This window comes from Holdemania filiformis, assembly GCF_003459085.1.
Classification (GTDB): domain Bacteria; phylum Bacillota_I; class Bacilli_A; order Erysipelotrichales; family Erysipelotrichaceae; genus Holdemania; species Holdemania filiformis.
Genome location: NZ_QRUP01000002.1, coordinates 230,687 through 276,669, shown reverse-complemented (window position 1 = coordinate 276,669; position 45,983 = coordinate 230,687). Strand labels below are relative to the sequence as shown.

General features: G+C 45.5%; 40 protein-coding genes (1 of these 40 cut by a window edge). 6 read left to right on the top strand and 34 right to left on the bottom strand.

What is annotated here, in order from left to right; genetic code table 11:
• Positions 1 to 50: 50 nt before the first annotated feature.
• The 29 genes from DWY25_RS03340 to hrcA all read right to left on the bottom strand — a co-directional run bounded on the left by DWY25_RS03340 (position 51) and on the right by hrcA (position 35,064).
• Positions 51 to 923 carry a GH25 family lysozyme gene (locus DWY25_RS03340; protein WP_117893637.1) on the bottom strand — a complete coding sequence of 291 codons (873 nt, stop codon included), beginning with the start codon at positions 921 to 923 and terminating at the stop codon, positions 51 to 53.
• Positions 924 to 1,039: 116 nt separating this feature from the next.
• Complete coding sequence (gene wecB / locus DWY25_RS03335) at positions 1,040 to 2,227, bottom strand: non-hydrolyzing UDP-N-acetylglucosamine 2-epimerase (RefSeq protein ID WP_117893634.1); 1,188 nt, start codon at positions 2,225 to 2,227, stop codon at positions 1,040 to 1,042.
• Positions 2,224 to 3,438 (bottom strand): polysaccharide biosynthesis C-terminal domain-containing protein, encoded by a 1,215-nt coding sequence (locus tag DWY25_RS03330; RefSeq protein ID WP_117893631.1) that lies wholly within the window; start codon positions 3,436 to 3,438, stop codon positions 2,224 to 2,226. Before DWY25_RS03330 ends, wecB begins: the two co-directional genes overlap by 4 nt.
• Before the next feature lie 172 nt (positions 3,439 to 3,610).
• On the bottom strand, positions 3,611 to 4,843 hold the full coding sequence (locus DWY25_RS03325; RefSeq protein WP_117893628.1) for a nucleotide sugar dehydrogenase: 1,233 nt from the start codon (positions 4,841 to 4,843) through the stop codon (positions 3,611 to 3,613).
• 140 nt (positions 4,844 to 4,983) lie between these two features.
• Complete coding sequence (locus tag DWY25_RS03320) at positions 4,984 to 6,417, bottom strand: flippase (protein ID WP_181981673.1); 1,434 nt, start codon at positions 6,415 to 6,417, stop codon at positions 4,984 to 4,986.
• A 36-nt stretch (positions 6,418 to 6,453) separates the two neighbouring features.
• Positions 6,454 to 7,611 carry an O-antigen ligase family protein gene (locus DWY25_RS03315; RefSeq protein ID WP_117893622.1) on the bottom strand — a complete coding sequence of 386 codons (1,158 nt, stop codon included), beginning with the start codon at positions 7,609 to 7,611 and terminating at the stop codon, positions 6,454 to 6,456.
• Positions 7,612 to 9,469: 1,858 nt separating this feature from the next.
• On the bottom strand, positions 9,470 to 10,633 hold the full coding sequence (locus DWY25_RS03300) for a glycosyltransferase family 4 protein (protein ID WP_117893613.1): 1,164 nt from the start codon (positions 10,631 to 10,633) through the stop codon (positions 9,470 to 9,472).
• Positions 10,630 to 11,742, bottom strand: a complete 1,113-nt coding sequence (locus tag DWY25_RS03295) for a stealth conserved region 3 domain-containing protein (protein ID WP_181981671.1) — start codon at positions 11,740 to 11,742, stop codon at positions 10,630 to 10,632. Before DWY25_RS03295 ends, DWY25_RS03300 begins: the two co-directional genes overlap by 4 nt.
• Complete coding sequence (locus tag DWY25_RS03290; protein ID WP_220412912.1) at positions 11,735 to 12,796, bottom strand: NAD-dependent epimerase/dehydratase family protein; 1,062 nt, start codon at positions 12,794 to 12,796, stop codon at positions 11,735 to 11,737. Before DWY25_RS03290 ends, DWY25_RS03295 begins: the two co-directional genes overlap by 8 nt.
• Positions 12,789 to 13,526 (bottom strand): IspD/TarI family cytidylyltransferase, encoded by a 738-nt coding sequence (locus DWY25_RS03285; protein ID WP_117893604.1) that lies wholly within the window; start codon positions 13,524 to 13,526, stop codon positions 12,789 to 12,791. The genes DWY25_RS03290 and DWY25_RS03285 overlap by 8 nt, the downstream gene beginning before the upstream one ends.
• 29 nt (positions 13,527 to 13,555) lie before the next feature.
• The gene (locus DWY25_RS03280) at positions 13,556 to 14,461 is read right to left on the bottom strand and encodes a LicD family protein (RefSeq protein WP_117893601.1); all 906 of its coding nucleotides are present in this window, start codon (positions 14,459 to 14,461) and stop codon (positions 13,556 to 13,558) included.
• Between the two features lie 27 nt (positions 14,462 to 14,488).
• Positions 14,489 to 14,881, bottom strand: a complete 393-nt coding sequence (locus DWY25_RS03275) for a VOC family protein (protein ID WP_117893598.1) — start codon at positions 14,879 to 14,881, stop codon at positions 14,489 to 14,491.
• A 19-nt stretch (positions 14,882 to 14,900) separates the two neighbouring features.
• The gene (locus DWY25_RS03270; protein WP_117893595.1) at positions 14,901 to 16,553 is read right to left on the bottom strand and encodes an HAD-IIIC family phosphatase; all 1,653 of its coding nucleotides are present in this window, start codon (positions 16,551 to 16,553) and stop codon (positions 14,901 to 14,903) included.
• 54 nt (positions 16,554 to 16,607) lie between these two features.
• Positions 16,608 to 16,811, bottom strand: coding sequence for an acyl carrier protein (locus tag DWY25_RS03265; RefSeq protein ID WP_117893592.1), 204 nt, complete (start codon positions 16,809 to 16,811; stop codon positions 16,608 to 16,610).
• A gap of 37 nt (positions 16,812 to 16,848) precedes the next feature.
• A complete protein-coding gene (locus DWY25_RS03260) occupies positions 16,849 to 17,484 on the bottom strand; it encodes an acetyltransferase (RefSeq protein ID WP_117893589.1) in 636 nt (211 codons plus the stop codon).
• 552 nt (positions 17,485 to 18,036) lie between these two features.
• Entirely contained in the window at positions 18,037 to 18,807 is a 771-nt protein-coding gene (locus DWY25_RS03250) for a sugar transferase (RefSeq protein WP_117893584.1), read from the bottom strand.
• A 23-nt stretch (positions 18,808 to 18,830) separates the two neighbouring features.
• Positions 18,831 to 20,057, bottom strand: a complete 1,227-nt coding sequence (locus DWY25_RS03245; RefSeq protein ID WP_117893581.1) for a DegT/DnrJ/EryC1/StrS family aminotransferase — start codon at positions 20,055 to 20,057, stop codon at positions 18,831 to 18,833.
• Position 20,058: 1 nt separating this feature from the next.
• Positions 20,059 to 22,200, bottom strand: a complete 2,142-nt coding sequence (locus tag DWY25_RS03240) for a polysaccharide biosynthesis protein (RefSeq protein WP_244925918.1) — start codon at positions 22,198 to 22,200, stop codon at positions 20,059 to 20,061.
• Positions 22,145 to 22,891: a tyrosine-protein phosphatase gene (locus DWY25_RS03235; RefSeq protein ID WP_117893575.1), complete on the bottom strand. Its 747-nt coding sequence runs from the start codon at positions 22,889 to 22,891 to the stop codon at positions 22,145 to 22,147. The genes DWY25_RS03240 and DWY25_RS03235 overlap by 56 nt, the downstream gene beginning before the upstream one ends.
• Complete coding sequence (locus DWY25_RS03230) at positions 22,888 to 23,643, bottom strand: CpsD/CapB family tyrosine-protein kinase (protein ID WP_117893572.1); 756 nt, start codon at positions 23,641 to 23,643, stop codon at positions 22,888 to 22,890. Before DWY25_RS03230 ends, DWY25_RS03235 begins: the two co-directional genes overlap by 4 nt.
• Positions 23,643 to 24,350, bottom strand: coding sequence for a YveK family protein (locus tag DWY25_RS03225; protein ID WP_117893569.1), 708 nt, complete (start codon positions 24,348 to 24,350; stop codon positions 23,643 to 23,645). The genes DWY25_RS03230 and DWY25_RS03225 overlap by 1 nt, the downstream gene beginning before the upstream one ends.
• A gap of 39 nt (positions 24,351 to 24,389) precedes the next feature.
• Positions 24,390 to 25,433: an LCP family protein gene (locus DWY25_RS03220; RefSeq protein WP_244925917.1), complete on the bottom strand. Its 1,044-nt coding sequence runs from the start codon at positions 25,431 to 25,433 to the stop codon at positions 24,390 to 24,392.
• A 117-nt stretch (positions 25,434 to 25,550) separates the two neighbouring features.
• Positions 25,551 to 26,066 (bottom strand): transcription termination/antitermination protein NusG, encoded by a 516-nt coding sequence (gene nusG, locus DWY25_RS03215; RefSeq protein WP_117893564.1) that lies wholly within the window; start codon positions 26,064 to 26,066, stop codon positions 25,551 to 25,553.
• A 319-nt stretch (positions 26,067 to 26,385) separates the two neighbouring features.
• Positions 26,386 to 28,959 carry an ATP-dependent Clp protease ATP-binding subunit gene (locus DWY25_RS03210; RefSeq protein WP_117893561.1) on the bottom strand — a complete coding sequence of 858 codons (2,574 nt, stop codon included), beginning with the start codon at positions 28,957 to 28,959 and terminating at the stop codon, positions 26,386 to 26,388.
• Positions 28,960 to 29,070: 111 nt separating this feature from the next.
• The gene (gene dnaJ / locus DWY25_RS03205) at positions 29,071 to 30,201 is read right to left on the bottom strand and encodes a molecular chaperone DnaJ (RefSeq protein ID WP_117893558.1); all 1,131 of its coding nucleotides are present in this window, start codon (positions 30,199 to 30,201) and stop codon (positions 29,071 to 29,073) included.
• Between the two features lie 17 nt (positions 30,202 to 30,218).
• Entirely contained in the window at positions 30,219 to 31,568 is a 1,350-nt protein-coding gene (locus DWY25_RS03200; RefSeq protein ID WP_181981669.1) for a polysaccharide deacetylase family protein, read from the bottom strand.
• Positions 31,528 to 33,336 (bottom strand): molecular chaperone DnaK, encoded by a 1,809-nt coding sequence (dnaK, locus tag DWY25_RS03195; protein ID WP_006059049.1) that lies wholly within the window; start codon positions 33,334 to 33,336, stop codon positions 31,528 to 31,530. The genes DWY25_RS03200 and dnaK overlap by 41 nt, the downstream gene beginning before the upstream one ends.
• A 44-nt stretch (positions 33,337 to 33,380) precedes the next feature.
• The gene (grpE, locus tag DWY25_RS03190; protein WP_117893552.1) at positions 33,381 to 34,046 is read right to left on the bottom strand and encodes a nucleotide exchange factor GrpE; all 666 of its coding nucleotides are present in this window, start codon (positions 34,044 to 34,046) and stop codon (positions 33,381 to 33,383) included.
• On the bottom strand, positions 34,039 to 35,064 hold the full coding sequence (hrcA, locus tag DWY25_RS03185; RefSeq protein WP_117893549.1) for a heat-inducible transcriptional repressor HrcA: 1,026 nt from the start codon (positions 35,062 to 35,064) through the stop codon (positions 34,039 to 34,041). Before hrcA ends, grpE begins: the two co-directional genes overlap by 8 nt.
• A 163-nt stretch (positions 35,065 to 35,227) precedes the next feature.
• On the opposite strand from hrcA, the gene DWY25_RS03180 reads away from it, so the two are divergent.
• Positions 35,228 to 36,142 carry a hypothetical protein gene (locus DWY25_RS03180; protein WP_117893546.1) on the top strand — a complete coding sequence of 305 codons (915 nt, stop codon included), beginning with the start codon at positions 35,228 to 35,230 and terminating at the stop codon, positions 36,140 to 36,142.
• A 261-nt stretch (positions 36,143 to 36,403) separates the two neighbouring features.
• On the opposite strand, the gene coaD is transcribed toward DWY25_RS03180, so the two are convergent.
• The 3 genes from coaD to DWY25_RS03165 all read right to left on the bottom strand — a co-directional run bounded on the left by coaD (position 36,404) and on the right by DWY25_RS03165 (position 38,892).
• On the bottom strand, positions 36,404 to 36,907 hold the full coding sequence (gene coaD / locus DWY25_RS03175; protein ID WP_117893543.1) for a pantetheine-phosphate adenylyltransferase: 504 nt from the start codon (positions 36,905 to 36,907) through the stop codon (positions 36,404 to 36,406).
• Positions 36,904 to 37,620 (bottom strand): 16S rRNA (guanine(966)-N(2))-methyltransferase RsmD, encoded by a 717-nt coding sequence (gene rsmD, locus DWY25_RS03170; protein ID WP_117893539.1) that lies wholly within the window; start codon positions 37,618 to 37,620, stop codon positions 36,904 to 36,906. The genes coaD and rsmD overlap by 4 nt, the downstream gene beginning before the upstream one ends.
• Before the next feature lie 78 nt (positions 37,621 to 37,698).
• Positions 37,699 to 38,892 carry an FtsW/RodA/SpoVE family cell cycle protein gene (locus DWY25_RS03165; protein WP_117893536.1) on the bottom strand — a complete coding sequence of 398 codons (1,194 nt, stop codon included), beginning with the start codon at positions 38,890 to 38,892 and terminating at the stop codon, positions 37,699 to 37,701.
• 252 nt (positions 38,893 to 39,144) lie between these two features.
• On the opposite strand from DWY25_RS03165, the gene def reads away from it, so the two are divergent.
• From def to DWY25_RS03140, 5 genes are all read left to right on the top strand, one after another.
• The gene (gene def / locus DWY25_RS03160) at positions 39,145 to 39,714 is read left to right on the top strand and encodes a peptide deformylase (protein WP_117893533.1); all 570 of its coding nucleotides are present in this window, start codon (positions 39,145 to 39,147) and stop codon (positions 39,712 to 39,714) included.
• A gap of 233 nt (positions 39,715 to 39,947) precedes the next feature.
• Entirely contained in the window at positions 39,948 to 41,912 is a 1,965-nt protein-coding gene (gene rnjA, locus DWY25_RS03155) for a ribonuclease J1 (RefSeq protein ID WP_006059037.1), read from the top strand.
• A gap of 46 nt (positions 41,913 to 41,958) precedes the next feature.
• The gene (locus DWY25_RS03150) at positions 41,959 to 42,537 is read left to right on the top strand and encodes a histidine phosphatase family protein (protein ID WP_117893530.1); all 579 of its coding nucleotides are present in this window, start codon (positions 41,959 to 41,961) and stop codon (positions 42,535 to 42,537) included.
• Positions 42,524 to 43,384: a carbon-nitrogen hydrolase family protein gene (locus DWY25_RS03145; protein ID WP_117893527.1), complete on the top strand. Its 861-nt coding sequence runs from the start codon at positions 42,524 to 42,526 to the stop codon at positions 43,382 to 43,384. Before DWY25_RS03150 ends, DWY25_RS03145 begins: the two co-directional genes overlap by 14 nt.
• A 342-nt stretch (positions 43,385 to 43,726) precedes the next feature.
• Positions 43,727 to 44,212, top strand: coding sequence for a hypothetical protein (locus DWY25_RS03140; RefSeq protein ID WP_117893524.1), 486 nt, complete (start codon positions 43,727 to 43,729; stop codon positions 44,210 to 44,212).
• 109 nt (positions 44,213 to 44,321) lie between these two features.
• Here the strand turns inward: DWY25_RS03140 and DWY25_RS03135 are convergent, their stop codons facing one another.
• The gene (locus DWY25_RS03135) at positions 44,322 to 45,155 is read right to left on the bottom strand and encodes an HAD-IIB family hydrolase (protein WP_117893521.1); all 834 of its coding nucleotides are present in this window, start codon (positions 45,153 to 45,155) and stop codon (positions 44,322 to 44,324) included.
• A gap of 95 nt (positions 45,156 to 45,250) precedes the next feature.
• A protein-coding gene (gene pyk, locus DWY25_RS03130) for a pyruvate kinase (protein WP_006059032.1) crosses the window boundary here: on the bottom strand, positions 45,251 to 45,983 show its 3' portion. 689 nt of this gene lie beyond the right edge of the window; 733 of the gene's 1,422 nt are visible here — the last part of the coding sequence; its start codon lies beyond the right edge, outside the window — the gene reads right to left on this strand; it ends in the stop codon at positions 45,251 to 45,253.

Below are 45,983 nucleotides of genomic sequence, written 5' to 3'. Positions count from 1 at the left end.
GTTACGCATTTTTTTATTTTTTCCTATCCCTTATCTGTCACAGCCTCTTTTTAAATCAGAAAGCGAAGATAGTCCAAATCGACCTGCATGTAGCCGACTACGCCTTGTCCCAGATCAACTTTAATCCACTTGTAGCCATCTTCCAGAACCGTAGCGCTGATTAAATCCACAGGCAAGCTTTCGCCCGGGCTCAGCTCCGCGATCACGGTTCCTGAAATCACGGCATTGCGCACATAATAGATGTTGCGGCGGCCGACACCGCGCACGACCTGCACCGTAACATACGGATTAATCCACTGAATATCCTGTCCCCCCTCTTCATTCTCGCCGATAATCACCGGATAGTTTTTATACGCAGTATTCAGATCACAGCGCCCCGGTACGCCGGGCACAGATCCGCTGCTCGTATATTGCCACATCCCGCAGGGTAGCGACGGCCCGTTGACATTCCATTGGGCCAGCCACAGATCGTAGCGGTCCAGCTCACTCAAGATCAGCTTGTTGCGAAACCAGTCCAGATTCGCGTAGACCATCGGATAGAAACCCGCTTCTTCAATTTTCTGGCAGGTGTAGCGGCAGATTTCAGTGTTCAGAGCTTTGTTATACAGCGTTCCGTTGCGTTCTTTGTAGCCGTCTGCGTCCTCCATGTCGATTGCAACCGGCATGCGCGGGGAAAATTGCCGGGCCAGCGCGATCAAACCGTCTGCTTCGCGCATCATCTCGGATTCGTTTAAAGCATAGCTGTAATGATAGAGTCCATACGGCAGCCCCGCGTCGTTGCATTTACGGACATTCTCACGAAACCGCAAATCTTCAACGAAGTGACCCCAGCTTGACCGCAGCATCACCGCTTCTACGCCGGAAGCCCGGACCTGCCGAAAGTCCACGTTTCCATTGTGCCGGCTGATGTCGATAACTTTCATGTTGCGTCCTCCTTTCTTCCCGGATTGTCCGGTAATCTATTTTATTCACGGAGAAGAAGGCGCTCTGGCGCATGTTCCTAGTTCAGTCTAAAACAAAAAAGGTGCGGTGAATATCTTTACGATACCCGCCACACCATTTTATTGATCACGCCCACATAGCTCTGAATAATCTTCACTACTTTGGTGCTTACATTTTCTTCAACATAATCCGGAACCGGAATTCCGTAATCCCCGGACAGATTCATTTCCACTGCGGTTTCGACTGCCTGCAGCAGCGACTTTTCATCAATTCCCGCCAAAACAAAGCAGGCTTTATCCAAGGCTTCCGGTCTTTCCGTGGATGTCCGGATGCAGACGGCCGGGAATGGATGGCCTACGCTGGTAAAGAAGCTGCTTTCCTCCGGTAATGTACCTGAATCCGAGACTACCGCAAAGGCATTCATCTGCAGGTGATTGTAATCATGAAAGCCTAACGGCTCATGTTGAATGACCCGCGGATCGAGCTGAAAGCCTGACGCTTTCAAGCGATTGCGGGAACGCGGATGGCAGGAGTACAGAATCGGCATATCATATTTTTCCGCCATTTTATTAATCGCGTTAAATAACGAAAGGAAATTCTTTTCCGTATCCAGATTTTCTTCCCGGTGAGCGGAAAGCAGAATATAACGATGCGGCTGCAAGCTCAGCTTTTCTAAAATTGTCGAGCTTTCAATTTCACTCAGGTTCTGATGCAGCACTTCCGCCATCGGCGATCCGGTTACGTAGACACGCTCTTTCGGCAGACCGCATTCATGCAGATACTTTCGCGCATGCTCGGAATACGCCAGGTTGACATCGGAGATGATATCGACAATCCGGCGGTTTGTTTCTTCCGGCAGACATTCGTCTTTGCAGCGATTCCCGGCTTCCATATGGAAAATCGGAATATGCAGACGCTTGGCGGCGATCGCAGATAAACAGGAATTGGTATCTCCCAGAATCAATAACGCTTCCGGATGAATTTGATTCATCAGCTTATAGGAACAGTTGATGATGTTGCCGACGGTTGCCCCTAAGTCGTCCCCTACCGCATCCATATACACTTCCGGATCCGCGATCTTCAGGTTTTCAAAGAAGATCCCATTTAATGTGTAGTCATAGTTCTGTCCCGTATGGGCTAGAACCACATCAAAATATTTCCGGCATTTGTTGATCACCGCTGCCAGCCGGATAATTTCCGGCCGCGTGCCCACGATGATTAAAAGCTTAAGTTTTCCGTTATCCTGAAAATGGATAGAAGAATAATCGGTTCTGATTTCACTCATTCTGCTGCCTTCCTCACTACTTCTTCAAAAAAGGTATCGGATTGCTCCGGGTTAAAGATTTCATTGCACGTCATCACAGTGACCAGGTTTTCAGTTTCTGACAGATTGATGATGTTGTGCGTCCACCCGGGAATCATATAAACGGCTTCTATCTTCTCGCCTGAAACTTCAAATTCAACGAATTCCCCAGTATGAATATTCCGTTCCTGAATCAGGCCGTGACCGGCCACGACAATGAATTGTTCCCATTTGCTGTTATGCCAATGCTGCCCTTTTGTAATGCCCGGTTTACTGATATTAATACTGACCTGACCGCAATCCAGCGTATGCAGGAGTTCCGTAAAGCTCCCGCGTGCATCACAGTTCATCTTCAGTTCATACTTAAATTTCTCCGCCGGAAGATAAGTTAAATATAAACTATACAATTTCTTCGCAAAGGAGCCTTCCGGCATTTTAGGCATCATTAACGTCTCAGGCTGTGCTTTGAATTGTTCCAATAAATCGACAATCTCGCCCAGGCTAACCTTATGCGTCACAGGCACGCAACAATAACGTCCATCTTCTTTCAAAACCGTTTCTACTCCATCAAATTCGCAGTGCTGTTCTTTTCCTTCCAGAAGATCAAACATGCCTTCAATCAGATCGTCGATGTAAAGCAATTCTAATTCCGTACTTCTGTCATTCACAGTGAACTCTTCATCATTCGCCACAGCCCAGCAGAACGTCGACACCGCTGAGTTGTATTTGGGACGGCTATGGCCCATTAAGTTCGGAAACCGGTACACGGCAACCTTGGCCCCCGTTTCTTCGGCATACTGGAAAAACAGTTCTTCACCTGCTTTCTTACTTTTGCCATACTCCGATTCCCCAAACCTTCCAGCCAATGTCGCCTGAATCGAAGAACTCAGCATAATCGTCGCTTTGTTCTGATGTTTTTTCAACAATTCCAACAATGTCGATGTAAACCCGAAGTTTCCCAACATGAATTCAACCGGATCCTGAGGTCGGTTGACACCTGCCAGATGGAATACAAAATCAGCTTTCTCACAGTACAGTTCTAATTCTTCTACCGTAGATTCCCGATCATATTCATAGATTTCATCGACTTTCAAGCCTGGTCGAGTTCTATTCTTATTTTCTTTGATATTTTTCAAATTGGCTACCAAAGCTGTTCCTACCATACCCTTAGCGCCTGTAACTAATATGTTCATTCCACACCGCCTATCACGTTGATATTGTACTATTAGTTAAACAAGGATTCAAGAAAGTATTTTCGCACTATCCTCTATATAAGTTTAAAAGACTTTTTATACTTTATTATTTAATATGTTCCTAAATGATACTAACTTGCATCCATATTACCTATTCAGTAGGAAAAGCTATTTAATCTCGTCCAAATAAATCTCTGGTATACACCTTTTCTTTAACCGTCTCGAGCTCCTGACTATAACGATTCGCGATGATTGCTTGGCTCTGGTTTTTAAATTCTTCCAGATCATTAACAATTTCTGAACCAAAGAACCGATCTCCATTTTCCAATGTCGGCTCATAAATAATGACCTTAGCCCCTTTTGCTTTAATCCGCTTCATAACACCCTGAATTGAACTCTGTCGGAAATTATCACTGTTGGATTTCATTGTTAATCGATAAACGCCAATAACGATTTCTTTTTCCTTTTCTTTATCCCATTGAGCACTGCCTGCATAATACCCAGCCAGTTGCAGAACCCGATCCGCAATAAAGTCTTTTCTTGTCCGATTACTTTCCACTATTGCCTCAATCAGATTTTCTGGTACGTCCTGATAGTTCGCTAGCAATTGTTTTGTATCCTTTGGCAAGCAATACCCACCATAACCGAATGATGGATTGTTATAATGAGTCCCTATCCGCGGATCCAGGCATACCCCATCAATAATTTGCTTTGTATTCAGTTCTTTCATCTCGGCATAAGTATCCAGCTCATTAAAAAATGACACCCGAAGTGCCAAATAGGTGTTCGCAAATAATTTTACAGCCTCTGCCTCTGTGAAGCCCATAAATAAGGTATCGATATTCTCCTTAAGTGCTCCTTCCTGGAGTAAGGATGCGAATACCTTTGCCGCTGTATTCAATCTCTCAGAATCATCCGTGGAAACGATAATCCGCGATGGATACAGGTTGTCATACAGCGCTTTGGATTCCCGCAAGAACTCTGGGCTGAAAATGATATTGTTCGTGTGGTACTTCTCTCGAACGGAAACTGTGTATCCTACTGGGATGGTCGATTTGATGACCATAATTGCGTCCGGATTCACAGACAGAACCAGCTCAATCACGGACTCCACGGCAGATGTATCAAAGAAATTTTTCCTGCTGTCATAGTTCGTTGGTGCCGCTATAATCACAAACTCAGCATCACGATAGGCTGATTCACCATCTAATGTAGCGGTCAGGTTAAGTTCCTTTTCAGCTAGATACTTCTCAATGTACTTATCTTGGATCGGTGAAATATGTTTGTTTATAAGATCAACTTTCTCCTGGATGATATCCACAGCTGTCACATGATTATATTGTGCCAAAAGAACAGCCAAAGATAGACCAACATATCCGGTTCCTGCTACTGCAATATTTTTCATTTCAAACTCACTCCCTATTTCTTTTTTACAGTATATTATTCAGTCTGGTATATCCATCATCATCTTGACCTTTAGTACCGAAAATGATTTCATATTTCTATTTTGATTCTTGGTACGGCCATAGCATCTCTGCTCAATTTTCATCTTCTAAGAAAATGTCGTATCATGTCCTTATGCCGCGATAACAATATATGCATACACAGGCCAATATATGTTACAATCCCGACTATTACTTCAATTACAACTGATAAAAGGCTAACACCAAAATGTATGCCTACCATCCTTACGGCCGCAAACATTATAATTCCAGGAATCAAATATGCAGCACCATCTTTCAGATATTCCGCTATTGGTAATTTTTTTCTCACAAACCACGTCTGGTAAATCATAACAGCACCCTCTGCGCAAATCGTACCCACTACAGCACCAGCAGCGCCATATCGTCCAATAAGAGCATAGTTTATAATTAAATTGATAACAGCGCCAATCCAAACAGATATCACGTAGGGCTTGTCGTACTTCAACGGAATCAAGTACTGTGTACGGATCACATTCGCCCAGCATTTGAAAAAAATTGTTGGCGAAATTAACATAATCAGTGATCCCACAGAGGTAAACTCTGTTCCAAAGAAAACCGGTGAAAATTCCTTGGCTACACCAGCGATGCCAAACATCAATGCAAAGCCCATGAAACACACAAACTCCATTGATAATCTTATGTATCCCCTCGCTTTTCCCTTATCTCCACTAGCAAATAGACTAGACATCCGCGGAAGCATTACAGTCCCCAGAGCAGTTATCAGCCCCATTGGAACTGTGATTATTCTCTCTGTACTTTCATAGAATCCATTTTGCGTCACATTGCTAAGTAAACCTATCATTATCTTATCCATTTTGTTGTACAAGGTAACTGCAATAACAGGAATAAAAAGCACAATCATTTGCTTGAAGTGTTGCTTCATCCCACAAAAACTGGGTTTAACAATATCTATTTCTTTTTTTAAAAATGGCCAAATTATCAAGTTGCTGATAAAATGCCCGCCAACCATCAATAATGTATATAGCCATACCTGCGAGGAATTTTTGACAAACATAAAGATAGCAACAACCGTAAGCAGACGGACAACAGCATTTCTCATAACAGTCAGCTTAAACTTCTCCATTCCGAAGAAAAACCAATTAACGTCAACAAAAGATGCCATCACCGTCAACAATTGTATACACGAAACCAACCGGTACTCTGTAGGGCAAAACCATACCAGATAAACACAGTACACAACTACCATAATGGCTGTCGTGAGCATCTGCAGTGTTACTATATTCCAAAATGCGGTACTTCTCTTCTGTCTGTCATTCTGTAATGCTGCTACCGTCCTATTGCCATAGTTATTCACTCCGAGCATCCCCACAAGGGCAAGGCAATATGCGATTGAGTAGGTATAGGAATAAGTTCCTACTCCATCGGCTTCCAAAACGCGGGATATGTACGGGGTAGTAATCAATGGCAAAATTATAAGCAGTATCTGGTATACTGAATTATACAGAAAATTAGAAATCACATTCGTTTTTTTCAAGTTATATCCTCTCATATAATAATATTGCTTCATTAGTTATCTACTATGTTTCTTTGAATATATGCTTATGAATGTAAGCATAAAAAACACAAATCGTATAGAAGATGCCTCAAATTGGGACATTAACATGAATACCCCAACACAAACGGAAAGAAAGTCTGTAAGATTCTTATCGTCAATTTTTCTTATCCATGAACAGGCATAAAGGAACAGTCCGATAATCCAGCCAAATCCTACTAAACCAGTCTGATAAATTATGTCTAAATATATGTTATGTGAGCTCAGGCCTCCAACTTCCTGCAGCATTTCCTGGTCGCTTTTATATCCAAGCCCCAATAACCGATGATTCACGAGATTATTCCGGGTATTCTGCCAAATCATAGTCCTTCCACTGAAAGTCAGGTTTTTCCCTACAAGTGCAAGAAAAGCCATAATAACTGCTGGCCTATCACCATTCCACACAATAAGGAAGAAGAACAATATGTTAATCAAAACATAGATTTTCAAATTTAATATGTGTTTAGGCCATCCAAATCTGGAAACAACCAGGTACGCCATTATAAGGCATATTCCCACAGTTGAAGTAACAGAATGCACTTGCAAATAAGTAGCTATAACAAGAAGACAAAATACAATATATTTCCAAGTCAATTTCTGTTTGAATTTCATCTCATAGATATATCCTGGAATCAGCGCAAACAGAATATAAATTATAAATCCGTTGTAATTTCCGAGCAGAAAACAAATTCCATCAAGCTCATGTCTATCATAATAAAGTCCTTTTGGAAATATGATAATAGACAGATAATTGATAAGTACTAATATATAGAATAGCCCATATACAGTCTTTAAAAACAATCTCTCGTTTCTTTCATATGCAATCTGAACTGCTATGCATAATCCCAACAACAGTATTCCTTGGCCGTAGATTGCTGACGAAATAGAGCCTCCATTAATAAATGTTGATATTATTTCCGTTAGGATATATCCTATAATAAAAATGAGGGATGAATTATATCTTTTAAAAATTATTGCATATAAAGTAACTCCCGCGGAAAATATAATATTTAATATGGCCCGCAAATAGTTCAGAACACTGATCTGCAAAAAATAATTTGGGAAGAACGCTGTAAAAAGAACCATCCCCAATACAAAAATGTAAAAAAATTCTTTCTTATCTATTTTGATTGACAACTCGAATCCCTCCGCATTATCAGGAAAATCGGATTTTTTTTAATCTTTACAAAATAATCCATAAACCTCCTCCTCAGACTAATATTCATCATAAGGTATATATCAAATATAACAACGACATCAATAATAAAAGATCTGGCTCCTGTTACAAATAAATGAAGAACCAGAAAAACAATCAGTTCCAATGCTAATATTTTCTTTTCTCTTTTCCTCCGATCTGTCAGAACAACAGGGAGAAGAGCCACTGCAGCAAATTCTGCGGCCTGTATGACATACATTTCTATACGGTACATGAAACCGGATTTTATCACTGTCCCCATTTCTATATTATCATAGGTAAAGCGGATCTACTCCAGCGTATATCCATTCAACATGAGCATAATGGATGATGATGCCTAAACAGCTGTAAACACAGCTAAAAACCCATAAAACGGTATTAACAATTTATATCTAAGTTCACAGCTTTCTGCTTTCTCTGGTCCCGAAAAAAATAAACTGAAAAAGGAAACCTCAATTTTGGAATCCGGATTTTAAACTTATTCCTAACCTAGCAAGCCAGCAAAAAAGAAAAGGACACCAAAAAAAATCACTGTATACGCCCAATCAGACGTTTCATTTAATTCATATAATTGTAATGTAGTCAAAAAGACATTCAGCACCCATATTCCTGTAAAAATGAATGCCGGATGATATACATTTTTTTCCTAAAAAATGTCAGGAACAATATAAAAACCATTATAATCAAATAACAATATACCATATCAATTCCTTTCCACAGACTTAGGCAGTCTGTCTTACTGGCCTCTGCCATAAGTAAAATACTCAGGATAACAGATGTCGCCATACAGCAGCAATAAAAGAAAATGTTATATATAGGAAATTCAAGCAATCTTGCAATGGCACAGATCGCAATGTGTGAAATATACAGTTCCAATGAATCCCAGCATAAGAGAAAAATCGATTTAGCTTATCGCACTTCATTTTTTCTAACAGCATAACAACAACACAAATCAATGCTACAGCAAATACCAAAACAGCCAATCTGCTCCTCAAAATATTCGGCAACGTATACTTTCCTACCAGCATTCCAAAAATGCAAACGCAAGCCATAAATTTATGGGCTATCCCTATAACATAGACGATTCCATCACCTCTGTTAGACTCATCCCCGGCATAGAGAGGCTCTCCCATATATGCGCCTGCCAGAAAAATTGGGATCCTCCACAAACAATTTCAATGTTTTCGTATGTATCTTTTCCGAAAAACCATACAATGGTTATAAGCAGAACACTTCCAGAAATAATAATCATTAATCGACGAAACGCCATCTTCTTTTCAGTATCAAAGCACTTATACACAAGCAGATATAAAATGTATAATGGAAGCAGCAGTTCTATGTACCAAAAACGTGTAACACTATCGCACCAAAAGGAAGCAAACGAAAAATCATATACTACATTTATGAAACTCCCTTTCAATATGATGATATCTTCCACAATCCAATAAATCCCCACCAATAGCATAAGCGGGTAAAATTCTTAGTAAATGGCGCTTATAAAAACTTTTTACAGTATTATCCATTTTTAGTGAATAACACAAACTATTCCGCTTAGAAAAAGGAATATCTCAACATCAATGCTGCCTATCAACAGTACATATACTTCTGCCATCATCCATAGCAGTCCGGAATCATAGACAGCAACATAGTTTTCACATTAGTGAAAGATCATAATGCTGATAATAGCTCCCGAATAACACATTTCGGTACTTGCTTATGTTATTTAAATACGCTTTCTTCATTCGGATTCCTTCCTTTTGTAATGCTAAACCCTTGTTAATCCCATTCAGGAAAATCCTGTCAGCAGTTTTTCCCAGCGTTCTTATCCATTATGGAACCATATACTGCCGCCACTTTTTCCGCAGTCCTTTTGATTGTGAAATTCTCCCTGACATAGACATATGCCCGCTTCTGGATCTCCTCCACTTCTTTTGGATGTTTCACCGCAAACTCAATCCTGTCCGCTAATACTTCTACGTCTCCGACCGGATACAGGAAGCCTGTAAAACCATCTTCCACAAGCTCTGATGTACCGCCGCTATCTGATCCGATGAACAGGAGTCCTGCTTCCATAGTTTCTACCGTCACTCGGCCAAATCCCTCTTTTTCAGAGCATAAAACTCCGATGGAATAACCGTTCCGTATACTTCTTAAGTCAGGCGCAAAAACCTGAAATTCAACTTTTGCTTCCAGGCAATTCCCAGCAATATATTTACGGATTTCGTCCTGATATTCCTGTGACAGGCATTCCCCAATCAAAAGGAGATGGACATTATATCCCCTTTCAGTTAATATATGTACAGCTTTTACAGCATCCATTTGCCTTTTACCTTCCATAATTGTCCCGGCAAACAAAATCCTTATTTCCGTGGGATCAATGCAATGCGGTCTCCAATCGGCATCAGCTAATTCTATCCCATTGTAAATACATACAATATCCCTTTGGATCCTTTTTTCCCAAGTATCCTGAACTCCTTTTGAAATTGCTATGACCTTCTGTGATTGATTAATTAATTTGTATGCATATTTCTCAAGTGAGAACTTTCTATGATAATCTTCCATTAAAAATTCCCGTATGTGCCATACATATGGGACTTTCAGCCATTTTGCAAGTACAGCGCCGCCAATCCCGACCACTTTGTTGATATGGACAACGTCAATGTTCTCTTTTCTGAGCTTAAGCGACAGAATAAATGTCGTTGCATAATTATATATGATCTTTAAATGCTGTGCAGCTTTTCTGCTTAAGGATACATTCTCACCCACTCCATCTGTCAAAGAAACGGTATCACAAATATAATAGCGAATATTATTCTTTTGTAACTCTTCCTCTAAGGTGCCTCTGAACCGCACAATGGCAATTGGATCAACCCCATGCTTCCTGATCTCGCACATTAAATTTACCATTGACCTGCTGGCACCTGTGCTAATTGAACTGTCTTGGGCAAAAAAACACACCTTCATGCCGCCACCCCCATCCGGATTGTTTTTGGGGAAATAGCGCACGCAAAGTTCCCGGCATCCGCATTTGGAAAATCAAAAACAATTCTGCTCTTCTGCCTTATTTTTCGAATGAAGATTTTTTTGGTAATATGGTATCCAGTCCAGCATTCAGACAATCCACTATGCTGCTGATGCCCCCCCACATAATTTTTGAGAACTCCGTCATTTAAACATACCACCTTATACTTCTGATTTTTTACAGCCTCTGCCACCTTTTCAGCACCTTCCATGCTGTGTATTTGAAAGCATTTTCCAAACCGTGTACTCCTTGGATGGAAATTTCCAAAAGCATACTGCCAATATGAAAATATCCAATGATTCACATCCATGGGTTCCCTGAATCGATGCGCCGAGGATTGTGACAAAAGGGCACCTTCCTCTTCCCATACCGTCCTATAAGTAGATTTCAGATAGCTATATGGCAAATGCAAATTCAGAAAACTTATAAAGTGTGGATAGGTGAGCAAAGATAATGTTCTTAACAGGCCGCTTCCATACTTCACATTAAGCCACTGTCTCGGATTTTTCCGCAGGACTTTCTTTTTTTGAAAATGTTTATTTATCACAGCCGTACCCGCAATGGGTGCAATATGCAAAGCAAGCCCCTCTGTCATTTCATATGCTCTGGGAGACAGGATTACTGAATCGCACGATTTCCCGTCATTAAAAAAATCCGTTTGCTTTACCGGCGCAGTCAGGATCATATCATCATTTAAATAAACAAACTGATCCGCCAGATCCCCAATCCTGTGCAAGTTCATATCAATACAGCAGCTACTGAATGTCGGAAGCCATTTCTTTGGGATATAGTCGCCGTGTTTAACCACATTAATTTGGGGATGTCCTGCGTTTAACCATGACGAAACATGTCCACAAGTAACAATGTGAATTTTCCTGACCCTTGGGACATATTTTTCTATTCCACGGAAGAAAAATCGTAAGTCGGTCCAATCCCGATATCTGTTCGGATTAACATCCACTGTTTCTCCGTATTTATATTTATTTTTCTTACACTGCCACTCTATATCATAACTATCAAGGTAAGTAAGTACAAAACCTATCTCATTCATAACTTTCCTCATCCCAGCTCGTTATCATGCGGTGATACATTTCTTCCAGTCCTACAGATGCTTTCCAGCCAAGTCTCTCCATTTTCTCCCCAGACAGCCTCATACACGATGCCGGAGCATATCCATGCATATTCCCTTCCGGGATATCAAAGACAACATGACCTCCCCAGTTAGCTGACACCAAAGCGGCCATATCTTTTATCTTCATAGAGTTGCTACTATTAACAATTGTATACGCTTCTCCGATCTCGCCCCTTGTCAGCATGCAAAGCAATGCACCGACACAATCCGCCGTATAACAGTAATTTCCCATAGACTCCCCAGCCGTATGAAGTATAATATCCTCATTTCGAAGTGCGCTTTTAATGAATGAAGCATATACTTTATTTTCCGTTTTCTTTACCCCTGCACCAAATGTCTGCGCCAATCGTGCAATCTTAATAGGTACCCCGTACTCCTGTGCATAAGACGCACACAGCAACTCACAGGCCCGCTTTCCTTCTGAATAGGAGCTGCGGACGTTTAAGATATCAATTTTCCCCAGTTTATCCTCCGTGATTGGATTCATATCCTCAGTTGTGACACCATATACCTCCATAGAAGAAAGATATATAAAACCTTTGACAGATTTCTCTCTGGCAAGTTGAAGCAAATTGTATGTTCCCTGTACAGATGTCATGAAAGTTTCTACGGGGTTTGTAACCATATACTTCGATGTGGTCATGCTAGCCGCATGGATAATATAATCCACACTGTCTTTTAACTGAATCGGCTCTCTCACATCTCCAATGATGACATTTATCTGTTCATCTTTTCCATAAACTTTCTGAGCTTTGTCCAGGCTCCTCGCAAGAATGTATACTTTTATATCCGCTCCAGTCTGCTGGCGGAAATGGCAAAGAGTCTTTACAAAAAGGGAACCAATCAGACCTGTAGCACCGGTCACAAGAAAGGACCCGTCCTTTAATTTATCCCAATCAATATATGTAGCCGAAAGAAGCCTGTCCATATCTTCCCGGAGAACGTTCTGTATACAGTCCTTCTGTTCAATCAATCCCAAGCCCCCCAATCTGTTCATTCTCCCTCGCCATGATGATTGCCCGGAAAATATGGTAATCCATTGGATTTGTAATCTTTATATTTTCCATAGGTCCTGTCACAGTATGCAGAGTTACCCCATAGTGCTGCATCAGCATAGCCGAATCAATCATCTCAGCCTCTCCGTCGGTCAAAGCGCGTTCATGGGCTGAAATAATATCTGACAGGTAAAAACTCTGCGGTGCTCTTGCCAATCTGCACCGTCCACGATCTGCAACTTTTTCAATATCACCGTCTTTATTTGTTTCAATGATCGTTTCTGTGGCCGGAACCACCGTTATTGCGTTCCCGTATTTTTTTACAGAATTTATGTTATCGCTGATAAGCTTCGCATCAATCAGCGGACGAACTCCATCGTGAATAAGAACAATAACATCCTCCAGCCTGGCATCAACATAATCACGGACAGCATACAAGCCTTTTCGCGTAGATTCCTGGCTGGAACTTCCTCCAGGAATGATATCCAGAACTTTTTTAATATTAAATTTCTCTAACTTTCCACGCAGAAATGGGATCCAGGCCTCCACACACACTACAATAATCCCATCTATTTCAGGATGTTCGTCAAAATGTTCCAATGTATGTATAATGATGGGTTTTCCATTCATCTCCAAAAACTGTTTCGGTTTATCATTTGTATGCATTCTACAGCCAACGCCACCGGCAAAAATAATAGCAATGTTCATACTGTATCCTCCCTGTTTACCGGCACTAATTACTTTCGGCCGTGTTCAAAATCAAGCCTTAGGCACAGATGCTTTTCCCTGTTCTCTTTTTCAGGAATCTTCATATAATTTCCATAAAGTCTGGTCATATAGACATCTTCTTTGTTTACGATAAAAATCTTCCTATCCTCAAACGGAACAAGTTTCGGAGGATAAAACACATCCTTTGGATAATAAGCTCCCCTATACTTCTCGCGACCTGCCGCAATGGTTATATGATTTGTTTGCTTTCCTTGGATAAACCTGTCAAAGGAAGCAAACCACTTTTCGGCTGACCTAAACGAAAAAATAGTTCCTATTGCTATCCGGATCTTATAGTATGTCTTTCCTTCGGAATTCAGCATAAATTCTCTTAAACTATCGCTCTTATACTGTTTCCAATAAACGCTATATGAAATCAACCGAAGCAAATCAGCAGTAATGCCTTTGAGCTGAAGTGCAATCTTATTATCCGGAGCATAATCAATTGGTGTGATGTCAATGTATATTCCCGTTGGATATGGTGATTTTTCATCAATCATGTTGAGTAGTGTCGTACCCTTCTTCATGATACGCATTAAGAAGCAGTTTGCACCCGACTTATATCCAGGTGCCAACAAGTCATAGCGATCAGACAACTCCTTATCAAACACCTCAACCAATTTTTCATAGTCATTCCGCGGCATATTAATATCCATGTCATCATCCCATGGAATGAAGCCTTTATGACGCACAGCGCCTAAAGATGTCCCTCCCCCCGCAATCATTTTGATGCCATATTTTTCACATACCACGTATAAATCATCGTACATACCAAGCAGAGTTTCATGCATACGGACAATATCTTCATCGGTCATTTCATATAAATTGCTTGCACTGCTCTCAAGTGAAGCATAGTTCTTCTTTAATGTGATCATTGTTAAATCTCCATTTCTAATGGTATGTTAGCTTTCCACAATCTCCATCAATCCCATTCCCAGGTTCATCATAAATACTACACGTTTTCCTCCGAAAGCTACTGCCGGCTGCGGTTCAATAATCACTTTAAATCCCTGTTTTTTCAGGCTTTCAATCTCACTGTCAAAATTATTGCTTTGATAGCAAATATGGTAAGGAGTCCCAACCACATTGCTCAAATATTGATCTACAGGCGATTCTTGTTTTTTGTCCAGCGGGCAGACCAATTCAAGCCTATAACCATCTTTCTCCCCAAACGCGATTTTTACATTTCGATCTGCATCGTCAATCACCGGACCGAAAACAAAACCTAATGACTCAAAATCCTTCTGTGCCCTGTCTATTCTTTTTACTGCATAGCCTATGTGATCAATCCTCATCTTTTATTCCTCTGGTTCGTTATTCTTCAAATCTAATTTCTTTGTAAAATGCAAAATCTTTTTTCTGGTAGCCCTGAGTATCCAGCTCATACGTTTTATGACCTTCAATGTCTGTTATTAATCCAAACCCAAGCTTGTCGAAAAGATCTTTCACTGGCGTATTCTTTGCGGTAGGGATAAACTCACCCGTGATCTTCTTTCCGTTGCACATGCCAGCAATCTCATTCAGGATTACATCCTCAAGTTTCCGCCCCATTACCCGGCATGACATGAGAAAGCTGTCAATAATTACCTGTAAATCCTGTCCTTTCAGGATTATCACGCTAATGAGACCACTGTCCCCATACTTGTCGGAGCAATGAACAACATAGACAACATTGTGTGAGTCTGCCGCGATTTCCTGGAGCTCATCCTGCGTATACCGTTTTGTCGTTACATTAAACTGGTTCGTTTTATTGATAAGCTGAACTACCCGCTCCATCTCTGAGTCCCTCATCCTGTGGATATCGACAGCCATCTCAAGTTTTGCTATGTAATCATCCAGGTTGAGACTTTCACTCATCTCCTGTTTCCGTTTCGACTCATCTTGGTACATCTGTGTCTTTTTTAAATCATTACTCAAAACACGAAGCGGACGGCAATAGTCAAACCAAATTTTTTCCGCAAATTCCAACAGTTCCGTTGTATCAGCCGGAAAATCAGGAACCAATATTTCCGGGCATTCCCCTTTGACAGTCTCTCGTTCCACCGGATTGTCATCAATGAAGATAAAACCACCCTCCGTCAGGTTCAGCTCACGTTCCATTGCTTTCAGATTAACTGCCTTGTTTTCCCAGTTGATTTTTCTGCTCACGAAGTCTTCTTCTCTGAGAAGCATAGCAGGATGTTGTCCTATCACCATCTCAGCATCTTCCGGATTATTTTTGCTGTTCAAAGCAAGCACAATCCCTCTGTTCTTCATCTCAAGGATCTGGCGCTGAAAATCGTAATACCTCTGCCCTTCTTTGTGGTTGGATAGCTCTATGCCATCGATTCCATCCTCGCCAACAACCCCGCCCCATAGCGTGTTATCGAGGTCAAGCGCAATGATTTTCTTTCTGCTGCCAAATGCAGACCTAAGAATTCTGCCTATTTCGGATGCGACAGCATTAAGCCCATCCCTCGAATAGGGCATGCTGCTTATATACCACATTTTGTTGGAATAAAACTGTTTTCGGCCAATCTCGGCTATCATATCAGCCAGGTCAAACAGGTAGATATTACTTTTGCTCTCTATCAATCCTTGCACATACTGATACCAGTTGTTTTCAAGCTCATATTTGCCCCTTCGCTCCGAAAGAGATTTAATTCTATTTTCGCGGACATCAATGGTTGACACAAAGATTGGAATGCTCTTTATTTTTGTCACAAGTGCCGTCAACGCCTGTTTCCATAACGAAATCCGTGCATCACCTTCCCCATCTTTCCACGAACGTGCCTCTGTCCCATCCAACAGAACAATTACTGCATCCGGCTCTGCTGAATAAATCCCGGCGGAAGGGTTAATTGCCTCCTGTACCCAAGTATCAAATCCCTCTGGTAGATAAAAATCGTACTCTCTGCGAAGTTTCCCTATAATCAAATCAACCGTAACATTTGATAGCAGTGCTACCTTTTTCTTTGAGTCAGCCATATTTAAATAAATCTCCTTTAGATACAAACCAGCATCTAACAATGGAACACAAATTCATTTTATAATCTCATACAAATCTGCCAGCGTCTTTACGTCGCCAAGGCTCTCCATAGGAATGGAAACACTATATTCGGCCTCCAACTCCATCACCAATGTGAGCATCATAAGGGAATCCCATTTACCTTCTTTATAGGGTGTATCCATAGTAACCTGATCTTCCTCCATGATCTCGGCCACAAATTCCAAAAATCTTTTCATAAAAGTTCCTCCTCAAATTTTTTTAGATAATATACGCTTAGAAGCTAACCATTTTTGCGGGATTTCCAAGTACTTTTTTCCCTGCTCTGACTCTTGTCATGACTGTGCTGCCGGCACAAATATACACATCATCCCCGATTTTTAAACCTGGAACCACATGGGAGGTTGTTCCCATAAATACGCGCTCTCCAAGCGTACACATTCCTGTAATGTCACAATGCGCACTGATTGTGCAGTATTCACCCAATACAGAATCATGCGCAACCGAGGAATACATATTGATAATGCATCCATCACCGATTACGGCATTGTCGGAAATCAAGGCATAAGGATAAATAATAACTCCCTCACCTAAGGTACAGCTATCAGCGATAACAGCGTTCGGGTGGATCAGATTGATAAACACCGCTCCCTTGGCTTTTAGTTTCCCCATGATCATCTTACGGATATTGCTGTTCCCAATGCAGCAGACAAATTCGTCATCCGCTTCAATCAGATACTCATCTATCGAGCTGAGAACAGCTATGCTACATTTCTTCCCCTCCAAAACATCAAGGTCATCATCAAGAAAACCTTTGATGTTCCACCGGTTCTCTTTTTCGTTTATATCCTTTGCCCACTGGTGAACTTCACGTCCACACCCACCGGCACCTATAATTATCAGATTCTTCATATGACTCAATCCTTCTTGCTATCATTAAAACAATTCAACAGTCTTTTACTATTTGCTCAGACAGTCCTGTTTTCTCACGAGTGATTTTTACCTCGGGGTATTACGCTCTTTTTTCTACAAACTCATCAAGGAATCAGATATAGTTAGCAGGGACACCAGCGCATCCCCCGAAATACTTTTGTTCACTAAAGTGCCTGCTGCCACTATTGTATCGGATCCAATCGTTGCATTCAGAAGTATTGTGCTATTGGCTCCAACAAATACATTATCCTTAATATCAATACAACCCAGATATTCTTGAAAGCCGCTCAGTTTATTGTTCAGCATTCGATGAATGACATCATGTGACACAAATGAAACATCTGAAGCAATCCACGCATTGTCACCAAAGGAGATAAGCTTGGGATATAGCGGAATCTTCCGGAACATGGACATGCAGTTATTCCCAATGTGATAAAGAATATCATGCTTTTTCAGATACTTTGCTCTTTTTATCACTATTAAGCATAAGCACATACCAATCGTATGGCGAATTCGATACCAGGTCCATCTTTACTCCTCCCCGGCTACCTTTTCATTACCCATAAACTCAGGCATCGTTGCATCATCAGCAGCGCAGATGCCCTCTCTCTTTAATACTGTATTTACAGTCTGTAATATGATCTTCCAGTCACCAAAAAAAGTAATGTGATTCACATACTTTACATCCCAATCGAACTTTTCGACCCAAGAGATAGCATTCCGTCCGTGAACCTGTGCCAGTCCTGTGAAACCCGGCCGAACTTCATGCCTCCTGGCCTGATATTCATCATAACGAGAAAGATAACGCACAAGCAATGGTCTTGGCCCAACTACTGCCATGTCTCCTTTGAGCATATTTATTAGTTCCGGCAGCTCATCGAGAGATGTACTTCGCAGTGTCTTGCCAAATTTCGTGAGTCTCACCTCATCCGGAAGTAACTCTCCATTCTCATCCCGTTCATCCGTCATTGTTCTAAATTTATATAGTTTGAATATCTTCCCATTGAGTCCCGGACGATCCTGTGTAAATAACACAGGAGAGCCGAGTTTGATTCGCACAAGCAAACCAGTGATAAACATCACAGGCGATAGGCCAATAGACGCAAGCAATGCGCAACAGAAATCCTGCGGACGTTTTATGTATTTCTCATAGAAACCTTGTTTGTGTGGAATCCTCTGCTCAGCCTTATTTTCAGATTCCCTGACTGCTTTTTTCTTTTTCACAAATTTTCCTATCTGGTATCCAATCATCCCGGCAACAGCTCCTACAGCAGCATCTATTGCTAATTTCTTCTTATCCATCTATTACTCCATCAAACACATATCTACCCAAAACATCCTCTGACGATCTCAATCACTATATCCTGCTGCTCCGGCGTCATCTTATTGTCAGACGGTAAGCACAGCCCTCTGTTAAAAATATCAGCCCCAACGTCAACACATCCACCAGCTATGTACGCATTCGTCCGACACCTGCCGCTGCCATCCACTGTAATAAACGCATGATTCCTATACATCGGCTGCATATGCATTGGTTTCCATATCGGTCTTCCTTCTGCATTATATTTAGCCAGTGTTTCAAGAATTTCTGTTGGACAACTCTTTCCTGATTCACTAATAAATAATGCCTCTTGTTCTCCTCTGATCTGTCTACACATTGCCTCGGGGTTAATTATCAAACAACTCAACCAAAAGTTCGGTTCACTGTTCGCGACATCAAAGGGATTCATTTGCACAGGTAAATCCTTGAAACCTTCTTTATACCTTTCATAAATAGCTTTCTTTTGGGCAATATGTTCTTCTAAATAAGGAAACTGACCTCGGACAACACCCGCGATAACATTACTCATTCGGTAGTTATAGCCTAACTCTTCATGCTGATACCAAGGGGCGTTTTCTCTTGCCTGAGTAGACCATTTTCTTACCTTATTTGCGGCCGCTATATCATCAGTCAATAACATTCCACCAGATGAACCTGTTATAATTTTATTTCCATTAAAGGAAATGCAATTATATGTTCCAAAAGTTCCTGTCTGTTTTCCTTTATAAGTCGCGCCTAATGATTCCGCAGCATCTTCAATAATAATTGCCATATGCCTTTCACAAATTGTTCTAATTTCATCCACTTTTCCCGGCGTACCGTACAAGTGAGCGACAACGACAACCCGGACTTCTGGATACAATTCAAACGCCTTTTCCAAAGCTATTGGATCCATGTTCCAGGTATCATATTCCGTATCAATAAAAACAGGAACTCCACCTTCATAAACAACGGGATTCACTGTCGCGTCAAAGGTCAAATCACTGCAGAACACTTTTTCTCCTGGCTGTACTCCCGCTAATTTCACCGCCATATGCAAAGCCGCTGTTCCCGCTGAAAGGGCCACTGCATAGCGACAGCCTACCTTCTCACAGGCTAATCGTTCGACTTCATTAATATTTTCCCCTACGGTTGACATCCAGTTTTTTTCATAGGCTTCCTGCATATATATCAATTCTTCGCCATGCATGGTTGGTGAAGACAGCCATATTTTTTCTTTAAATGGTTCCATTCTAATCTACTCCCCCTATCGTTAAAACCGGTTCAGGATTTTCCTGTTCTTTTTGACTGAGTTTCTGAATCTTCTTTTTCTCGCTCTCATCTAGCTTTTTATTTCCAGGATGATATGTTGGAACGATTTCAGAAACAAGCTGCTTGATGTTTTGACTATTGGTATAGCTTGCTTCTGCTAAGATTTCTACTTGCCTCATAAACGCTTCCACATCAAATGGAATGGGTTTCGCAATGTGGATCAGTCTATTCGGTGTCGTTTGTAATCCTTCTTCTGCCATCAACTTCTCTTCATACAGCTTCTCTCCTGGTCTTAATCCGGTATACTCAATTTTGATATCTACATCAGGTTTATATCCAGATAGCTTAATTAGATTTCTCGCTAACGTATCAATTTTCACAGGATCTCCCATATCCAAAACAAAGATCTCTCCGCCTCTTGCATACGTTCCTGCCTGAAGTACTAAGCTCACCGCTTCCGGAATCGTCATAAAGTAGCGAATGATATCCGGATGCGTTACCGTCACTGGTCCACCTTCCGCTATCTGCTTTTTAAATAACGGAATGACGGATCCATTACTGCCTAAGACATTCCCAAACCGGACCGCTACAAATTCTGTCTTGACCGGATTCGTTCTCACTTCGTCAATCGGATTCCAGCTGTGTGACCAAAGCTGGGGTAATAGATTAACTTGTCCTGTCTGGCTGATTTGATTCATACTCTGAATCACCATTTCACACAATCGCTTGCTTGCGCCCATAATATTGGTGGGATTCACTGCTTTATCTGTACTGATTAATACAAAGCGTTGGCATCCACTCTTTAATGCAGCGTAAGCTGTTTTATACGTTCCGATAACATTATTCTTAATTGCTTCATTGGGACTGCCTTCCATTAACGGGACATGCTTATGCGCCGCCGCATGATAGACGATGTCGGGTTTATACGTTTCAAACACCCAATCAATTCTCCGGCTGTCTCTTACTGATCCAATAAGTACAACTAAATTCAACTCCGGATATTTCCGTTTCAATTCCTGTTCAATGTCATAAGCGTTATTTTCATAGATTTCAAAAAGGATTAATTGTTTCGGATGATGCCCTGCGATCTGTCGGCACAACTCACTACCGATTGATCCTCCGCCTCCAGTGACTAAAATCGTTTTTCCTTTAAGATGCTCAAAGATTTCATCCAGATTAACCTGAATGGGTTCTCGCCCTAAAAGATCCTCAACCGCGACTTCCTTCATCTTCGATAACATCACGTCACCATTCACTAATTGATAGATCCCAGGAAGGATCTTCAGCTCACAGCCTGTTTCTTTACAGATATTTAAGATGTCCCGCTTTTCTTCGGCTCTCGCACTTGGAATGGCGATTAAAATCTGTTGAATCTGATATTTCTCAACGCTAGATAAAATATCATCCCGTCCGCCAACGATTGGGATATTTTCAATGTACCTTCCCCACTTATTCGGGTTATCATCAATGATGCATTGCACCTTACCGACATCAAACTCTGTTCTCTGAACATCTCTGAGAATCAATCGCCCGGCATCCCCTGCACCAATTAACAGAATATTCTTACCTTGGCTCTTCTTCTCTGCCTTTTCCCTGCGGCTGCGTTCCAATAAAACGAAACGATAAGAAAAACGAATTCCGATAATCAAACAAAACTGGATGATCATACCAAACAGAATATAGGAAATCGGCATTGCTTTAAATAATGTCGTTATTCCGACAAAATGAAGAAATCCAGTAACTATTGTTGCGGCTGTTACACGCAACAATTCACTGTATCCCGCAAACCGCCATAAGCTCCTGTATAATTTCAACACTGTAAAAACTGCTACACAAAGTACAGTATAAAAAGGCGCAAATTGAATCCAGGCTTTCAGATAAACCTCTGGAATCAATGAGAACCGACAATCAAAACGAAACCATAAAGCCAGTAAATAAGATAAATTGACCGCTATAATGTCATAGATAAGTAAGTAGAGAGAAATCACTTGCCAATGTTCAATTCTCTTTTTTTCGAGCTGCTTCATTTTCTTTTCCCCTTCTTCCCCCAATGAAAAAAGGCTCTTTTCAAAGCCATAAAAAGTGTTTCTTTTTCTTCTTGATTTCCCTGTATTCTTGAACATTCGGTTCATTCTTTAAAATCTTTTCAGGATTTTTCTCTATCAATTGAACAGCGAACTGTTCTCCAAATTCTTCCGCAAGGAACTCTCTTGCCTCAGATAATACACAAGGCCGATGTTCGTTATGAGCGTCACTGGCCACAAAACTAACAAAGCCATGTTCAATCATTGGAATGAGTACTTTCTTTGTTTGTTTCTTAAATAAGCTGTTTTGATTTGCTTGTAAATAATATCCTTCATCCAACCATCGCAAACAAAAATTCGGATCTTCCTGAACATAACTGTACCGTTCAGGATGCGCGATAATGATCCGATATTTTAACGATAGTTCATAAAGAATTTCATCATATTCATCCTTATAATTTTGGAATGGAAATTCGACTAGGATGTAATCTGATTCAGCTAAAGTTAAGATTTCATCTTTTTCTAACAGCTCTGGTAAGTCCGGATGAATATAAAGCTCATTTCCTAAATGAAGTTTTATCGATCCTGTATAGGCTTGTTTCAGTTCACTGAATCGTTGTACAAGCTCTGGCGCCTTTGTCCTGAACTCTCCATTTTTCATGAAATGCGGTGTTGTAATCAGTTCTGTGATTCCGTCCTGTTCAGCTTGTTTTAATAAAGAAAGTGATTCTTCTAAGCTCTGACTTCCATCATCCACGCCTGGAATCAAATGACTATGAATATCAATCATTTCTTTTTATCACTCTTTTTCGTAATGGATGAAATGATTGAATTCTTCTTTTTTTTCTGTGTTGTCTTTTTCTGCGAATCACTATATCGATAGCCATAGCTGTTATAGTATTTTCGCTGAACTGGCATCATCGTCATCACAATCCCAATGACATTGACTTGTGTCTGTTCTAACTGATCCTTGACTCGAAGTAATTCTTTTCGGTCATTCCGATTCGAGGCACAGATTAGAATCGTTCCATCACAGTAAGAAGCTGCCACAATGCCATCGGTCACCAATCCAACCGGTGGACAGTCTAAGAGAATTAGATCGTATTCTTTCTTTCTCTCCTCAATGAATTCTTTTAGCGCATTCGATTGGATAAACTCAGAAGCAAATGGAATCTTCGTTCCTGCGGTAATGACATCCACATTTTCATAAGGTTGTAAAACCACTTCCTCAAATTCAGCTTGATGACCGATGATATCCGAGATGCCTTTTTTATTCTTTAACTTCAGTTTCTTATGAATCGTTGGCATACGTAAATCTAAATCAATGACTAATACTTTTTTCTGTAATTGGGCATATACCATAGCCAGATTGAGGACACAGGTACTCTTCCCTTCCTGGGCTGTCGTTGAAATAATGTTGATGACCTTCATATCCCGATCGAAGTTTCGCATCAGAATATTAGTTCTTAAAGTCCGGTAAGCTTCGGATGCAGGCGCATCTGGGTCGATTAAGGTAATCAGTTCGTCGCCAACTCTTAACATTATTCTGCACCTCCTGTTCCATGCGTCATATCAGGTATTAAACCGATTATCGGATAATCAAAGATCTGTTTCATTTCTTCTTCAGTCCGGATATTTCTGTCATTCAGCAAAATATATAAAACAATACAGCCGTCAATAATACATCCCAATAAGAATCCAATCAAAGTATTTTTAATGTTCGACGGACTGGATTTTTTCTCTGGAATCTTTGCGGAATTTAAAACGGTCACATTTTCAATATTCATAATAGAATAGATCTTATCTCGAAATACATCCACGATCTCATTCGCAATCACTGCGGCTTCTTTTGGATCTTTTGATGTTACTGCAATCGTAATGACTTCCGTATCTTTCACTGAACTGATCTTAACGATCTTCTGATAACCTTCCGTATCCAAGTCTTCCAATCTCAGATTCTGAATCACTTCATCGCTGATTGCTTCACTCTTCAAGATCTCACTGTAGGTGTTCACCAGTTTCTGAGATGTTTGAAGATCATTGTAGCTAATCTGTTGACTATCTGGATTAGACTTTTGGACAATGATCAGCTTTGCTTCCGCTGTGTATTTCTTCGGTATCAGAAACAGCGTGATCAAAGCGGCTATAATCGAAGCGGCCAGAATGATCAGTGCGAAAGGTTTGAAATGTTTTTTAATAATTTCAAACACCCGTGACAGATCAATTTCAATTTCGTCGTTTTCGTACATTCTCTTCTCTCCCCTTATTTCTAATTAAAAAGATCCTATTCAGGATCCGAATTCTCTTTGTATATTTTGTTCAAGTTGAACAATCGTTGAACTTGGCTGATAATCTTCATCCTCATAGATATTCCAATGAAGTTCTTTCGCCAGTTCTTCATAATTCTCCATCATGTAGATTGGGCTGAATCCGTTGTATTCGATTACCTTCTCGATTGAATCCATTCCTTTTGATGGAATCTGAAACTGATCCAGATGCTTCAAATCAAAACTCAATAAAGAACTGACATAATTCTTAATTTCATTGTTCGTTAGATTCGTTTCTACATAAGGAAGCATTTCATTGACGACATCCATCAATTCAATCAGGTTCTTTTTACTGAGTTTCTCTACAATCTTTAATATAACTTCATTTTGACGATCCATTCGATGAAAGTCATCGTCAAGTTTTCTTAATCGGCAATAGCCAAGTGCTTGCTTTCCATTGAAATGAAAAACATTGCCATCTCTTGTTGCCCCCAACTCTACTACTTGTGTAGCTAATAGTCCGTCAGGTAGTGAGATATCAATCCCATCCACTAAGTCAACTAACGTTTCTAACGCTTCGAAACTAAATCCAACATACTGAGTGATATCTAAATCAAAGTTATAATTCAACATCTTGACAGCCAACTCAGGCCCACCTCGCCAATGGGCGTGGTTAAGTTTGTCATAATCGTTATAGGGTTCCGGTATCCAGATTAACGTATCGCGTTGTAATGAAGTAATCTTGATCTTTTTAGCATCAAAATCCAATGAAATAATCTTTGTGGCATCGGATCGTTCCATCTCATAATCATTCCATTGTGCCTTTTTTGCATTATCGGAACCAAACAAAGCAATATTTACGATGTGATGATTCTTCACTTGGTCTAAGACTTCCTGATTGATCATCGCGTCTTCATCTGTCAGTTTTCGAGATCGGATTGTTTTATTCAATAATGAATCAATATAGAGATTTCCGCTCAGAACTAATCCTAAAATTAATGTGATGAGAACCCCTGCAATTAATAATAATGACTTTGTTTTATTCCTTTGTTTCTTTCGTTTCAATTTGTCACATCCTTTGAAGTAAAATAAAAAGGTAGGCTTCGCCACCTCAAGCTTTCGATGAGTTTGTAATCTATAATCGCGAATGAGATCAAAAGTGCCTGAACAACTATTTGATTTCTATCCGTTTTTTTCAATGACTTCTAATCCCAGAATCAAAGGAATCGCTTGACCGCATAACTTAACGGGCAATGTTGCTAAGCGTTGATGGCGTTTAATTTTTTGAATCTCTTTCTCGTGGCCTTGCAAAGGGCCTTTTAAAACATGAAGTTCTTTATTTTGAATGATTCCTGTTGAAAACCTAAGGATCTTTTTCTCATCCAACAGTTGTTCCAAAGTTTCTTTTTCATCAGAAGCTAAAGAGAAATAAGCGTCGGCTTCCCGGTGAATTCCCTCTGAGCCCGGCTGATTTCGATCAAGCCATTCATTCAGCTTCTTCGCAAACTGCGGCGGTGATGCCGGATCATGAATCAGAACGGTTTCCGGAAACAGAAATCTTAATGTCAGCATTGTTAGATCCCCTTTTTTGAAATACATTTCCTTTTTTGGTACAAAGGCATCAAATTGAGAATTCAACAACACTTCTTTAACTTGTTCTTCTTGGAAGCGTTCCGTTTCAATAAAATACCAACTCATTCTCCCACCCCTCTCTAATAAAAAAAGACCTCTCTCTTGCCCGCTGCAAAGTGGTTACAGTCGTTGTCCGTCAGATAACGTACACGTTTATTGACAAGCGAGGAATAGGTCTATATAATGGGTTACAGGCTAGAAAAAGAAGGAATTTCCTTTATTTTCCAATGTTTTTTTCGAGTCACAAAAGGTGTAAATTATTTTACATAATTAATCCGGAAAATGTCATCAATGACATATTTCCTGTCACGAACAGTTATTTAAAAAAGGATTTTCTAACACCGTGAAGTAACAAAAAAGGCCGGATTTCTCCGACCTCTTTGCTTTAGATCACTTCAGGATTTTCAATCACGTGCAGAACATATTGCCCATTCTCCACGTCCACCTTCATCGTGCAGTTACCCTCGTTACCCCGTTCAATCATCTTACGGGCAATCAAGGTTTCAATCGTTCTCTGGATATGCCGCTTCATCGGCCGCGCTCCGAAGACCGGATCTACGCCCAGCTCGACGATCTTCGCCTTTGCCGCCTCGGTGACTTCGAGCGCAATATCCTTCTTCGCTAACCGCACAGCCAGTTCATGCAGGAACTTATCGGCGATCTTGATCAACACTTCATTGTTCAAGGCATTGAAGACGATGATCTCATCGATCCGATTGACGAATTCCGGTTTGAAATACTTATGAACTTCATCCATATACCGGCGGTTGCGTTCTTCCTTATCGCTGTCGAAAGCATATTGTGAGCCGAGGTTGCTGGTCATGATGATCAGCGTATTCTTGAAGTCGACGGTGACCCCCTTGTTATCGGTGATCCGGCCGTCGTCCAGAATCTGAAGCAGGATGTTGAAGACGTCCGGATGAGCCTTCTCCACTTCGTCCAGCAGCACGATGGAATACGGCTTTCTGCGTACCGCTTCCGTCAGCTGACCGCCCTCATCGTAACCGACATATCCCGGAGGCGCGCCGATTAATCGCGACACGCTGTGCTTCTCCATGTATTCGCTCATATCAATCCGGATGATCTTCGATTCATCGTCAAACAGCTGCTCCGCCAGCGCCTTGGCCACTTCGGTCTTACCGACGCCAGTCGGACCTAAGAACAAGAACGAACCAATCGGCCGGTTTTCATCCTGGATCTGCGCCTTGGACCGCAGAATCGCTTCCGTGACCAGCTCCAGCGCTCCATCCTGACCGATGACCCGCTGCGCCAGCGCATCCTGCAGATGCAATAATTTCTGCCGTTCCGTTTCAATCAGCTTGCTGACCTCGATATGCGTCCAACGGGAAACGACCTTGGCAATCTGTTCCTCGTCGACGATCTCCTGGATCATGTGTTCCTCTTTTTTATTCTGCGCCGACTCGCGGATTTTCCGCTCCAGCGTCGGAATCGTGTCATACTGCAGCTTCGCCGCTTCCTCATAACGCGCTTCGTTTTGTGCCTGCGTGAAGTCCAGGCGGGCTTTTTCCAGCTGCTCCTTGTAAACCTTGGCTTCGTCCAGCTTATGCTTTTCCTGCTGCCATTGGTTGTATTTGATTTCTTTTTCTTCTTTCAGATCCACCAGTTCCCTGCGCAGCTCCTCCAGCCGCTGCAGCGTCTTGGCGTCAGTTTCCTTTTTCAGCGCCGTTTCTTCAATTTCCAGCTGCATGATCCGCCGCATCAGCTCGTCCAGCTCCGTCGGCATCGAATCCATCTCCACCCGCAGTGAAGCGCAGGCTTCATCGACCAAATCGATCGCCTTATCCGGCAAAAACCGGTCGGTGATATAGCGGTTGGACAGCGTCGCCGCGGCGATGATCGCTTCATCGAGAATCTGTACGCCGTGATAGCTTTCAAACCGATCCTTCAAGCCTCGCAGGATGGAAATTGTATCTTCCACGGACGGTTCGTCGACCTGAACTTTCTGGAACCGGCGTTCCAGCGCCGCATCCTTTTCAATATACTTGCGGTATTCGTCAAACGTCGTCGCGCCGATACACTTCAGCTCGCCCCGCGCCAACATCGGCTTCAACAGATTGGCCGCGTCCATGGAGCCTTCCGTCTTGCCCGCACCGACCAGATTATGAATCTCGTCAATAAACAGGATGATGTTGCCGTCCGCCTGCTTCACTTCGTTCAGCACTGCTTTCAGCCGTTCCTCAAACTCGCCGCGGTATTTCGCACCGGCGATCAGGGCCCCCATATCCAGCTCGATCAGTTTCTTTTCCTTCAAGCCGAACGGGACGTCGCCGTTCATGATCCGCCACGCGATACCTTCGACAATCGCCGTCTTCCCGACGCCCGGTTCGCCGATCAGCACCGGGTTATTCTTTGTTTTCCGTGACAGGATCTGGATAACCCGCCGGATTTCCTCATCCCGGCCGATAACCGGATCGATCTTGCCGCTCTTGACGTCCTCGACCAGATCGTGCCCGTATTTCTGCAGCGCGTCCAGTTGATTTTCCGCGTTCTGTTCATTCATCTTCATTCCACCTCGTCTTTCTTCCTCTGCTTTTTCAAGCGCTTTTCTCGTAATTCCGGTCGCTTCCAGAATCGCCTTGGCGACGGCGCTGCCGCCGAACAACAAGCCGATCAGAAACGCTACCGAACTCATATAGGTTTCTTCGTGTGCCTGACTCCACTTCAGCGCTTCCTGATACGCCTGATTCACCTCACGGGAGAGGTTCGGCTGAGCGCCGGAAGTACTGGAAGGCAGCCGCTTCATATAACTGTCGACGATCTGCAGCGTTCGTTGCTTGTCCTGTCCCAGCCGCTGCCACAAGCCGTCGATGCCGTCGTCTTCAAAAATCGCTTTCAGGCAATGCTCGACGTTCAGTTCGCTCTGGCCCTGTGCCTGCGCCAGCTGGATCGCTTCCATTAAGATCCGCTGCAATCGTTCTGTCATCTGATCAATATTCATAGGATGTCCCTCCTTACACTCGTTAGTATATCACTTTTAGCACTCTAGTCAATAGAGTGCTAAACAAAATTTTTAAGAAAAGGGTTCGTTGTCCCGAAACCCTTTCTGTCGTTATTTAAAAGCTTTCTTGAACTTGTCGAAGACGGATTCCTTCCCGCCTTTCGCCTGCAGCTTGCGCAGCTTTTCATACATTTCTTTTTCTTCGCCGCTCAGCTTCTTCGGGATTTCGATCTTCACCTCAACGAGCTGATCGCCTTGACCAGACCCGCGCAGATCTTTCACGCCCTTGCCTTTCAGCCGGAACTGCTGGCCGTTCTGCGTTCCTGAAGGAATCGTCAGCTCGACGTCGCCATAAACCGTCGGCACGTCGACCGAACAGCCCAGCGTCGCATCCACTGAAGAAATCGGAATCGTAATGTAGATATTCCGGCCGTCGCGCACGAAGTAATCGTGCTTCATGACCATGATCTCGATATACAGATCGCCGTTTGGCCCGCCGTTGGCGCCGCGTTCACCCTTGCCGGATACCCGCAGCTGCTGACCGGACTGGATGCCAGCCGGGATCTTGACGTCGACGCTCACGCGTTTATGTTCATAACCCTTGCCGCCGCACTTGGAGCATTTCTTACGGATTTTCTTACCCGTGCCGCCGCAGTCCGGGCAGACACTCTGGGACTGGAATACCCCGAACGGCGTCCGCTGCTGCGTAACGACCGTTCCGGAACCGTGACACGTCGGACAGACGGTAACGTCATCCTTGGAATGCGCGCCGGTTCCCATACATTGAGAACACTGCTCATCCACGTCGATCGTGATCGTCTCCGTCTTGCCGAAGATCGCATCCATAAAGCTGATCTTCATCTGCATGTAGCGGTCCTGACCCTTGCGCGGACTATTGGACCGGGCCCGGGATCCGCCGCCGCCAAAGCCGCCGCCGAAGAACGATCCGAAGATATCGTTCAGATCGTCAAATCCGCCGCCGCTGAAACCGCCGCCGAAGCCGCCGGCACCCATGCCGTCCATTCCCGCATGACCGAACTGATCATAGGTCGCCCGTTTCTGCGGGTCGCTGAGCACCTCGTAGGCCTCGTTGACTTCTTTAAATTTTTCTTCTGCACCCGGTTCCTTGTTCACATCCGGATGGTATTGCTTCGCCAGTTTTCGATAGGCTTTTTTTATTTCATCATCGGAAGCGCCTTTGCTGATGCCCAGGACTTCATAATAGTCGCGCTTTTCGCTCATAAAACATCACCCTCCTGCTACTCTATACTTTTGATGAACCGGTCCAGGCCCGCGCCGCCGGTAACCCGGATCCGCGGCAGCCTGTACAAATCCATTCCGGGTTTTATTTTACCATATTCTGTCGTAAAAGCCAGCTGAACCCCAGCTTCCTGTAAAATTTCTACGGCGTGATCGTTCACGTCGCCAAACGGATAACAGTAGACGAAGCCGCCGTCGACATATTCCAGCGACTGACGGGTATCCGCTACGCCCTCATCGTGATCAACGCACAGGATCCGTCCGCCATGGCCGGCCTTGCACCCGCCCTGATGCATCAGGAAGGAATGCGACTGCAGCTCTAAGCCATCCTCGCGCATCTGGAAAAACTCATACGGCAGCTGCGGATTCATCCAGCCCGTAATCAGAAACAGCGTCGCGTTATAGCCGAAATCCTTTAATACCGGATAAGCGTATTGATAGACTGTCGGATCACCGTCGTCGATTGTAATCGCGACCGATTTCTCCGGCACATCCGCCCAGCCTTTCATCATCATTTCCACTTCGCGCATCGTCAGCGCGACGTAGCCACGATCCTGCAGAGCCTGCAGCTGCCCGCGGAATTCCTCCACCTCGACGAAATTCACGTTTTCGCGGCTCTGACCATCGGCTTCACTGTAAAAGAAGTGATACATCAGCACCGGCAGCGACGTAGCCGCTGGTCCGGCGCTGCCTGGCCGGGCGATCGTTTCTTCAACCTGAGCGGAATCCACCCAGACGATTCGTCCCTGCAGCTCAACGCCGTAAGCGCCGTCCTTCTGAGCATACACCAGCCATTGCTGATCCGTGCTGGTCGTCAGGATCGTTTCGCCGTTGTCATCCAGCATCCGGGTACCGGCCTTCAGCTTCACCGCAAGATCCTTTTCCAATAAATGATTGGTCGGATTCAGCCAGCGGCCGGAAGGCGTTACCTCCAGCGCGTTGACCAGCACCTGCGCGCCGCCCTCCTGATCCATTCCATCCAAGGGCAGATATTGTGAAGTGATCAGATTCGGATCGTTGATTTCTTTTAACTGAACCAGCTGCCCCGGCTGCAGCACGGCAAACGCTTCCGGTTCACCGCCGTTCATCACGACGAGCTCCACCGGCTGATCGCTGCTGACGCGGCGGCCGTTGCATTCTTTGATATGCGCCAGCTGTTCTTCGCTCAGCGAGCTTGTCAGCACAGCGTTGCCCGTGCTGTCCGACTGACCGGCGTTGTTCTTGGGGGTGCGGGAACAACCGCTGATCAGCACGCTCAAACACAGAAATCCCAGTATGGAAACCAGGATTTTTGTGCGGCGTGAATTGTTATTTCTTTTCCTTGAAATCGGCGTCGACGACATTGTCATCCTGAGCGCCTGCGCCCGCATCAGCACCCGGAGCACCCGCCTGCTGCTGATACATCGCCTGAGCCATATCGTTGGCTGCCTTTTCAAGCTGTTCCATCTTGGTCTTCAGCGTGTCGATATCGTTGTTGTCAATCGCCGTGCGCAGCTCATCGCGCAGCTTCTTGACTTCTTCCTTCTGCTGATCGGTGACGTTCGCGTTTTCCGTATTCAGCGTTTCGTCGATCTGGTTGATGAACGCTTCCGCGCGGTTCTTCAATTCGATTTCTTCTTTGCGCTTATCGTCTTCTGCCTTGTGATCTTCGGCTTCCCGAACCATCCGGTCGATTTCTTCATCGCTTAATCCGGAAGAGTTGGAGATGGTGATCGACTGGGACTTGCCTGTGCCCTTGTCCTTCGCTGAAACGTGGACGATACCGTTGACGTCGATGTCAAAGGTGACTTCGATCTGCGGTACGCCGCGGCGGGCCGGTGCGATGCCGCCTAACTGGAAGTTGCCCAGCGTCTTGTTATCGTTGGCCATCGGACGTTCGCCCTGCAGGACATGGATATCAACCGCCGGCTGGTTGTCCGCCGCCGTCGAGAAGACCTGGCTCTTGGAAGTCGGGATTGTTGTATTTCTTGGGATCAGCACGGTCATAACGCCGCCCAGTGTTTCGATACCTAAGCTTAACGGTGTAACGTCCAGCAGTAAGACGTCCTTGACGTCGCCGCTGATGACGCCGCCCTGGATCGCCGCGCCTAAGGCTACGACTTCATCCGGGTTGACGGAACGGTTCGGTTCCTTGCCCAATTCCAGACGGACTGCTTCCTGAACCGCCGGGATTCGGGTTGACCCGCCGACTAACAGGACCTGATCAATATCGTTCTTCGTTAAGCCGGCATCCTTTAACGCCTGGCGAACCGGGATCACTGTGCGGTCGACCAGGGATTTAGTCATCGCGTCAAACTGCGCGCGGGTCAGCGTCGCTTCGAAGTGCAGCGGTCCGGCTGCGCCGGCGCTGATGAACGGCAGGGAAATCTGTGTCTGAACCATACCGGACAGATCTTTTTTGGCTTTTTCTGCCGCTTCCTTCATTCTCTGCAGCGCCATCCGATCCTGCTTCAGATCGATGCCGTTTTCTTTTCTGAACTGATCCGCCATCCAGTCGACGACTACGTTATCGAAATCATCGCCGCCTAAATGGTTGTCGCCTGCGGTTGCCAGGACTTCAAAAGTGCCGTCAGCCAGATCCAGGATCGAAACGTCGAACGTGCCGCCGCCCAGGTCAAAGACGAGGACTTTCTGTTCCTTGTCAGTCTTGTCGATACCGAACGCCAGCGCTGCCGCCGTCGGTTCGTTGATGATTCGTTCTACTTCCAGACCCGCAATCTTGCCGGCGTCTTTCGTTGCCTGACGCTGCGCGTCGTTGAAGTAAGCCGGAACGGTGATGACGGCCTTGTCGACCTTCTCGCCTAAATAGCTTTCCGCATAGTCCTTCATGTAGCCTAAGATCATCGCGGAAATTTCCTGCGGCGTGTATTCCTTGCCGTTGAGCTGAACTTTCTCATTCGTGCCCATTTTCCGCTTGATCGAAATAATCGAATCCTTGTTGGTGACGACCTGACGCTTCGCCGCGTCGCCGACGATCCGTTCGTTGTTCTTAAACGCGACGACGGACGGTGTGGTGCGGTTGCCTTCCGGGTTGGTGATTACTTTTGCTTCGTTGCCTTCCATGACGGCGACGCAGCTGTTGGTTGTACCTAAGTCAATACCGATAATTTTTCCCATAATTGAAATCCTCCTTATTTATTTACACGTTTTCACTTGTTTGCTTATTCGCTGACCTTGACCATCGCGGCGCGCAGAATTCGATCTTTTAACATGTAGCCCTTCTGCAGTACCTCGGTGACGTGGTTGGGCTCAACGCCCTCGACCGCTTCCATCATCAGAGCCTGATGGAAATTCGGATCAAATTCCTTGCCCTGCGCTTCAATCTCGCTCACGCCCTCTTTGGTCAGCGCGTGAATGAGCTGCTGATAAATCATTTCGACGCCTTTGCGGTAGCTTTCGGTTTCCGGTGTCGGCTCGATCGCCAGCGCCCGTTCCAGATTGTCCAGAACCGGCAGGATGTCGAGCGCGAAACTTTGAATCCGGTATTTCCGGGTTTGCTCAGCTTCCTGCTGAAGACGCCGCCGGGTATTCTCCGTATCCGCATAGGCTTTCAGGTATTCGTTCTTCAATTTAACGTTTTCCCCTTCCAGCTCGCTGATCCGTGTCTTCAGTTCTTCAATTTCATTCTTCTTGGAGAAGAAGCCTTTCTTCTTCTCGTCTTTCTTGTCTTCCTTTTTTTCTTCCGGCTGCTCCGGCGCTTCTTCCGCGGCCGGCTCCGCCGTTTTTTCCTGCGGACTTACCGTTTTTTCTTCGGTTTCGCCCGCTGCCTCCGCCGTTTCCGGCGCGGCGTTCAGCTCGTCTTTTTTCATTTCTTCCTGGTTATTCATGGCTGCCTCCTTTTCCGTATAAACTCTCGATCGACTGACTGACCAGTTCCAGCAGTGAAACAATCCGGTCGTAATCCATCCGGGATGGTCCGAAAACCATCAGCTGACCTTCCTCGTCGGAGCCAAGCTTGAACTTGCTGGTGACGACGGCCATGTCGTTGACCCACACCAGCTGCGCGTTTTCGTTCATCTTCAACGCCAGCTCCGGGTTGGCCGTGGTGCCGATCTGACGCCACAGGCTCGGGTTCTCCATCATCGCCATCAATTCCTTCAGCTTTTCAATGTCGGCAAATTCCGGCTGGTACAGCATGTTGTTCTGGCCGCTGAAATACACGTTCTCGCTCGCGAACTTGACAAACGCGTTGACAAACGCCTGAAACAACATTTCATGCCGCTTGACATGCGCTGCCAGGATCGGTTTGATCGAATCCATTTTGTCCACGACGTCTTTGATCAAGGTGCCCTTCAATCGGTCGTTCAGAATCTGGCAGCAGGTTTGGATATCCTCTACTGACAGGTCGTCGTCGAACTGGAACGTCCGGTTTTCCGTATGCCCCAGATCGGTAATAAAGACTGCCACAGCACTTCGGTTGCTGATCGGGAACAGCTTGACATGTTCCAGCCGCTGCCGGCTCGCATCCGGTCCCAGCACGCCGGAAGTCAGGTTCGTCATCTGCGAAAGGATGTTGCAGCTCTCGCGGATGGCATCGTCCAAATTCAGCGGCTTGCTGGCCAGCTGCTGGCGGACCGCCACTTCCAGCTGGTTGTCGACCCTGTGTTCCATCAGATGTTCGCAATAGAACTTGTAGCCTTTTGTGGAAGGCACGCGGCCGCTGGAGGTATGTGTTTTTTCCAGGAGTCCCATTTCTTCCAGGACCATCATGTCGTTGCGGATCGTTGCGCTGGAGTAAGGAAGCTGATACTTTTCCATCAGAGTCTTGGAACCGACCGGCTCGGCTGTCTGAACGAACTCGTCGACAATGGCCTTGAAGATTTCAATCCGCCTTGGTGTCAGCATCATCCCGCCTCCTTTAGCACTCTTTCCCGATGTCTGCTAACAGTATAATCCAGCTTGTTAGCACTGTCAAGTTAAAAGTGCTAATTTTTTTCAAGTTTTCAAGCTTTTCGCAGTTCGTTTTACAAGCCGCGGTTCATACACTTTACCAGGAGGCTTTTTGCCTATGAAAAAAGGAATGACAATCATTTTTTTCACGCTGCTGGCCGCGCTGCTTTATTATGGATCGGTAACCTACGAGGCATCCTGCCAGGCGTTAGCGATCTGGTTTGAAAAATTAGTGCCCTCGTTATTTGCGGCGATGGTCGTAATCCGCATTCTCGACGGTCAGGGGCTGTTGGCGGTGCTCTCGCGGCGGCTGTTCGGATTTACCGAACGCCTGTTCCGCATCTCGCCGGATGCTTTTTCCTTAGTCTTCGCTTCCTTCTTTCTCGGTTCGCCTGCCGGACAGATCCTGATCGACGATTATGTGCGGGAGGGCCGGCTTTCGCAAGCGGAGGGCCGGCGGCTGGCCTGCTGCGTCACGGTCAGCACACCGTCGTTCATCTTGATCACCTGCGGTTCAGTTCTGCTGCAATCCTTTCAATATGGCTTGATGATCTGGCTGGCAGAATTCTTCGCCGTGATGCTGCTGCTGTTCTTTACACGCAGTACACCCGTTGCCCTGCAATTGGATCCGCGCGGATCTGTCCCTTCCTTATTTGAGAATTTAAAAGACGCGGTTGTCCAGGCCGGCGTCAGCTTATATTTCATCGGAGCGTATCTTTTGCTGACACTAGTGCTGCTGAATTTAGCGACGATGAAGCTGCCTGCCGCCTGGCAGCTGCCGATCCAATGTGTAACCGAGTTTTCGTTAGGCACCAACAATCTGGCGCTGCTGCCGCTGGCGACACCCCTGAAAGCGTTGTTGATGACGCTGGTGCTGGGATTTGCCAGCTTCAGTGTGCATCTGCAAGTTCTCTCGCTCACGCCGCATCTTCACCTGACTTATCTGCGTTATCTCGGATACCGGCTGATGCAGACCGGCCTGGCCGGCAGCGTCTTCCTCTTTTTGATGATGCTGCAAAGACTGCGCGGCTGACCGGTTTTTTTCATCATTCCCCTGTTGTCTTAAGCCATAAAAAAGCGCGGCGGATTCCGTTATTTTCGGAATCATCGCAGCGCTCTTTTAATTTCCGGCGTTCACTTTCAGCCTCTCGCTAGCTAAGAACGGACTGTGCTCGCTTAGCCTTTTATTCCTAACTTTTATCCTTATAAATAAGATTCCATTGAAAATTCAGCTTTCTTCCGCAGACGCTCTGCCAGCAGTCAGCGATATTTTTGGCAGCGGTTTTCTTTGCCGCTATTCCCTGCCATTTTTCTTCTTCAGCGGATTCAGTTCTTCTTCAACTTCCTCGATGATGGCTTCCGGGATAAATTTCGACAGATCTCCGTTGTTCAGTGCGATTTCCTTGGACACGGACGAGGATAAGAAGGAATACCGCGGCCGGGCGACGAAAAACACCGTTTCAATCGTCTCATCCAGAAACATATTGGCCGTCGCCTGCTGCAGTTCATATTCATAGTCCATGACGGCCCGGATCCCGCGGATCAGCACCTGCGCCCTGATCGACTTCGCAAATTCTACTGTCAGGCCATGACCGACCACGACTTTGACATTCGGCAGATCGCGTGTAATCTCCTGCAGCATCCGCACGCGCTCCTCCTCGGTAAAGGCGTTGCGTTTGTTCGGATTCTTCATGATCGCGATGATCAGCTCGTCGAAGACCGACGACGCCCGTGTGATGATGTCCAGATGTCCATAGGTCGGGGGATCGAACGATCCCGGATAACATGCTCGTTTCATAGTTCTGTTTCCTTTCGATAATAACTGATGCGGCTGATGCCGTAAGTCGCTTCCTTGACGCGGCGCAGCTGATGGTAGGCCTCGTCAAACTCGTCTTCCTTCAGACTCTCCAGAATCACCTGTCCGTGATCGCGGATCAGATTTAGCGCGTCGAGCTGCTGCATGATCTTGTGCAGCTGCTGCTTCTGATAAGGCGGATCCAGATAAACCAAATCCAGTTGGACACCCATCCCCGCTAAGCGTCTTAACGCCGCGAAGCTGTCGCATTTCCAGACGTCGCACTGCGCTTCGACCTGAAGCGAAGCAATATTGGCTTTGATCACCGCCGCCGCGGCCGGACTGCGGTCGACAAAATAAACATGCTCGATGCCCCGCGACAGTGCCTCCAGTCCCATTGAGCCGCTGCCCGCAAACAGATCCAGCATAATGCCGCCGTCAAAATACGGACCGATCCGGCTGAACACCGCTTCCTTGACCTTATCCAGCGTCGGCCGGGTCTGATCGCCTTTGGGCGCCTGAATCAGCCGGGAACGAAATTTTCCTGCAACAATTCGCATTTTTTTACTCCTTGTGTGTATAAAGGGTGGAAAACCCGGGCAAGATACTAGTGCATCGAAAGATGCTATCCCCCAATCTTTGTTTCTCCTCTCCCTTTCTTTGGAATTCCCGAGTCGCTTCGGGAATTCTTTTCTTTCTTCTTTCAAAGCAACCACGGCATTTGCTTTTAAACAGCCGCCGCTTTTCCTTCCTGCGTTTCCCTTCGCCGTTTATGCCGGTCCAAGTTGAATACCTTATTCAATCTTCCCCTGACGGTATTGCGAGATCACCGCCTGGCCCATGCCGACCGCCACCATGACGGACAGCGTACTGGAACCTCCCGCGGAAATCATTAACAGCGGCACACCTGTCAGCGGAATCAAGCCGGTTACGCCGCCGACATTGAACAAAAAGTGAATGAAGAAATACATCGAAACGCCGATCAAAACAATCCGCCCGCGCTGGCTTTTCATCCGGATCGCATAGATAAACATCCGCCCGACGATCAGCGCGTAACAGATAAAAATTAATAAAAACCCGAAGATGCCCAGTTCCTCAACGACAATCGCCAGAATAAAATCGGTATTCGCCGCCGGGAAGTTCGTATATTTCTGAATCGACTTGCCATACCCCACGCCCTGCCATCCGCCGCTGGCAAACGACACCAGTCCGTTGATCAGCTGGAAGCCCGTGCCGTATTTATCCGCGAACGGATTCATCGCCGAGGTAAACCGGTTGATCTGATAGTTCTTAAACGGCAGCGCCTCGATCAGATGCTCACCCATCGGCGACAGGATCCACACGATCAGTACGACGCCGATGATCAACAACATCACCAGCATCTTCTGCAGCCGCACTAACGAAGGATGATAGGGAATCAGAAAGCAAATGCACGCAATGCCCGCCATGACGATCGCCGAACCGAAGTCCGACTGCAGGATCGCAACGATAAAGCAGAAGCCCCCGACGATCAAGAGCGGATTGCGCATTAAATCTTTGGTCGTCAGCTTCAGGTTGCGGATATCGCCCAGATACGTCGCCATGACCATGATGATGACGACCTTGGAAAACTCCGAAGGCTGGATTGTGATCTCCTGGCCCGGAAACGGAATTTTAATCCAGGCCCGGGCACCGCCGACTTCCCAGCACAGGGCTAACAAAAGCAGCACCAGCGTCAGGCTGACGATCGGCGTAATATTTTTTTTCATGCGGTCAAACGTAAACCAGCGCGCCATCGTCACCATGCCCAGATAGCCTAAGACTGTAAACGCCAGCTGCTTGATAATGGTTTTCATCAGCGACATCACGTTGCCCGAAGCCAGTCCCATCGTCGCCGAAGCGACCATGAACAAGCCGAACACCGCTAAGATCAGCGTACAGAGATGGATGATCAAATCATACCGGTACGGCATCCGGAAAGAAGTCTTTTTTTTCTGCGTCAAATTCATCCGCCTCCTGGTGACATTTTACCATAAAACAGGGCCCGGCACAAAAGAATTGAAGTTGTGTTTTTGACAATCAAAGGACATGACGGTCCGCGTTGTTTTTATTATAATAAAGGAAAGAATCGTCGGAATTTGTCAGTTTGAGCCGGCGGACGGAAAAGAAAGCGCTTAAAAAACAAATTCCAGGACGCTTTCGTCAAATTTTCCTTTCCTTCTTTGCATTTCTTGAGTATTATATAAAGTGAGGTAGATTTTATGAACATAAACATGGATACCATTGTTAAGGACAGTGACGCCCATCTGCGCGATAAATCAGCGCCGGTGTCTTTACCGTTGTCCGAAGCGGATAAAAATACGTTAATGGAGCTTTTAACCTACGTCAGAGAGTCGACGGATCCGGAACTGGCCGAAGCTAAAAACCTGCGGCCGGCTGTCGGGATCGCGGCGATTCAGATCGGCATTCCCAAGCAGCTTTTAGCTGTGGTCGTGGACGAAGAAGATAAAAACGGCAATCCCATTCATTACGAATACGCGCTGGCCAACGCGAAAATCGTTTCCCAGTCTGTTCAAAATTCGTATTTAAAGACTGGTGAGGGCTGTCTGTCCGTTCTTGACGATCATCCGGGCTACGTCATCCGCAGCGCGCGGATCAAGGTCAAGGGTTACGATATGCTTCAGGACCGCGAGGTAACTTTCCGGGCTTCCGGTTATGTCGCGATCGTGCTGCAGCATGAGATCGACCATTTCAGCGGCATTCTGTTCTACGACCGGATCAATCCGAACGATCCGTATGCCCCTGTTGAAAACGCCATTGTGATCGAATAATTCCGCTTTTCCCTGCCCGCCGGATCTGTCCGGCGCGTTTCCCAAACACGAATAAAATCAGAAAACTCATTGTTCTTGGCTGCCGCGGGGAGCTGAAATTCATTTCAGACCGTCCCGCGGTTTAGCCGTGAAATCGTCTCCGTCTGCGGAGGGATTCCTCAAAGAATAAAAAAATAGAAATTAAAAGACAGGTGCCTTGTTTTTTAAGAATAATAAAAGAAAAGAGGTAAATAATGAAAGAAAATACTGCAGCCACACCTGCAAAAAAAGCACCGCGCAAATCCGCTCCCCGCAAGAAACCGGTTCCTGCAAGCGCCGTCGGCGAGGTCGCCGAAACTCCGTTTCACCGGGATACCGACACGCTCATCTATGCCCTGGGCGGCATGGGTGAAATCGGTAAAAACATGTATTGCTTTGAACATCAGGACGAAATTATCATCGTTGACGCCGGCGTCCGGTTTCCGGAGGAAAATCTGCTTGGGGTTGACTACGTCATTCCGGATTACTCCTATCTGATTAAAAATCAGGCGAAGGTCAAAGCCTTAATCATTACGCACGGCCATGAAGATCACATCGGCGGCATTCCGTTTTTACTGCAGTCGATCCGGCTTGATAAAATTTATGCACCGCGCTTTGCCTGTTCCCTGATTCAGAAAAAGCTGGAGGAACGGCGGATGAGCCGGCAGGTCAAGCTCGTGCAGATCAACGAGGATTCGCGGATCACGACGAATCATTTCCAGGTCGGCTTCTTCAACACGATTCACTCGATCCCGGATTCTCTGGGAATTTTGATCAATACGCCGAACGGCCGGATCGTGGAGACCGGCGACTTCAAGTTCGACCTGACCCCGATCGGCACCAACAGCGATTATCAGAAAATGGCGTACATCGGTCAGATCGGCGTCAGCCTGCTGATGAGCGATTCCACCAACTCCGAGGTTTCCGGCTTCTCGATCAGTGAGAAAAAAGTCGCGAAATCCTTATTGGAAATCACCCGCAAAACACCGGGCCGTTTAATCGTTTCCACCTTCGCCTCCAACGTTAACCGCGTCGGTCAGATTCTGGAAGCGGCTGTGGCCTGCGGACGCAAGGTCGCTGTCTTCGGGCGGTCGATGGAAAACGTCGTGCAGATTGCGCGCAAGCTCGGCATCATCGCGATTCCGGAAAAGCATTTTATTACACCGGATCAGCTGAATTCGCTGCCGGCCAGTAAGATCTGCATCGTCTGCACAGGTTCCCAGGGCGAACCGTTAGCGGCGTTAAGCCGGATTGCCAACGGTACGCACCGCTGGATTAAAATCATTCCGGGCGATACCGTCGTCTTCTCATCCAATCCGATCCCCGGCAACGCAGTCAGCGTTTCCCAGGTCGTCAATCAGCTGACGCGGGTCGGCGCCAACGTGCTGGTCAACAGCCCGCTGACCTCCCTGCATACGACCGGCCATGGTTCCCAAGAGGAACAGAAGCTGATGCTCCAGCTGATCAAGCCGAAATACTTCATGCCGGTGCACGGTGAATACAAGATGCTTCGGATCCATGCCGAAAGCGCGATTGAAACCGGTGTTCCGCGCGAGAATACGTTCATCTGCGCTAACGGCGATGTGCTGGTGCTGCGCGACGGCGAAGTCTTCCAGGCGGAAACCCGCATCCAGACCGATGATATCTATGTCGACGGCAACGATATATCCGGCTTGAGCACAGCGGTGCTGCGCGACCGCAAGATCCTGGCCGACAACGGCTTAGTCGCGGTTATCGTCACGATTGACTCGCGCACGAATAAGATTCTGTGCCGGCCGAACATCGTTTCCCGCGGTTTCGTCTTCATCAAGGAAAGCCAGACACTCTTGAAGGAAGCGGAAATGATCGTTTACGAAGCTTTGAAGAAAAAGATGATGCAGAAAACGACCTTCGGCGAATTGAAGAATTGTATCCGCAGTTCGCTGGAACCGTATCTGTATAAGAAAACCAACCGCAATCCGATCGTCATTCCGGTGATCCTGAACCAGAAGGCCGCAATGCTGCAGATGCAGCAGAAACGCGAAGCGGCCGCGGCGGCGCATAAGGATGAGGAAGGTGCGGTAAAGCGGACACGCAAGCCGAGAAGCACGCCGGCAAAGACGAAAAAAGTCCCGGCGGAAAACGGTGAGACCTCAAACCGGCCGCGGACCAAAACGAAACAGAATAACGCTGAATCCTAACCGATCGGCGTTTTTTCTATTCCTTAAAGAAATCAGGAGGATTGTTATGTTTTATCTCATTCGTCACGGCACAGCCGATTACACAGAAAAAGACACCAAAATCTATCAGGGATTTGGCAATCATCTCGCGCCCCTTTCCGCCAAAGGCATCCGGGAGATCGAAACGACGGCAGCCGATCCCCGGCTTGCGCAAGCCCGGCTGATCTTATCCTCGCCTTACACCCGCGCTTTACAAAGCGCCGCAATACTTTCCCGCTGCCTCCAAATTCCGCTGCAGGTAGAAACCGATCTACACGAATGGCTGGCCGATCAAACCTACGTTTATTTACCGGACGAACAGGCAGCACAGCATTACAACGAATTTCAGGCCTGCAACGGGCTTTATCCGCCGGGCGAAGAAAAGGCTTGGGAATCCCTTCCCGCGATGCGTCTGCGCATGATCCGTGTCTTCCAGCGTTATCAAGGCCAGGACGATCTTCTCGTTGTCTGCCATGGCCTGGTGATCCAGTCGCTGTGCGGCTTTCATCCTGGAAACGGGGAGATCGTGGAATTCGATCTTGATTCCTGCATGAATGATCAAAACACAAAAAGGAAGCAAAGGACGAAACAGAATGAACAAATTTAAAATCGCGCTGATTCAGCACAAAACGAAAACAACCGACGTTCAGGAAAACACGGCGCTTGCACTACGCTATATCGCAGAAGCGAAGCAGGCGAACGCGGACTTTATCCTGTTTCCGGAGTGCTTCCTGACAAGCTATACGTTTCCTGAGATCTGCGAAACCTTTCAGCCAGTGGAAAGCCTGGAAAACGACCCCGCCTTCCGCGCCTGGTGTGAGAACGCCTTACACGACGAAGGCACCGCATTGAATGCAATCTGTCAAGCTGCGAAACGTCATGCCATTGGCGTAGAAATTACGGCTTTTACTCAAGGGAAGAAATACCCTCAAAACAGTGCTTATCTCATTGACCGGAACGGTGCGGTGCTCATGAAATACAGTAAGGTTCATACCTGTGACTTTTCATTCGAACGTTATCTTGAAAGCGGCGAGGAATTCAAGGTCTGTCATTTTGAGGATCTCTGTCTGGGCACAATGATCTGTTACGACCGGGAATATCCGGAAAGCGCCCGGGAGCTTATGCTTCAAGGCGCCGAGCTGATCTTAATCCCCAACGACTGCGGCGATATCAAGCCGTTCCGCCTTCAGGAGCTTTCCGTAGCGGCAATGCAGAACCAGGTCGGCGTCGCGATGGCAAATCCGCCGGGTGAAAAAGCAGGTTGTTCGTGCGCCTTTCATCCTCAGGTCTGGGATTGTCAGGACAACTGTCTGACGGTGGCAAGCGAATCGGAAGCAGGTCTGATTTATGCGACGTTTGATATCGCCGCACTGCGCGCCTATCGAAAGCGGGAAGATCTGGGCAAATACAGAAAAGTCAACGCCTACCGTCATCTCTGTCTAAATTCAAAATGATAGAGATTTGTTTAAGAACAAAATTAAAATGCGCCTGAAAACAGGATGCTGAAAAAGGATCAATGACACAAAAAGGGAATTCTGCGAAAGCGATTCCCTGTTTTTTTGATTTTATGTCAATCGGTATGATCAATTCATTATTTGTGTGAAATAGAGTGGTTGTGAAGAAATAAGAAACTCTAAGATTATCTGGAACCATTTTCGTTTTTCGCTAGTTTTCCTTAAGCCTGACGCGGAAATAAGTTATATCTAATAATTAAAGAAAAGAAACTAATTTTTATTGTCTTTTTGCATAAATCCGTTAGTATTATAAATAACAGATTCATTTTTCAGGAGGCTTTTATGACCAAAAGGAAGAAAATCATCGTTGTATTTTTATTTGCTTTATTTTTGATTATCACCCAGAGTGTTGTTGAAAATGCCTATTTTATTCATTCTTCAGACTTAACCTTAGAACAAATCGATCAACAATATCATACCCGTTTCCAAGATTATGATTTCTCATTAAACACGGTGAAATCCTTCTCCCTTTTCAATAATCAAGAATCCCTTTTACTACGCTCAAATGATTTCAATTCCAAGATTGAGATTGAAATTGCTAATCCGTCTGATAGCGGATTTAATCTTACGCATTACAATTCAAGATCATCCAACCCGGATAGTTTCTATGAAATCATGAATTCCCCTTCGGTTTATCATATAAAACAAACCAAAAATAGCTACAAGATTTATTGCTCGACGCCTTACGCCAATCTATGGATATCTTTTACAAAAACAGAGTTAGAATTCAATGAGCTGATAGAAATACTCAATGAAATGATTACATAGATGATTCAATTCCTTCTGTTTCTCAGATAAGCGTTTATATAATTTCAGTTCAGTACGGCTTTAGTTCAAAAGCTTGTTCATCATCCGCTGAAGTTGATATTGTGTTAAATTATTCCATGAAGAACGCAGTGATTACGTCCGCCGGCCCCTGTTGATCGCACGCCTCAATCACCGCATGAGCGCGAGCGAGGATTTCCGGCTTGGCGTTGGCCACGGCATAGCTGAGGGGAAACTGTTCAAACAAGCACAAATCGTTCAGATCATCGCCGAAGACCGCGATCTCTTCTTTCCGCAGCTTGAGGATTTCCTGCAGCTGCGTTAACGCGGAGGCTTTGTTGCAGGTGATCGGGAGCACTTCCAGGTTATGCGTAAACGCTGAAGTCAGCGCAATCTGAGGAATGCCTTCGATCTGACTGCGAATCTGACGCAGAGCGTCCAAGGAAGCGCTGCGCATCTCAATCTTAAATATCGGATCAGTGAGTTCTTCCAGTCTTTCAAATTGCCGGTAATCCGCTTCAAACTGACTCAGCGGCGTGTTCTGCGGGGTTTTGCCGCAGCCGGGAACTGTAAAATAACGCCGGTAGTGTTCCTCTATGGGCAGAAATGTATATTTCAGCTCACCGCTGTACAGCGTGGTCAGCACCTCGGGATGTCTCAGCTTGGGAAGCAGACGCTGCACCAGATTTTTATCCAAGGCCTGCACTGCCCGGATCTGCCCCTGGGGATCACGCAGCTCCGCGCCGTTGAGATCGATCATCCAGCCGCCAACCTTGGAGCCTTCCAGAATCCGCCGGGCCGCCGGTGCGTTGCGGCCGGTCGCTGCGCAGAATTCAATCCCGGCGTCTTTCGCTTTGCGCAGAGCTTCAGCGACCCGCGGATAAATCAGCTGCGTGCTGCGCTCTAAAATCGTTCCGTCAAAATCACATACAATTAACTTGATCATTTTATTTCCTCATCTTACTTATTTTTTCTTTCATCCTGCTTCTCATTGTAGCGGAGAACACGAGAAAAAAACAGCCCTTGCGGACTGTTTTCAGCTTATTTTATTTCGATGATCTTCATCATGTTGGCGCTGCCTTCACCTGTTGGGTAACCGGCGGACATGATGAGCAGCTGACCTGGCTTCAAGCCGTAGCCCTTGGCGATGGTGCTCGCCAGTTCGTCATCGTTGGTCAGTTCATTCTGGATATCCGAGAAGATCGGCGTTACGCCCCAGTAGGCTTCCAGCTTGCGCTGCGTGCTCTTAGTGAACGTAACGGCCAGAATTGGAACACACGGTCTGAACTTGGAGATTCGCTTCGCTGTGGTGCCGCCCTGCGTGAAGACGACAACCGCGCCAACATTCTGCAGCGTCAGTGTCGCATCGGAAACCGCGATGCCGATCGCATCCTGAACCGTCTTGCGGCTGGACTTGATCGAATGATCCAGACGTTCACGGTACGGAATGATCTTTTCGACCGCTTCCGCAATCGTCGCCATCGTTCTTACCGCTTCGACCGGATACTCGCCGGCCGCGCTTTCACCTGAAAGCATGATCGCGTCGGAGCCATCCAGAACCGCGTTGGCAACGTCGCTCGCTTCCGCACGGGTCGGACGCGGGTTGGACATCATGGATTCCAGCATGTGGGTTGCGGTGATGACCGGCTTGCCCATTTCATTAGCCTTATGGATAATCGTCTTCTGATAAATCGGAACATACTGTGTCTGAACTTCAACGCCCAGATCGCCGCGCGCAACCATGACGCCGTCCGCAACTTCCAGGATCGATTCC

Bases quoted from the DNA above. Each gene is read 5' to 3' on its own strand.
- DWY25_RS03340 (WP_117893637.1), bottom strand. From the start codon at position 923: ATGAAAGTTATCGACATCAGCCGGCACAATGGAAACGTGGACTTTCGG.
- wecB (WP_117893634.1), bottom strand. From the start codon at position 2,227: ATGAGTGAAATCAGAACCGATTATTCTTCTATCCATTTTCAGGATAAC.
- DWY25_RS03330 (WP_117893631.1), bottom strand. From the start codon at position 3,438: ATGAACATATTAGTTACAGGCGCTAAGGGTATGGTAGGAACAGCTTTG.
- DWY25_RS03325 (WP_117893628.1), bottom strand. From the start codon at position 4,843: ATGAAAAATATTGCAGTAGCAGGAACCGGATATGTTGGTCTATCTTTG.
- DWY25_RS03300 (WP_117893613.1), bottom strand. From the start codon at position 10,633: ATGAAGGTGTGTTTTTTTGCCCAAGACAGTTCAATTAGCACAGGTGCC.
- DWY25_RS03295 (WP_181981671.1), bottom strand. From the start codon at position 11,742: ATGAATGAGATAGGTTTTGTACTTACTTACCTTGATAGTTATGATATA.
- DWY25_RS03285 (WP_117893604.1), bottom strand. From the start codon at position 13,526: ATGAACATTGCTATTATTTTTGCCGGTGGCGTTGGCTGTAGAATGCAT.
- DWY25_RS03280 (WP_117893601.1), bottom strand. From the start codon at position 14,461: ATGATCACATTAAAGAAGAACTATGCTTCACTTGAGAGCAGTGCAAGC.
- DWY25_RS03275 (WP_117893598.1), bottom strand. From the start codon at position 14,881: ATGAGGATTGATCACATAGGCTATGCAGTAAAAAGAATAGACAGGGCA.
- DWY25_RS03270 (WP_117893595.1), bottom strand. From the start codon at position 16,553: ATGGCTGACTCAAAGAAAAAGGTAGCACTGCTATCAAATGTTACGGTT.
- DWY25_RS03265 (WP_117893592.1), bottom strand. From the start codon at position 16,811: ATGAAAAGATTTTTGGAATTTGTGGCCGAGATCATGGAGGAAGATCAG.
- DWY25_RS03260 (WP_117893589.1), bottom strand. From the start codon at position 17,484: ATGAAGAATCTGATAATTATAGGTGCCGGTGGGTGTGGACGTGAAGTT.
- DWY25_RS03250 (WP_117893584.1), bottom strand. From the start codon at position 18,807: ATGGATAAGAAGAAATTAGCAATAGATGCTGCTGTAGGAGCTGTTGCC.
- DWY25_RS03245 (WP_117893581.1), bottom strand. From the start codon at position 20,057: ATGGAACCATTTAAAGAAAAAATATGGCTGTCTTCACCAACCATGCAT.
- DWY25_RS03240 (WP_244925918.1), bottom strand. From the start codon at position 22,200: ATGTTCAAGAATACAGGGAAATCAAGAAGAAAAAGAAACACTTTTTAT.
- DWY25_RS03235 (WP_117893575.1), bottom strand. From the start codon at position 22,891: ATGATTGATATTCATAGTCATTTGATTCCAGGCGTGGATGATGGAAGT.
- DWY25_RS03230 (WP_117893572.1), bottom strand. From the start codon at position 23,643: ATGTTAAGAGTTGGCGACGAACTGATTACCTTAATCGACCCAGATGCG.
- DWY25_RS03225 (WP_117893569.1), bottom strand. From the start codon at position 24,350: ATGTACGAAAACGACGAAATTGAAATTGATCTGTCACGGGTGTTTGAA.
- nusG (WP_117893564.1), bottom strand. From the start codon at position 26,066: ATGAGTTGGTATTTTATTGAAACGGAACGCTTCCAAGAAGAACAAGTT.
- DWY25_RS03210 (WP_117893561.1), bottom strand. From the start codon at position 28,959: ATGAATATTGATCAGATGACAGAACGATTGCAGCGGATCTTAATGGAA.
- dnaJ (WP_117893558.1), bottom strand. From the start codon at position 30,201: ATGAGCGAAAAGCGCGACTATTATGAAGTCCTGGGCATCAGCAAAGGC.
- DWY25_RS03200 (WP_181981669.1), bottom strand. From the start codon at position 31,568: ATGACAATGTCGTCGACGCCGATTTCAAGGAAAAGAAATAACAATTCA.
- dnaK (WP_006059049.1), bottom strand. From the start codon at position 33,336: ATGGGAAAAATTATCGGTATTGACTTAGGTACAACCAACAGCTGCGTC.
- grpE (WP_117893552.1), bottom strand. From the start codon at position 34,046: ATGAATAACCAGGAAGAAATGAAAAAAGACGAGCTGAACGCCGCGCCG.
- hrcA (WP_117893549.1), bottom strand. From the start codon at position 35,064: ATGCTGACACCAAGGCGGATTGAAATCTTCAAGGCCATTGTCGACGAG.
- DWY25_RS03180 (WP_117893546.1), top strand. From the start codon at position 35,228: ATGAAAAAAGGAATGACAATCATTTTTTTCACGCTGCTGGCCGCGCTG.
- coaD (WP_117893543.1), bottom strand. From the start codon at position 36,907: ATGAAACGAGCATGTTATCCGGGATCGTTCGATCCCCCGACCTATGGA.
- DWY25_RS03165 (WP_117893536.1), bottom strand. From the start codon at position 38,892: ATGAATTTGACGCAGAAAAAAAAGACTTCTTTCCGGATGCCGTACCGG.
- def (WP_117893533.1), top strand. From the start codon at position 39,145: ATGAACATAAACATGGATACCATTGTTAAGGACAGTGACGCCCATCTG.
- rnjA (WP_006059037.1), top strand. From the start codon at position 39,948: ATGAAAGAAAATACTGCAGCCACACCTGCAAAAAAAGCACCGCGCAAA.
- DWY25_RS03150 (WP_117893530.1), top strand. From the start codon at position 41,959: ATGTTTTATCTCATTCGTCACGGCACAGCCGATTACACAGAAAAAGAC.
- DWY25_RS03145 (WP_117893527.1), top strand. From the start codon at position 42,524: ATGAACAAATTTAAAATCGCGCTGATTCAGCACAAAACGAAAACAACC.
- DWY25_RS03140 (WP_117893524.1), top strand. From the start codon at position 43,727: ATGACCAAAAGGAAGAAAATCATCGTTGTATTTTTATTTGCTTTATTT.
- DWY25_RS03135 (WP_117893521.1), bottom strand. From the start codon at position 45,155: ATGATCAAGTTAATTGTATGTGATTTTGACGGAACGATTTTAGAGCGC.